Raw genomic sequence first — 57,188 nt, 5'->3', positions numbered from 1 at the left:
ATTGACTTCGCCGTGCAGGAAACTCCAGCCGCGCTGCAAATGACGCAGGAGGCTGTGCGACTTGTACTGGGTCACCACACCGACGCGTCGCAGCTGCGAGTTGACACAGTTCGACAGAGCGAAGTCGATAATCCGGAACTTGCCACCAAAATGGACCGCCGGTTTGGCGCGCCGGTCCGTCAGTTCGTGTAGCCTGCTGCCGCGCCCGCCAGCAAGCACCAAGGCGATCGCCTTGCGTGACAATTGGAATGTCTTCCGATCAACCATTCTCTTATCCCCTTTTTCTCGCTTGATTCATGGCACCTGGCAGCGCCATCAGGTGGCGCCAGGTGTCCCGACTTCCTAGCTGATCACATCCGGCTTTTTCCGCCCGGTAATCCCGGCAATCTGCGCCACCGTCTCGGCGAGTTGCACCAGCGGTGCAAGCGCCTCCTGCGTCGGCACCTCGTGGCGGCTGGGATCGGCCACGAACCGCTCGAGATAAACGCGCAGCGTCGCCCCTTCCGTGCCCGTGCCGGACAGCCTGAAAACCACCCGCGAACCATCGTCGAGCATAATGCGGATGCCCTGACGTTCGGAGCGCGAGCCATCCACCGGGTCGATATAGGCAAAATCATCGGCAGCCTCGATGCGCAGCCCATTGCACAGCGAGCCTGCCAGCTGCGGTAGCCGCGCGCGCAAGCCGTCCATCAGGCGATCGGCCGCGGCGGTCTCGATGCCTTCATAATCGTGGCGCGAGTACACGTTGCGGCCAAAACGCTGCCAGTGCTCGCGCACGATGACGTCGGCGGGCGTATCGCGCACGGCCAGAATGTTGAGCCAGTAGAGGACCGCCCACAGACCATCCTTCTCGCGCACGTGGCTCGAGCCGGTGCCCGCGCTTTCTTCACCGCAGATGGTGGCTTTGCCAGCATCGAGCAGCGAACCGAAGTATTTCCAGCCGGTCGGCGTCTCGTAGCAGGGAATACCCAGCGCCTGGGCGACGCGGTCTACCGCGCAGCTGGTCGGCATCGAGCGCGCGACGCCGGCCAGGCCGGCCGCGTAACCAGGGACCAGCGCATGGTTCGCGGCGATGACGGCCAGGCTGTCACTCGGACTGACGACAAAACCGCGACCGACGACCATGTTGCGGTCACCGTCACCGTCGGAGGCCGCTCCGAACGACAGACCCGAGCGGCTGTCGGCCAGAGCAGCGACCAGTTCGGCGGCATAGACGGGGTTCGGATCGGGGTGCCCGCCGCCAAAATCCGGCAGCGGCGTGCCGTTCACCACGGTGCCCGCTGGCGCCCCGAGGCGGCTTTCCAGAATGGCCTTCGCGTAGGGACCGGTGACCGCGTGCATGGCGTCGAAACGCATGCGAAAGTCCGCACGTGCGAGGAGAGCGGCGATACGTTCGAAGTCAAACAGGGACTCCAGCAGTTCGGCATAATCGGCGACCGGATCGATGATGCTGACGGCCATGTCGCCCACCTGGAACTCACCCAACCGCCCGAGGTCGATATCGGCCGCCTCGATAGTGCGATAGGCACTGATCTCCTGCGTGCGCTGATAAACCGCGTCGGTAAAGGCTTCGTTCGCCGGTCCGCCATTGCCGAGGTTGTACTTGATGCCGAAGTCGCCATCGGGACCACCCGGATTGTGGCTGGCGGACAGGATAAGGCCACCAAAGGCCTGCCATTTGCGGATCACCGCGCTGGCGGCCGGCGTCGACAGAATGCCGTCACAACCGACCAGAGCACGGCCAAAGCCGGCCGCCGCCGCCATGCGCAGAATGGTTTGAATGGCAACATCGTTGTAATAGCGGCCGTCACCGCCGACGACCAGCGTTTTTCCTTGCTGGCCGCTCAGCGTGTCGAAAATGGCCTGCACGAAGTTCTCGAGATACCGCTCCTGCTGAAATACCGTCACCTTCTTCCGCAGCCCGGACGTTCCCGGTTTCTGGCCGGAGAACGGCGCACTGGAAACACTGATCACCTTCGTAGTCATGTCATGCCTCATGGCAAATTGAGCGCCCCGGCCGGATACCGGAGCAAAATCGGTTCAGGCAATATGCTGCCGGGTGAAGGCCAGCAGCCCTTGCGTTGATGCGTCGAGTTTTTTCGCCAGCTGCGCGTCGCTCACTGCAGGCAGAATGCTGTTGGCCACCGCCTTGCCAAGCTCGACGCCCCACTGATCGAAGGAATTGAGCCCCCAGATGGCGCCCTGCACGAAAACCTTGTGTTCGTAAAGTGCAACCAGGGCACCGAGCGTTTGCGGGTCAAGCCGCGACAGCAGCAGCGTGGACGACGGCTGATTGCCGGCAAAGACCTTGTGCGGCAGGAGTTCCGCAAGCTTCGCGGCCGACATGCTGCCGCTCAGCTCGCTGCGTGCCTCATCCTCGGTCTTGCCGAATGCCAGCGCCGCGCTCTGTGCGAAGCAGTTGGCGAGCAGCGCCTCCTGATGCCCGGGCAAGGGGTAATCCGAACGTACGGCGGCGATGAAATCGCAGGGCACCAATCGCCCACCCTGATGGAGAAGCTGGAAAAACGCGTGCTGGCCGTTGTTGCCGAGTTCACCCCAGACGATGGGATTCGAGGCATGGGCGAGCGGCTGGCCATCAATCCCGACGGACTTGCCGTTGCTTTCCATCTCGAGTTGCTGCAGGAAAGAGGGGAAGTAGCGCAGGGACTCGTTGTAGGGCAATACGGCGTTGGTGGTCGCCCCCAGGAAGTTGGTGTTCCAGATCCCGATCAGGGCCATCACCACGGGCAGGTTGCGTTCGCAGGGCGTGCTGCGGAAATGCTCGTCCATGCGCTCGGCGCCGGCCAGCAGTTCGGCATAGGCCTGCGGCCCGATGGCGATCATCAACGCCAGGCCAACCGCCGACCACAGCGAAAAACGACCACCGACCCAGTCCCAGAGAGGAAAGACCGAGCCTTCGTCAATCCCGAAGTCGACCGCACGCTCGGGCTTGGCCGTCAGGGCGGCAAAATGGCGGGCAACGGCGGCAGCGTCGCCAAGGTTGGCCACCAGCCAGTTGCGCGCGGTTTGCGCGTTGAGCATCGTTTCCTGCGTGGTGAAGGTCTTGCTAGCCACCAGGAAAAGCGTCGTGCGCGGATCAAGGGTTTGCAGGAGCGGCGCCAGCTGGGCGCTATCGAGGTTGGAGACATAATGCACGGCAAGCGCCGGATGCGAAATCGAACGCAGCGCGTAAGCGAGCATTTTCGGCCCGAGGTCCGAGCCGCCGATGCCGATATTGACGACCGTGCGAATCGGCATGCCGGTAAAACCAAGCGCCTCGCCAGCGCGAACACGATCGGCGAAGGCGGCCATGCGCTGGCGCGTTGGCAAGACCTCGGCCATGACGTCGAAGTCGGCACTGGGAAACGGTGCGCCGGATCGCCGCAAGGCGACGTGCAGCACCGAGCGATCTTCACTGACATTGATCTTCTCGCCGCCGAACATTCTAGCCGTCGATTCGGCAAGGCCGACTTCTTTGGTCAGCTCAACCAGTAGAGCCAGCGTCGTCGAATCCAGGCGCTGCTTCGAGAAATCGAAAAGGATCCCATCGAAGCTCAGCGAGAGGGTAGCGACGCGATCCGGATCACTGGCAAAGAGTTGTCTGAGATGCACTGGAGAGAACGATTTCCGGTGCGCTTCAATGGCCTTCCAGGCGGCTGAGGAGGTAATGTTCATGGTCGGTACGAGCTCATCAATGAGTGATCAGGTTAGCTACAAATGGCCGATTAAAGGGGCTTGCGATGAAATATGACAACATATGCTGTTCCGCTTATCAGCTTGCCAGAATGCTCGAAAGAACGCAAAAAAGAATCCGCGCCGAGCGCCTGTAAGAAGGCTTTCAAGACCATGCACAGGGCCATTTCCGGGCAATGTCGCAAGCCCCCTTGCGGTCGCCGCCGAGCGGCCGCAAATCACTCTTTCCAGGCGCTTGTCGATGCGCTGGTCGGGCAAGCGCTGCGCGCAGAAAAAAGGCGCCACAACGGCGAGCGGGAGAGGAAGCGGAAGGCTGGCAACGACGAGCTGCAAGCAGTGGAAGACGTCAGGTGGCGCACTCCCGTAGCCGAGCAGCGAAGGGCTTGTCTTCGTCGATGATATGACGCTCGAACCAGTATTCGGTATAGCGCAGGAAGGAATGAACATCGCGCGAACCGTCATGCACGGCGGCGAGCGCCTTGCGCAGCGTGCGCAGATTGTCATCGTGGACTCTGGCATGATCGGCGAAGTCGATGCCGAGCTGGCGCGCGACACGCTCTTCGCTGGCGAAATGCCACTCCAGATAGTCGAGCAGGCTGTGAAACTCGTCGAGTGATGCGGGTCCGTTGCCAAACGATGAGGTCTTGAGCATCTCGATACGGCGAAAAATCTCTTCGTGCTGAACATCGATTTCGGGCAGATCGATCAGAAGTGCCGTCGGCAACAAGCCAGTGAGGGTGTACTCCATGATCGGGCTCCGCAGTGAAACGGTCGATTGCGACAATAGTCACAGTATAAAAAGGGGGATCGAAAAGCACCAGTTAAATCGGACGCCGTCAGGCAAACACACCATGCAGAAACCACCCTGCCCGGCAACGAAAGATCCATAACCATTCCTGACGTATTGAAATGGCGACGAAGTAGTCGCGACGCACATCACCAAGCGCATCGGGCTCGGCAGCATCCCACCAGCCACTTTCGATGCGCTCTGGCCCGGCAAGCAGACGCAAGGAGCCTCCACACTGTGGCCGACCGACCTTTTCGCGCAAGGCCTGCGGTCTGGCCAGAAGCCATAGAGGACGTGGAGCAGGCTCGTCCAGCAACACCCTCGAGTCAGCAAACAACTTCGTCGCTATTTTCTCTCCGGCCAGCAGGGCGGGGGCGACTCGTCGCGAGGCGTTCTCCGGGCGGTGCTCGGCCACAACCGCAAGCACATGCACGCTCCCGCTGCCAAGACGCGCCTGCAGGCGCTCGACCAGCGCTGCCACCGAATCACCACCAGCGCCTTCACCATGCTCACCGAACAAGCTGCTCGTACGTCCTGGCAGCGCCTCCGGCGCCTCGGCTCGCAAGCGGATCGCGTCGACAGCGGCGGGCAGTTCGAGCCGCTGCAGGCGCTCGATAAGCACCCGGGAGATCCGTTCGGGATCGCGCGTGGCAGTGCTGAAAGCGAGGGCCAGAACAGTGGCCGATCGCTGCTTCGTGGAACGTTCGTGCACAAACTCGAAGCGGCATTCACTGACTCCCTCAGCGCGGGCAGCAAGCCAGCCACACAAGCTGGCGACCAGGCGGCGCCCGGCAAAACCGAGAGCGATCGCATTATCAGTCCGCATCGGCAGCTCCAGCCGCTCGACAAAGCGCTCCGGAAAAACAAAGCGCGCCCGCGGGTCAGGGAAATCGCCGAGCGCACGCGCCAGATCAGCGACAAAAGCGGGGCCGAGTCGACGTGCCAGGCCTGCGCGGGGCAGACAAAGCACGTCAGCAAGCAGGCGCGCGCCAAAACTGCCGAGGCGAGCCTGCTTCTGCGGCGAGAAGTCGAGAGCCGCCAGCGGCAGTCTGCCGAGGCGCAGCGGCAGTTCAGCGCTGTCGAGACAGGGCTCATTGTCGCCGGCAAGCGCCAGCCACTGCGCAGCGCGCGGCGTGGGGGCCAGCGCCGCCTGCGGAGCAAAGCCCTGCTCGGCGCAGCCGCTTACAATGCGTTCGAAGAGCGCCGTGACGCCGCCGAAAAGACGCAGGGAAGCGGCCACTTCGAGCAACAGCGTCTGGGGTGGCAGGCAGCAGATTTCCGAAGTGAAGCCGCCTGCCCAGTAGGCGAGCCGGGTCAAGGCTAGCTGCTCACGCTCGCAATCACGCTGCTGCACGGCCAGAGTGGGCAAGAAAGCCCACGCCTCGGCCAGACGCAATCCAGGCATCACGCCAGCCGAACTCGCCGCCCGGTCGGCGACGACGACACGTTCACGGCTGACGATGGCTTTAGGCGATGGCAGGCTGGGAAAGACTTCGAGCGGCAGGCGTGGCAGGTACAGGGCAAGCCAGAGCATGATTCCGAGGCAGTGGACGTTGAATGGCAATGGGCAATGATGCTGACTGCGTGCCGCCACGGCGCTTGAGAAGACGAACGATCAGTTGCTCACCCGCAGCTTCGAGCGCCAGGCGCAGCGGCGCCGGCGAGGATTGACTGGCACAGGCTGCCGGACGAAAAACGAACAGCAGCGTGCGACTGCTCTCGGCAGCAAGCTGCAGCCGACGCAACGTGCTCGTCTGTGCATCAGGCAGCCAGGTAACAACGGCGCCAACGCCATCGGCAGCGAGTGAGCGCTCGCAGACCCAGGCAGCATCGCGGCCGGAAGCGCTGGCGACCAGCAGGCGCGACAGGTCAAGACCGGATTCCCGCAACGCTGGTGCATGCAGCGGATGCGGCGAGGCAACACAAACGAGCCAGGCAAGCTCGTCGCTCGATAGGCGCGCCAGCGCTGGCAGTAGCAGACTCAGTTCACCAATCCCTCGATGCGCCGGCAAGATTTCGGTCAAGCCGCCGCGCGGCCAGCCACCGCCAGGCAACTCGCGGTCAAGTTCGGTGAAACCCGTCGACACGCCGGCTAATGGCGTTCTGGCCAGCGTATCACCACGCCAGATATCAGGGCGATCAAGAACTTGCGCAAGTGTCAGAGATGAAGGCATGGAAGGCTGGGCAAGGCCAACTCGCACTCACATCGTCTCACTGCCGCGGATCACCCCGACAGCAATGCCTTCGATAGCCAATGTTTGCGCTTCCGAATCGACGATGATCGGTTCGAAATCGGGGTTTTCGGCGATCAGTTCGACCGCCCCTCCCCGCTGGCGAAAACGCTTGACTGTCACCTCATCGTCAAGCCGCGCAACGACGATCTGGCCGTTGCGTGCTTCGCTGCTGCGGTGTACGGCGAGCAGGTCACCATCCAGAATGCCGGCGTTGATCATCGACAGGCCACGCACACGCAGCAGGAAGTCGGCACGTGGACGAAACAGGCTGGCATCGACCGTATAGCGGCGCTGCACATTTTCCACCGCCAGAATCGGGCTGCCGGCGGCAACACTACCGATCAGCGGCAAACCGAGTTGTTCGACCAGACGGATGCCGCGCGCCGAACCGGGTTCGAGAACGATGATGCCCTTCTTGGCGAGCGCCTTGAGGTGTTCCTCGGCGGCATTGTGCGAGGCAAATCCGAAAGCACTGGCGATTTCGGCCCGGGTCGGTGGTGCGCCAAGGATTTCCAGCGTGTTACGGATGAAGTCAAGGATTTCCTGTTGTCGCGAGGTAAGCGAGGCAACTCTGGTCATGGTCGTAGGCTCCTGTTGTCAGGACTGTATTTTTATACAGTTTTTAGCAAAGAAGCAAGCAGTACGAACACTATTGCGGCACCAACCGGCTTGACCGACGCGCCGCTTTCTTACAACAATCCAGTCCCCATTCCCCGAACCATTGCTCCTGAAGGAAAGCCATGCTCGACCAGACCGTCGCCGACTTCAGCCTGCCGGCCACAGGCGACCAGACCTTCACGCTGTCAGCCTGCCGGGGCAGCACAGTCGTACTTTATTTCTACCCCAAAGACAGCACGCCGGGATGCACCACCGAGGCACAGCAGTTCCGCGATCTCCACCCGCAGTTCGTCGAAGCCGGCGCCATCGTGGTCGGTGTCTCACGTGACAGCATCCGCTCGCACGAGAACTTCAAGGCCAAGCAGGAACTGCCCTTCGCCCTGCTCTCCGATGCCGACGAATCACTGTGCGCTCGTTTCTCGGTGATCAAGATGAAATCGATGTACGGAAAACAGGTCCGCGGGATCGAGCGCAGTACCTTTGTCATCGATGGCCAGGGGGTGTTGCGGCGCGAATGGCGCGCTCTGAAAGTACCCGGTCATGCTCAACAGGTGCTGGATTTCGTCGTTCAGCTCTGATCACCAACCCTGACCGACAATCCTTCATCCGGAAAATATGCGCATGAGCCGCCAAGCTGCCGTCAGCACCACCAGCGACGTTGCTGCCAAACCAAGCAAACTCTTCGTCCTCGACACCAACGTCCTGATGCACGATCCGACCAGCGTCTACCGTTTCGAAGAGCATGATGTCTTCCTGCCGATCATGACCCTGGAAGAACTGGACAACCACAAAAAGGGAATGTCGGAAATCGCCCGCAATGCTCGCCAGGTGACACGAACGCTCGATGAAATCGTCAGTAGCATGGACGATGCCATCGAGCAGGGCATCAAGCTCCACGAAGCTTCTCGCCGACTGGCCAGCGGCAGACTCTTTCTGCAGACCGAGGCTATCGCCAGCGAACTCCCGGCAGGACTCCCGACGGCCAAGGCCGACAATCAGATACTGGCGGTCGTCATCCACCTGCAACGCCAGCATCCGGAACGTTCGGTGATCCTGGTCTCCAAAGACATCAACATGCGCATCAAGGCCCGCACGCTCGGGCTGCAGGCGCAGGACTATTTCAACGACAAGGTTCTGGAAGACACCGACATCCTGTACACCGGGATGCGCGAACTGAGCGCGGAGTTCTGGGACGAGCACGGTCAGGGGATGGAGTCCTGGCAGCAGGACGGTCATACGCTATACCGCTTCAAGGGCCCGCTGTGCACGCAATTCCTGGCGAACCAGTTCCTCATCCAGGAGGGAGAGAGCCCGCTGCATGCGATCGTCCGCAACGCCTCGGGAACGAGCGCCGAAATTCAGACCCTGACCGACTATACGCACGCCAGGAACAGCGTCTGGGGGATTACCGCGCGCAACCGCGAGCAAAACTTTGCACTCAATCTGCTGATGAATCCGGAAATCGATTTTGTCACCCTGCTCGGCCAGGCAGGTACCGGCAAGACACTGCTCACCCTGGCCGCGGGACTCACCCAGGTACTCGAAACGAGGCGCTACAAGGAAATCATCATGACCCGAGTCACCGTGCCGGTCGGCGAGGACATCGGCTTTTTGCCAGGCACCGAAGAAGAAAAGATGGGACCGTGGATGGGCGCCCTCGAAGACAACCTCGAGGTCCTCAACAAGAGCGATGAGGAAACCGGCGATTGGGGGAGAGCGGCCACCCACGACCTGATTCGCAACCGGATCAAGATCAAGTCACTCAATTTCATGCGCGGCCGGACCTTCCTCAACAAGTTCCTGATCATTGATGAAGCGCAGAACCTGACTCCGAAGCAGATGAAGACGCTGATTACCCGCGCCGGACCAGCGACGAAGGTGGTCTGCCTCGGCAACATCGCCCAGATCGATACGCCGTATCTTACCGAAGGCAGTTCCGGTCTCGCCTATGTCGTCGACCGCTTCAAGGGATGGGCGCATGCCGGTCATATCACCCTGCAACGCGGCGAACGCTCTCGCCTCGCGGACTACGCTGCCGAAGTGCTATAATTCTCCCCATTGCTGGGCCGTGTCTAAGACACGGCCCAGTCGTTTGCAGCCACCGATCCGTGCCAACTGCTCCGTGCGACCAGGATCCAGTGCTCACCGGAGAGTCGATTGAAACGACGCAATTTCCTTGCTGCTTCGGCACTTCTTTCCTTACTGGCACCTTCGTCGGTGTTGGCGGCCAACAAGAAGAAAACAGCCGCCAAACCCACGCGCAGCAGCACCACGAAGAAGAGCAACAGGCACGGCGCAAAACCCGCCGTCCAGCATTCGGAAACACCCGCCGCGACCAGTCCCCCGCAGGCGGAAGCCGAGCAACGCGACGCAACCAGTCTGCCCGATGAGCCGACAACCCCGTGGCGAACCTACGACATCACTTCGACCATCGCGCTCAGCAACGCCAGCGGCAAGCTGCGCATGTGGCTACCGCTGGCGCTGTACAAGGACACGCCCTGGCAACGTTCGCTGGGCCACAGCTGGCAAGGAAATTTCACCAATGCCGGCATCTACCGCGACCCGGCGGAAACGATGGTGGTGTTCTACGCCGACTGGAACGAGGGTGTCGCTGCGCCGCAGTTGCAGATCACCAGCCAGGTCACCAAACGGGACCGTCATTTCGACATTACCCGACGCGGCAACGCCGCCGAGCGCAGCGAAGTGCTGCGCCAGAACCTGCATTCCAGCAATCTGCTCCCGACCGATGGACTCGTCCGCCGTACCGCCGAACGTGCAGTCGGTCGAATCAAGGATCCGGTCGCACGAGGCAAGGCGATTTACGACTGGGTGCTGGAAAACACCTCCTACGATCCCTCGCTGCCCGGTATCGGCAGGGGCGATATCGAGGCCATGCTCGACAGCGGCCAGTTGAGCGGGAAAAGTGCCGATATCGCGCTGCTGTTCGTCGCCCTGTGTCGATCGATCGGCATTCCGGCGCGGCCGATTTTCGGGCAGCGCATCGACAGCTCGCGCTTGTTCGCCGGTCTCGGCGCCACTGGCAACCTGAGCACGGAACAGCAATGCCGTGCCGAGTTCTATACGCCAGGGTACGGCTGGATTCCGGTCAATCCGGCCGACGTACGCAAGGCAATCTACGACGAGCACCTGAGCAGCAGCGATCCTAAACTGGTCGTCCTGAGCAAGCTGCTGTTCGGTTTCTGGGAGATGAACTGGGTCGCTTTCAACAGCGCTCAGGATGTCAAGCTGCGCGGCGACACCGGCAAGGCGCTGCCTTTTCTCGTCTTCCCGGAGGCGGAAATGGCTGCCGAACGCTTCAACAGCCTGGATACCAAACGCTTCAGCTACACCGTCCACGCCAGCCGCGTCGATGGCTGAAAAAGCAGGCCGATAGGACTGCGGTCAATACGAACCCGGTGTGGCGAAATTCTCGAAGCGCGTGTATTCGCCCAGAAATGTGAGGCGCACGGTACCGATTGGACCATTACGCTGCTTGCCGATGATGATCTCGGCAACCCCCTTCTCGGCCGTATCCTGGTTATAGACCTCGTCGCGATAGATGAACATGATCACGTCTGCGTCCTGTTCGATGGCGCCTGATTCACGCAGGTCGGACATCACCGGGCGCTTGTTCGGGCGTTGCTCGAGCGAGCGGTTGAGCTGCGAGAGGGCCATCAAGGGAACGTTCAGCTCCTTTGCCAGGCTTTTCAGAGAGCGGGAAATCTCGGAGATTTCGGTCGCCCGGTTCTCGCCGTGGCCGGTCGCCGACATCAGCTGCAGATAGTCGATGACGATCAACCCAAGCGGACCGCACTGGCGGCGAAGACGGCGTGCGCGTGCGCGCAGGTCAATCGGGTTCAGCGCTGGCGTCTCGTCGATATAGATCGGCGCTTCGTGCATCTTGCCCAGGGCAAACGACAGGCGTGACCACTCGTCGTCGTTAAGACGACCGGTGCGCACACGATGCGCGTCCAGCCTACCGACTGAAGAGAGCATGCGCATGGCGAGTTGAGTACCGCCCATCTCCATCGAGAAAATGGCCACCGGCAGACCGACTTCGATCGCCACATGTTCGGCAATGTTGAGCGCAAACGAAGTCTTGCCCATCGACGGCCGCCCGGCGACGATCAGCAAATCACCGCCCTGCAGGCCCGAGGTCTTGCTGTCGAGATCATGATAGCCGGAGGGAACACCAGTGATGTCCGACGGGTTGTCGCGGTCGTGCAGTTCCTGGATGCGCTCGACCACCTGCGTCAGCAGCGGATTGATGTGCTGGAAACCACTCTGGTGGCGAAAGCCGCCTTCGGCGATGGCGAAGACCTTCATCTCGGCCTCGTCGAGCAAGGTCTTCGGATCGCGACCGAGCGGGTTGAGCGCGCTGCCGGCGATCTCGTCACCAGCCGTGACCAGTTGCCGCAGAATCGCCCGCTCGCGAACGATTTCCGCATAACGCCGGATATTCGCTGCCGACGGCGTATTGGCGGCGAGTTCGCCAAGGTAGGCCAAGCCTCCGGTATCGTTACCCTCGCCCGCCAGGTCAAGGCTTTCGGCCACCGTAACCGCATCAGCCGGCTTGCCACGCTCCAGCAGCTTGCTAATCTGGCGGTAGATGCGCCTGTGCTCGTCGCGATAAAAGTCGCCTTCGCTCATCAGATCGGCGATCTTGTCGAAGGCGGCGTTGTCGAGCAACAGGCCACCAAGAACCGATTGCTCGGCCTCTATCGAGTGCGGTGGCACGCGCAGCGCCGATAGTGCAGGATCAATCTGCGGGCTACGCGGGCCGCTGTCTCGCCGCACACCGCGACTGCTCGAGCGTTCGACGCCTGCCGAGGGAGATGAATCTGCGGTGAAGGACTTGGCCATGAGCGATCAATGAGAAAACGGGACGAGCAAGGCAGCGAGTTTACCTCGCTGATGAGTGTTTCCCGATGCCAGAACGCAAAAAAGCCTTGCCCCGGGGCAAGGCTTCTTCCCTGGCGCCAACCGACGGCGCCGGATCAGAGCTAGATCTTGAACTGCTCGGCGACGACGGAAACCGTGATCTTTGCCAGAACGTCGCTATGCAGTGAAACCTCCAGCTCGGTCTCGCCGATCATCTTCAGCGGGCCGGCGGTCATGCGCACGTCGGACTTTTCGACCTCGAAACCGAGCGCACGCAGACCATCGGCAACATCGAAGTTGCTTACCGAGCCGAACAGTCGGCCGTCGACACCGGCCTTGCGCTCGATGCGCACGACCACACCCTCGAACTTCTCGGCATACGCCTGTGCAGCTGCCAGTTTCTCGGCTGCGGCGAGCTCGAGCTCGGCGCGCCTGGTTTCGAACTCCTTCAGCGCCATCGGCGTCGCACGCTTCGCTTTACCATTTGGAATCAGAAAGTTGCGCGCATAGCCGTCCTTGACTTTGACGAGATCACCGAGGCCACCAAGGTTGCCAACCTTTTCCATCAGAATTACTTGCATTTCCTTGTCCTCGCTTACTGGTGATTGTCGGTGTACGGCAGCAGGGCCAGGAAGCGGGCACGCTTGATGGCCACCGACAGCATCCGCTGGTAACCGGCCTTGGTACCGGTCAGACGCGCCGGCATGATCTTGCCGTTCTCGGCGATGTACTCCTTGAACAGATCAACGTCCTTGTAATCGATCTCTTCCATCTTCTCAGCGGTAAAGCGGCAGAACTTGCGCCGCTTGAACAGGCCACCACCGCGCTTCTTGACATTCTTGTCATCCTTCTTCTTGAAGAATCTTCCCATTTTGCTTTCCTTCGACAAATTCGATCATAGTTACATGCAGTCTCGGCTGCTTGCTGTTGCGGCTCCTGGCGGCAAGAAAGCCCGTCAGATGGAGGGCTGCGCCAGGTGTTGCCGCTTGCAGCCACTGTGCCGTCGCACCCACGGCAATTGCCGCGATCTCGCATTCGACACGCCGCGGGCTACCCGCTTCGACCTGTTCTGATTGATGCCCGATCAGACATTCAACGACCGGCACACCGGCCGGCGTAAAACGTAGCGCCTTGCGCTCGATCAGGACTCCAGCAAGCTCGACGCGGTTCAGCAGAGCCTCGACAATCAGGCGTCCGGCTCGGCGGCAGCTTCAAGCGGTGCTGGTTCACGGACTTCCAGCAGCGACTTGGATTTCTCGTCCTTCATCATCGGCGACGGCGCGCTGACCGCACTCTTGGTCTTGATCGTCAGATGACGAAGAACGGCGTCGGTGAACTTGAAACCGTGCTCTAGCTCGGTCAGCGTGGCGTCATCGCACTCGATGTTCAGCAGCAGATAGTGTGCCTTGTGCAGCTTCTGGATCGGGTAGGCGAGCTGGCGGCGTCCCCAGTCTTCGAGACGGTGAATCTGCCCGGAACGCGCTGCGATCACAGCCTTGTAGCGCTCGATCATCGCCGGCACCTGTTCACTCTGATCCGGATGGATGATCAGGACGATTTCGTAATGACGCATGAACACTCCTTGTGGTTGTAGCCCCCCGCCATGCAAGCGGTGGAGCAAGGTGGAAAACCGAGCATTGTAACGGCTTGACGGCGTTCTCGGCAAACTGGTTTCGCTGTGCGCTCGCTACGGGCCGCGGCCGAAAGGATATTCGTCTGACTTAACGCAAGTTTCCCTGGAATTCTGCACGACCAGTTCCTATACTCGCAAGATAACTAAAAGCCTTTGAACGTTACCAGAGGAGACATGTAATGGAGATTGCCCTTTCCCCGTTCCTGCCCGAAGCTCTGTTGGTCGGTTTCCCAGAGATCGACGCCCAGCACGAAGAGGTGTTTACCCGTATCGAGTCGCTCAAGGCGGGCTGTTTTGGCAACACTTACGTAGATATCGCCGAGTTCCAGGCCTTACTCGACTCCTTCACCTTGCATTTCGCCACCGAAGAGCGGATTGCTGAAGACGCCGGAATCGATTTCACTGCCCATGCCAAGATCCACCGCGACACTCTTGATCTGCTACGCAAGGCACTGGGCGATGTCATCAAGGGCGAACGTGACGCTCATGCCTTTCTGCGCTATGCCGAATACTGGTTTGAACGTCATATCAGGGAAGACGACAAGCGCTTCGTCGCCACGCTGCAGGAATCCCGCCACTTCAGGCTTCCGCGCAGCCGGCGGCCGGTCAGCAATCGCCTTTTCTCCGCCCGGGCCTGACAGCGTTGCTCATCTGCTGCCGCTCGGCGGCGGCTCCCCTGAATCGCCATCAAGCGCCATCACGTCGCGCCGATGGCGGCTGGTCGAGAGTCTTGATGACGGCCACCCTACACGGCAAGGACGCCCCCACCACGCCCGCGCTAGACATTCGCGCACCACTGGCGGGCAACACTTGCCGAGTGTGGAAAAGGGATCCGCTCCATCAGATAACAAAGGCAGTCCTGCCGCACCACACGGGCGTCGAGCGTCAGCATGGCCGGTGTCGATGTTCGCCGCAGGCTGATTGTGCCGTCGCTGCAGGTAAAATATTCCTCGCTCACGTCACGCCGTCCCTCGTCGCGAACGTCGAGGGGAAAAGCCACGCGTGTGCGCCCGAAGGCTGTACCAGGTTCAAGTTGCCGGAAGTTCATGTGATCGAGCCGCGGATCGAAATCGACATCGGCCAGCGCATCGCCAAAACCGAAGGAAACTGCTGAAGGCACCCTCACCGTCGCTACCGTGTGGTAAAGATCGATGTCGTGCTCGTGCACGTCGTGCGACGGAAACTGCGCCAGATGCAGGCAGCCATCGATGAAGCTCGCAGCGTGCGCCTCGTTCGCCGCTTTGCCGGGCTTGCCGCATTCCAGCGTCAGTGACGGACAAAGCGGCGAGAACGCCGTCGTCTGCGAACCGGCCAGGCCACGGAACCAGACCACCGTACGTGAAAACAGCAAGGCCAGATGCAGAACCGCCTGATCGAGGCTATTCACCACGCAGTAGAGCGGATTGAGACCGGTGTTGTTGTGAATATCGACGCTGGCGAAGACGCCGCGCTCGCGCATGATGCGATGCACCTCGCTCATCGCCGCGTGCTCCGGGGCGGCGGCGTGCAGCTCCGTGCCAGGCCAGACACGGTTGTAATCCGGTTGATGATCGAGCCGACGCAGGCCTTCTCGCGCCGCGGCAACGTTGCCGACGAGGATCGACAGCGCGCGTGGCAGGAGCCGGCCAGAGTGGGCACGCAAGACGCTCTGCAGCGCGACGACACCGCTGTCCTCGTTTCCGTGCAGCAGCACGGAAACGAGCAGCGGCGCCTCACGTCGTCCGGGAAGATGTATCAACGTCGGACCGCCGAGCAGACGATGCAGTTCACGGGCAGGTGTATGAAGAAAGCCTTCGGGCAAGGATTCAAGTACGGTCAGCATGAAGTGGGACTCATATCGGCCACTCGTGCACCGGCACGAGACGGCGTTGATGCTCAAGATAATCGGCGGTAAGCCGGAAGAAATCCTGGTACTTCGCGTAGTGGGCCAGTTGCCAGGCGGCGCCGTTCTGGCGACTACGCAGGCGGGCACCGATCACGTCCAGGTAGCGAGTGATGTCGGCGGCGGCGAGGTCGAGCTCGGCCAGTCCCTCACGAGCCAGCGGAAGCAGCTCGCGCAAGAGAAGTTCGGCAACATTTTCGCGGCGGCCGTCGAGCCAGATCACCTGCGCTTCGAGACCGTAACGCGCGGCGCGGTAGAAATTGTCGCGCGCGACGGCGAACGGCAACTGTGTTTCAGGAGCCTCTGTCCGCCTGGCCAGGCAGCGTACCGCACCATAGTACAAGGCAGCGTTGGCGATCATGTCGATCACGCTTGGCCCGGCAGGCATGACGCGTTGCTCGACCCGCAAGTGCGGCGCGGCGTCTTTCTCGAAGCCGATCAACAGCCGATTCCAGCGCCAGATGGTCCCGTTGTGCAGGCGCAAATGCGCATACGAATTCACGGGTCCGGTTTCTTCATACGGCAAAAGTACCGGATACGATGACAGATTCTCGGCAAAGCACGCCGTTGGGTCGTCGCCGAGATAACCCGAACCGAAAGTCACCCGCCTATGCTCGGGATGGCCAGGCTGGCAGCAATCGACAGCCTGCTCGAACAGGGGTATTCGCGTCTCGTGCCAGAGAGCACGCCCGAACAGAAATGGCGAATTGGCGGCCAGCGCAACCAGCGGTGCGGCGAGAACCTGCGACGCGTTGTAGGTACGCGCCGCCTCGCTGACCGGCGTCTGCAGGTGCACCTGAAAGGATGTCGTCGCCGCTTCAAGCATCACGTCGGCGTGGGTCGCGGTGAGCGTGTCGATACCGGCGATATCGAGCGTCAGCGGCCGTCCACCGCGCAGCCGCAGGACCTGCTCGTTGAGCGCCGCATAACGCTTCGAAGGTGACATGCTGGTCAGCGACAGGTCGCGCTCGCGCAGTGTCGGCAAGGTACCGATGGCAATCAGTGCCATGCCTTCGTCAGCGGCCACGCGTTGGCATTGCTGCCAGGTCGCCGTCAGTTCCCTTTCCAGCTGTGACAGCGCCGTCGCCCGCAGTGCCTGCGGCGTTCCGTTGATCTCGACGTTGAACAGGGAAAGCTCGGGCACCACCAGCGGGTTGGCCATGCGCTGCAGAAAGGAGACGTTGCGCGGCACCGGAAAGAAATGGTCATCGATCAGCCAGGCCTCGAGTTCGAAACCGGCGACCAGGCCCGCGTTGGCAAAGCCGCCGCTTAGGTAGGCGTCGTGGGCATGCGCCGTCTCCTGCTCAAGGCGCTGACCGAAGCGCACAAAGTCGTCGTCCGTGAAGCCGTCGCTGCCAATTTCCTTGCCCATCGACTCCCCTTCACTGTGTGCTACGCAAGCCTCCAATCGACAGCGGAGTTTATGCGCCGGCCCTTATGATTGCTTGCGGTAGATCAAGTTCTGGTCACAGCGCCAGACGGCAGCGATGCTCTCGGACCATCCGCAGCCCATGCCACCGACGACCCCGGCGATTGCATCGGCTCGGCAGCCAGGCCGCCCATTATGGTGTCGCCACCCGCATTTTGCGACCGACGGCCACCGTCAGACAGACCAACACGGCAATCACCAGCGCCAGCGCATCCACCGACTCACTCAGGAAGAGCGCCGCCGCGGCGAGCGTGAAGAAAGGTTGCAGGAGTTGCGTCTGACCCACTCGCGCAATGCCGCCCAGAGCGAGGCCTCGATACCAGGGAATGAAACCGAGAAACTGGCTGACCAGGCTGACGTAGAGGAAAGCCAGCCACGCTTCCAGCGGCACGGCAACGCTTACGGGCGCGAACACGCCCGCCGGAATCAGCAACACCGGCGCGGCTATGACCACCGCCCACGAGATGACCTGCACACCGCCCAGAGATCGGGTCAGCCGCGTGCCTTCGGCGTAACCGATGGCGGCGCTGGCGACTGCCGCGAGCAAGGCCATGTCCGCCCAATTGACGCTCCCGCCACCTTCTTTCAACGAGAAGGCGACAACCAGCAGACTGCCAAGCAGCGCCATCGCCCAGAAACCCGCCGATGGACGCTCACCGGAGAAGGCCGCCCCCGCGGCGGCGGTCGCCAGTGGCAGCACCCCGAGCATGATTCCCGCATGTGAAGCATCGACCTCGCGCATCGCCAAAGCGCTGAGCACAGGGAAACCGAAAGCGACGCCCAGGGCGACCACGACAAGCGACTTGAACTGCTTACGGCTGGGCCAGCCGCGGCGGTTGAGCAAGAGGTAAATCGCCGCCGGCAGCGCGGCAACAACGACCCTTCCCATGCCGACGAAAAGGGGGCTGAGCGAAGCGACCGCGACGCGTGTGGCCGGCAATGTCAGGCTGAACGCAGCGACTCCCAGCAGGCCCAACCACATTCCTTTCGCTTCGCCGGTCATTGATCAAGAAGGATCGACAAAGCGCTCGCAACCAAGAGCAGACCCGCCAGGGGGACAAGCGGCTGGCCACCGGGACGGCCGTTGGAAAGCGAAATGATTCTCATGGCCGCAGCTTAACAAAGCGCCGACGCCACAGGCAAGGAAGAAACTCCGCAAGTGGTTGGCAAAGCGTGCCCCCGAGTCGGTTCGAGACCCCATCGCGACACCCGCGGCTCCCCCGCAGCAGCCGGACGACCGCAATCCTCTGTTGGTGAGCGCCGCCCTACGATCAATCGCCGGACCCCGGCACTTCGCCTCCGGGCAGGCTGACCCAGAAGCGGATCCTGCCGGCCGCGCAGTCGACTCCGGCGGCTCCGCCATGCCGTTCGGCGACCGTGCGCACGAAATAGAGCCCCAGGCCGCTACCCGACGCACTCGCTGCCTCCTGCCCGCCACGGCTGAAGCGTTGGAACAGTTTGTCCTTTTCGTCGGCCAGCAAGGGCGGGCCGTCGTTCTCGACCCAGAATCTGACTTCATCGTCGCGCGGCCGATCGAGCCCGATGCTGATGACCGTCGACGCCGGCGCATGGCGTAGCGCATTGTCCAACAAATTGATTGCACAGCGTTCGAGCAACTCGAAGTCGCCCTTGATCCACAACGGCTGCTCCGGCAGTTGGCGAACGATTCGCCGCTTCCCCTGCCTGGCCAGTGCGAATATCTCATCGGCCGCCTGCTGGAGCAGCGCACAGAGATCGAGCTCTTTCAGCCGATCGGGATCGAGCGCCTCCGCACGTGCCAACGACAGAAAAGCCTGCGCCATACCCAGCGCTCGCCTGAGCGGCGGCAGCAGGTGTTGCGGATCGCCCGGCGCCTCACTTTCAAGCCGAGCGACCGCACCGGCCAAGGGTGCGCGCAGGTCGTGTGAAATGAATCCCAGGGCCTCCTTGCGCCCGGCTTCCAGTGCGGCCATCCTCCGCTGCGCGGCCTGCACCCAGGCGATACGCTGCTCGAAGCCAAGGCGCCGGATCTCGCCCGGCAAGGCGGCCGTCGTCGGGCTCTCCGGCAGAAGGGCCCGCAGCTGGCGGAGTTCCTGGTCGAGGTGGGCGCGTGCCGCCTCGAGCCGCCGCCAACTCCACAGAGGAAAGGCGAACAGGCCAGCGAACAACGCACCTGCGGGCGCAAACCACACTTGCCAGAGCACCGGCAGCAGGGCACAGGCAGCACCCAGAGCGAGCACCCACAAGCTGCTGACCAGCAAGCCCGACAGCGCCATCAGACGCGGCAACCAGAGCAGCGGAATGCAGGCCAGCAGCGCCGCCAAGAGTAGCGTCGGCAGCGTCGCCAACTCACTGATCAGACGTCCATCGCGCAGCGAGAGCAGCACGTTCGCCTGCACCTCGACCCCGGGCATGGGTTCACCTAGCGCCGAAACCGGCGTCGGCAGAAAGTCGCCCAGACCCACGGCCGTGGCGCCGATCAGAACGATCTTGCCGGCAAAGACCTGCGGCGCGATCAGTCCGTCCAGAACGCGGGCGTACGACAGGCGTTGCACGCTGCCCGGCGGGCCGACGAATTCGAAGCGACGCGCGTTCTCGCGGAGCAACTGATAGCGCTCGTCCGGGTGGCCCACGCTACCCGTTGCGTCAGCGAGCACAGCAGGCGGCAGCTGCTCGCTGACGCGCAGCACTTCCTCCGCCCACAGCGGCCATACAGCGGCGCCAAGTCCTTCGCGCAAATACACCGAACGTCCGATTCCATCCTCGTCGAGGTGTACACCGATGCGCCCAATCCCGGCGACCGCCGCAAGCAGCGGGGCGATCGGCGGCGACTCGAGCAACTGTCCGCCGCTACGCGTCGATTCGATGACCAGCGGCAGCACTACCTTGCCGCACCGCGCAACGGCGTCGGCGAGCAAGGCGTCAGCCGACGGATCGCCGCTGTGCTCGCTGAACGCGATATCGACGCCGACAGCCGCCGGCCTGCCGGCGCAGACGATATCCAACAGGCGAGCGTGCCGCTCGCGCGGCCACGGCCAGCGGCCAAGCCGATCGAGGCTGTCCTGATCGACGGCGATGATCAGCACGTCGGCCGCTGCCTGGCGCCAATTGATCCGCTGGCCAATGTCGAAAAGCAGATGATCGACCCTGACCAGAAGGCCGCTAGCGGTAATGGCCAGCGAGATCGCTGCCAGCAGCAGCGCGACGCGCAGCGCCTCTCTACCGGGCCAGCCGGGAAAGCGGGCCTGGGCGGACATCGGAACGGTGATTGCCGACTGAGGAATCCACAAATATCAAAGGGCAGCCAGCGGCAACAGCAACAGCAGCAGCCACAAGCGGCTGTACGGGACGTCCAGTTCCTGCACGTTGGCCGGACCCGGCGTGTTGTCGCTGCGATCCACCAGGCGAACACCGAGGTAATAGGAACCGCCGTCGGGGCGCGGCAGGCTCAAGGAGCCATCACTGGCTTGCGCCTGGGCGAGCACCGGAAGCAGGTCGGGAGCTGCCGAGAGGATCGCCTCGTAGTACAGCCCGTCAGGCGCTTGCGGGAGATTGAGGTCGATCGTATCGGCGGCAATCTCGATCGATGAGCGGCCGAGATCGACCTCGCCCGGAGCCGGCTTGTAGGTGAAGCCGGCAGCGGGACGCCATGGCCCCTGCTGATCCGAGGCATTGATACTGGCGGCGCGCCAGTAGAGTCGCCCGGCGGGCAGATCCTCGGGCACCTGCCAGGAGTTCTGTTCGCTGCTCGCATCGTGCAGCGGCTCTGCAAAACTCGGTTCGCTGGCGACCTGGAGGCGATAGCGGGCGACGTCAACAACCCTGCTCCATGCGAACTTCGGTCGTGCCGCGCGTATCGTGGCCGCCTCTCCCGGGCTGTTCAACCCCGGCGAGAACGGCCGCGCGAAGACCACGAAGCGATGCACGGCATCGAAGCCCTGCAAGCCGTTGCTGTCGGCAGCGCGCAAGCGCAGTACATAATCACCGTTGGGCAGATCGGCAAAGGTCAGCGCCGCGCCAGCCGCCGTCTTGCTGAGCAGCAGGCGATCGAATGACAGGTCAGGCGCGATCTCACCATGCCATGCGGCCGCACCCGACAGTGGCGGGACGGGAAAGCGCAGCGGCAACTGCTCGAAACGCGCCGGCAAGCCGGCGACATCTGGCGCTGCCAGCAACGGTACCGGCGTGCTGGGTGGCTCACCGACGCGGGCGATCGTCCCCAGACCGCGGCGCACGCTGACGCTCGCCCCGGCAGCGCTGACACCCACCCGCCCGCGCAGGGTTTCCTCGCGCGTCACCTCGCTGTCGACGCCAACGCGAAAGTGGGTGCCACGGACCACCGCCTGCGCCGACGGGGTCTTGATCTGCAGGTGCCGATTGGCACGCTCCTCGGGGTTGGCCGTAACCTCGGTCTGCCCACGCTGCAAACGCAGGCGTGAATCGACCATCAGACCGCCGGCAAACACACTCAGCGAGTCGAGCACGATCTGCGAATTCGGCGCCAGCAGCAGCGTGCTGCCATCGGCCAGGCGGAGCAGCACGCTAGCCTCGTCAAGGGTTTCCAGCGTACTGCCCGATGCCAGCCGCTGGCCGCCGACGGCGCGCTGCCATTCGCCACTGGCCGCACGCCAACGCGCGTCGCCGCTGGCAGTGGCAATCATCACCTCGGCAGGAGCCCGGCGCAACATCGCCGCCGGAATACGTAACACCGTCCCCGGCAGCATTCGGTACGGGTCATCGACCTTGTTGGCCGCCTGTATCCGTGCCCACTGCCAGGGCTTGACCAGGTAGCGCTCGGCAATGCCGATCAGGGTGTCACCCGGCCTCACCGTATAACGCCAGACCGCCATCTCCTCGCCTGGATCGACTGCCATGGCGCCACCCGCGAACGCGACGGCAAACAATACGATCAGCAACAGCTTCCGCCACAGCGCTGACTTCACGAGGAATTCCTTTCTCTCTCCAGACGGTAACCATGGCCGTAGATGGACACCAGCCGCCAACCCGATTCGGGCGTGAGTTTCAGTTTCCGACGCAGATTGCTGATGTGAACATCGACCGTTCGCGTGTCGACGTCCGACGTCAGCGACCAGACCACCTGAATCAGGCGCTCGCGGCTCAGGGCACGACCAACATTCTGGAACAGATACAGGGCAAGATCGGTTTCACGCTCGGTGAGCGCGATCAAGCGACCGTCAAGGGCCAGCTGTCGCCTGCCATGATCGACCGTCAGGCGGCCGAAGTCCTGTTGCAGCGATGCTCCGGCAACACCTTGCTGGCGCCGCGTCACGGCCTGCAGGCGAGCGAGCAGCAGGGGCCGCGAAAGCGGCTTGACGATATAGTCGTCCGCGCCCGCGGTGAGCACGCCGACCACGTCCTCTTCGCTGTCACGGCCGGTGCTGAAGACCACCGGCGGCGTCGCATGACGTAGCTTGATCTGCAGCCGAGCAAGCACTTCCAGCCCGGACAGGTCGGGTACCATCCAGTCCAGCAAGCAGACATCGAAGCGACTACTCTCGACTGCTCGCGCGCATGCCACACCGCTGCTGAAGCACTCGACTTCGTGGCCGGCCTCGCGCAGCCACGTGCTGACGGTAGCCGCCACGTCTGGCTCGTCTTCGAGGTAAGCTATTCTCATGACAGGAAGTCAGGCCAGGGCCCGACGAACCGCGTCACGGTCATACCATCTACCGGCAAAAATCATCCGCCAACACGCAAGCGCCGACACTCGCAAGTCGCTGACCGCCTTCTTGCCCTTGCGAATCGGATTCTGCATGCCAGCCTCCCCTCCTTTCCGAGCGATCTTACCTTGCGCATCAGCCATGTGCAATTTCCGCTCGCTCGGTCGCGGCGCCGAACCTCCCGTGCGCTGCATCAGCGGCACCCTTGCTCAGCGATCAAGGCCAAACGCCCGGAAGGAGCAGAGCCGTTCACTACCGCCTGCCCATCAGGCAGCACAAGTGGGCACCCCCTGAGCAAGGGCCCAGCATGACGAAAATGACACCTGAACCGGCATTCTTCGCGGTATATTGGCCCCCTCCGACCAAGCACCCTGACCGCGCAGCTGCACGCGCCTGCAGCCCGCTCCCGCAGTCACCCCCTGTGAAAGTGTCTGATGTCCGCTGCCCGCCCCGAAAACGCCGAAATCCTGCTCGCCGACCCGCGCCCGGCCTGTTTAACGACCAACTTTGACGAAGACCAGTTCGGACGCTCGCTGGTCTTGAGCGTCGGCCAGGCGCGGCAGGTTTTTCGCTGGATCGAAGCAGGACGGTTCCTGATGGGTTCACCGCCCGACGAGCCCGAGCGTGGGCACTCCGAAACGCTTCATGAAGTTGGCCTGAGCCGCGGCTTCTGGCTCGCCGACACCGCCTGCACGCAAGCCTTCTGGCTGGCGGTGTGGCCGGTCAACCCGAGCCACTTTCAGGAGCACGCCGATAATCCGGTCGAGAACATCAGCTGGCACGACGCGCAAGGTTTCATCGCCGAGCTGAACCGGAGATTACCAGGGTTGCACGCCCGCCTGCCAACCGAGGCCGAATGGGAATACGCCTGCCGTGCCGGCACGGCGACGCCATTCGCCTGCGGAGAGCAAATCACACCTGCGCAGGCCAACTACCACGGCGGCTATCCATACGCTGGCGGCCAGCAGGGGCCCTATCGGGAAAAAACGGTTCCCGCCGCGTCTCTGCCGGCAAATCCCTGGGGCCTGTTCGAGATGCACGGCAACGTCTGGGAGTGGTGTGCCGACTGGTACGCCGAATACCCCAGCGAGCGCCAGGCGGACCCGGTCGGGCCGCCGTACGGCAAGCAGCGGGTCTTGCGTGGAGGCACCTGGAGCGACCCCGGCCGCTATGCGCGCTCGGCCAATCGTAGCCGCATCGAACCCGCCTACCGACCGCGCAGCAGCGGTTTCCGGATCGCTCTATCGCAGCCGTAAAAAAAGGAGGACAGCGCCGTGATCCCACACGCCCCATCGGCGCGCCGAACACGACCGCTTAGCTGGTACTGTCGTGGTGGTTCCGCCTGGGGTGTTCGCTGCTCGCGCTGACCTCGTCAAGCAAACGCTGCTCGATGCTCTCGATCAGCCCATCGGCAGCATCTTCGACCATGTCGAGAACCAGATCGAAGCCGTGCCCCAGGCCGTAGTAGGGATCTGGCACTTCGTCGTCGTCGAAGTTCTTGGAATAACTCATGAACAGCCCGAGGCGATCGTGCTTTTCGGGCGGGCAGATGCGTTGCAGAACGGAGAGGTTGTTGTGGTCCATCGCCAGAATCAGATCAAAGTAGTCGAGATCCTGGGCCGCCACCTTGCGCGCCCGCATGTCGGAAAGGTCATAGTTGCGACTCGCAGCGGCACGTTGTGTGCGCTGATCCGGCGCCTCACCAACGTGATAGCCGTGCGTTCCGGCCGAATCCACCTCGACCCGGCCGTCCAGTTCCTTGCGGCGCAGCAGCTGGCGAACAACGCCCTCGGCCGTTGGCGAACGGCAGATATTCCCCATGCAAACAAATAGAACCTTGATCACCTTGCATCTTCCAGATACGTTCGTTTCACGGCCAAGTTCGAGCCCCGAGCGGGCGCCGAAAAGGCGTGTCAAACCGATTCTCCCCGCCTCGCCACAGCAACGGAGTGCCAAGAGTCTTTTTTTTTGATTCGCCTGCGGCCCGCTTTCACGCGAGACGCGCCCGGCCTTCATCATCGGTCGAAAAGGCGGCCAGTGCAACCAGACTGCAGCGATTGTACGGGTTCAGCGAGAAAAAGTCGCCAAGGTGCGGCTGCGGGCAGACGTCACTTCGCCGACGGCCATCGGCTTTCCCGCGGCGCGCGGCGCGCGGCACTCAGCGCCCCACGGGTCGCCTCTTCGGCTTCGCAGCGACGCCCGCCTTGAGTGTTGTCCCGGGTCGCGCCGAATTTCTCGCGGCAACTCTTGGCTTGGCAAGCAGCTTGGCCTTGAGGTGCCTACGGCCCTCGTCAGCCCCCTTCTTCTCGGCAAAGGGATTGCTGGAAACATTGAACTGGATGCGCAACGGCGTCCCCTGCAACTTGAAGACCTCGCGAAAGAGGTGTTCGAGATAGCGACGATACGATTCCGGAAGCTTGTCCAGGGCATTGCCATGGATAACGATCAGCGGCGGATTGCGGCCACCCTGATGCGCGTAGCGAAGCTTCGGCCGGAACAGCCCGTTGCGTGGCGGCGCCTGCCTGGCCACCGCGTCGATCAGTGCACGGGTCAGTTGCGGCGTCGGCAGGTCTGCCATGGCCGCCTTGTAGGCCGCATCGACCGAGCGGAAAAGGGGTTCCAGACCTTGCCCTTGCAGTGCGGAAACGTAGTGGAAGCGAGCGAAGTCAATGAACGCCAGCTGGCTTTCCAGAGCCCCCTTGATCTGTTCGCGAACGTAGGAGTCCAAGCCATCCCATTTGTTCACGGCAACGACCAGCGCGCGACCCGCTTCGCGGATGAAACCGGCAATGTGGGCATCCTGGTCACCAATCTCCTGGCGTGCGTCGACAACCAGAATGACGACCTGTGCGTCTTCAATGGCCTGCAGCGTCTTGATCACCGAGAATTTCTCGATGGTCTCGAAAACATTGCCGCGCCGCCGCAGCCCGGCCGTGTCGATCAGCGTGTACTTTCGGCCGGCACGCTCGAAATCGACGTGAATGGCATCGCGCGTGGTACCCGGCTGGTCGAAAGCAATGACCCGGTCTTCGCCGAGCAAGGCGTTGATCATCGTGCTCTTGCCAACGTTGGGCCGGCCAACGATGGCCACCCGCACCGTATCACTATCGGGCACGTCGTCCGCTGGCTCGGGGAAAGGTAGCAGCGCCAGGTCAAGCAGCGCCCGTACACCTTCGCCATGCGTCGCCGAGATGGCAACCGGCTCGCCAAGGCCCAGTTCATGGAAGTCGGCGATCACCAGGCCGTGCTGCATTCCTTCGGACTTATTGACCGCCACGAAAACAGGACGCCCGGACTGGCGCAGCCGCCTGGAGATTTCCTTGTCCAGAGGCGTGATGCCGATGCGACCGTCGACGACCAGTATCACCACATCGGCCTCGTCAATCGCCTGCTCGGTCTGGCGCGCCATCTGCAGCATGATGCCGTCCTTGGCGAGCGGTTCGAAGCCGCCGGTATCGATTACCAGATAGGGTTTGCTACCCAGTCTTCCGTGACCGTAGTGGCGATCCCTGGTCAAACCCGGAATGTCGGCAACCAGCGCGTCACGCGTTCTGGTCAGCCGGTTGAAGAGTGTGGACTTACCGACATTCGGACGCCCGACGAGAACGATGCTCGGCTTCATTGACGTCGGCACTGGTCGTCAAGCGGTGCAACACGGGGCAGGATGCACTGTGCTGGCAGTTTCTCGATCACTGGGCGTCAATCGCGTAGACGCCGCCAGCGCGGGTCTGCAAGAGCAGCTCGTTACCGAGTTTTTGCAGGGGTGCCCGTACCGGGCTGCCGTCGGTGTTCAGACGTGCAGCGAAAGAACCATCGTCACGACTCAGCAGGTGTACCACTCCCTGCACGTCAGCCACGGCGACCAGAGCGCCAATGGCCAGCGGCGCCGTCAACTGGCGCAGGAAGAGCTGATCCTGCTTCCAGATGCTCGACCCGGTTGCCTTATCGAGAGCGTGCACGGCGCCTTGGTCATCGGCAACGTAAACGTAGCGGCTATCGATCGACAAACCCGCCGAGCTCGAAATATCGCGCGCCCAGACCAGATTCCCGGAACCGAGGTCGAAACACGAGATGCGGCCCTGGAAAGCGACCGCGCAGATCATTCTTCCATCGATGACCGGCAGGCTGCTGACATCGGCAATGCGGTCAAGCTCGGTAGCACCCTTCGGCAAGGCTACCGTCCCCTCCCACAAGGGTGCGCCGTTGTCGGCATTGACGGCAATGAGTTTGCCGCCGGGGAAACCAACGAAGACATATTTGTCGACCACCACCGGGCTGGCCATCACGCGCACGGCAAGCGGTGGTGTCGGGCGCTGGTAGATCCACTTGCGGCTGCCATCGGCCGCCGCGTAGGCAGCCAGGCGATGATCGCCACTGCGCACGATCACCAGCCCGCCGGCAACCGCCGGCGGCGCCAACACCTCGCTGCTCGCCTTGGCCTCCCATAGCAGCTTGCCGTCGGTGGTGTCAAAGGCCAGAACCTCCCCCTTGGCAGTGCCCACCGCAAGCAGACGCTGATCCGCGCCCACGCCCCCCGCAAGCTGTTTCTCGGCCTTGATCCGCCACACTGGCCGGCCATCGTCGAAGCGAACGACCGTGCCGTCACGCGCTGCAGCGTATACGGTGGAACCGACGACCGCGGGAGAGAAGGTATAGGGATCGCCCTTGCCGACTCCGTCCTGCCAGACCACGCGCGCCCGAGCTGTCGCCTGTATCGGCTGCAACTCGGCCATTTTTGGTCCGCTGCTGGCAAACGGATTCAGCGCGTCGAACGTCGAGCAGCCCGCCAGCAATACGGGCAACAAGGCCGCGAACAGAACGCGCGTCATCAGCTGCCCTCCCCGAGTGTATCGAGCTTCAGCTGCAGCACTTCGCGGTAGGCGGCGTTGGCCTGCGACGCCTGCAGGGTATTTTTCCCCTTGCCGCCAGCGTCACCCTGATCGAGTCTGGCCAGGGCGCCCTGATAGGCTTCACGGGCCTCGCTTTTCTTGCCCTGAGCGCTGAACAGGTCACCCCGCATGTTCAGGTACAGGGTCGAGAAGCCGGCGCCGGCCCCCCCTTCGAGTTGGCGCAGCGCTTCATCGTAGGCCTTTTCATCAAGGAGCACCGCCGCCACCCGCAAACGTGCCAGATCGCGCAGCTCATGCTCGCCGTGGTCGACCACCCACAGTAACTGCAACTTGGCAGTTTTCGCATCCCCCGCGTCGAACATCACCTTCGCCGCTGACAGTGCAGCCAACGGCGCGTAAGCCGTGCCTCCGAACTTCTCGAGCAGTTCACCGCTCGCCGCCTTGACCCGCTGTAGGTCCTGATCAGCGACCGCCTTCTGCAGGACTCCGTAGACCATCGACGCCTTGGCCGCCTGACCGCGTTGATACCAGTTCCAGCCTTGCCAGGCGATAACCCCGATCGAAGCTGCGGTGACGATGGCCACCACCAGATTGCCATACTGTTTCCACCAGGCCTTGATCTCGGCGATCTGTTCCTGTTCTTCGAGGTCATAGGTAGCCATTACGTTTCGTCCCAATCCAAAATAGAACTCATGATTTCGTCGGCGACAGCATCGACGCTGACCCGCTTTTGTGGGTTCGGCTGTTCGCCGGTCGCACGCAGTGGCTTGAGCGTCACCGCGCCGGCCGCGGCCTCGTCGTCGCCGACAATCACTGCAAAGCCGGCACCCGATGCATCGGCCTTCTTCATCTGCGACTTGAAACTGCCGCCACCGCAGTGAAAAAGCACATCGATACCGCGGTCACGCAAACCCTCGGCAACCCGAGCCGCCAGACGCGACGCCGCAATACCCTGGTGCACGAGGTACACATCGACTGCCGCCGCCCTGACCTCGCCCCCGGCGTCGCGAATCAGCGAAATCAAGCGCTCGACTCCCATCGCGAAACCGCAGGCCGGCGCCGGCTTGCCACCCAACTGCTGCACCAGACCATCGTAGCGACCACCGGCGCAGACCGTCCCCTGCGCCCCCAGGCGATCGGTCACCCACTCGAAAACCGTCAGATTATAGTAGTCGAGTCCGCGCACCAGGCGCGGGTTGATCTCGAACGGCAGCCCGGCATCGCGCAGGACCCTCTGCACGCCTTCAAAGTGAGCCATCGACTCGGCACCCAGGTAATCGATCAGCTTCGGCGCACCATGAATCAGTTCCTCCAGCGCGGGGTTCTTGCTGTCGAGGATGCGCAAGGGGTTGCTGTGCAGGCGCCTCGTGGCGTCGGCGTCGAGTGACTCGCTGTGCCGCTCGAAATAGGTGATCAGTTCGGCACGATGGCTGGCCCGCTCGGCGGACTGTCCCAGGGTGTTGAGTTGCAGGCTGATGCCGTCAAGCCCAAGATCATCCCACAGGCGAGCGCCCATCAGGATCTGCTCGGCGTCGATGTCCGGTCCGGGAAACCCCAGTGCTTCGACGCCGACCTGGTGAAACTGGCGATAGCGGCCTTTCTGTGGCCTTTCGTGACGAAACATCTGACCCATGTAGTACAGGCGCTGTGGCTGCTGGGCAATCAGATTGTGCTCAATGACAGCACGCACGCAGCCCGCTGTTCCCTCCGGACGCAGCGTCAGCGGCTCGCCATTGAGACTGTCAACAAACGAATACATCTCCTTCTCGACGATGTCGGTGACTTCGCCGATGGCGCGCTTGAAGAGTGGCGTCGGCTCGACGATCGGCAGGCGCAACGGACGATAGCCGTAGCTCTTCAGCCACGAGCGAATGGTCTCGTCGAACAGGTCCCAGAATTCGGCCTCGTCCGGAAGGATGTCGTTCATGCCGCGAACGGACTGAATCTTCTGACTGATCATTTGGCGACACACTTCCTCTGGTAGCTGCGTGCCACGTAGGCATCGACAATGGCGGTGAACTCCGCGGCAATATGCTCGCCGCGCAAGGTAACCGTCTTGGCCCCGTCCTCGAATACCTGGCGCTGCCGGCGTTTCTCCGGTGCCGGGAAGGCTGATGCCGATGTTGGCATGCTTGCTCTCGCCCGGCCCGTTGACCACGCAGCCCATCACCGCCAGGGTCATGTTTTCGACGCCGTCATACTCGCCGCGCCAGTGCGGCATGCGTTCGCGGACGTGCTCCTGGATCGACTGCGCCAACTCCTGAAAAAAGCTGCTGGTCGTACGGCCGCAACCAGGACAGGCGACGACCATCGGGCTGAAAGCCCGCAGACCCATGGTCTGCAGCATTTCCTGGGCGACGATCACCTCCTGCGTGCGCTTGCCGCCAGGCTCCGGGGTCAAGGAAACGCGGATGGTATCGCCGATGCCCTCCTGGAGCAGAACCGCCATCGCCGCGGTAGACGCGACGATGCCTTTGGAACCCATACCGGCCTCGGTCAAGCCGAGATGCAAGGGATAATCGCAACGCTGCGACAGCGCGCGATAGATGGCGACCAGGTCCTGGACGCCGGACACCTTGCACGAGAGGATGATCCGGTCACCCGGCAGACCGATGGCTTCGGCGCGCGCGGCCGACTCCAGCGCCGAGGCCACCATTGCCTCGCGCATCACCTCGATGGCATCACGCGGCTCGGCACGGCGAGCATTCTGGTCCATGATCCGCGCCAGCAGATCCTGATCGAGACTGCCCCAGTTCACACCGATGCGCACCGGCTTGTCGTAGCGACAGGCGGTCTCGATCATCTGCGCGAACTGCTCGTCACGCTTCCGGCCATGACCGACATTGCCCGGATTGATCCGATATTTGGCCAGGAGGCGGGCGCAGTCGGGCTGCTCCGCAAGCAGGCGGTGACCGTTATAGTGAAAGTCGCCGATCAGCGGCACAGCGACACCCATCCGCTCGAGCTGCGCGCAAATCGCCGGCACCGCGGCGGCAGCCTCGGGTGTATTGACCGTAATCCGCACCAGTTCCGACCCGGCGCCCGCCAGTTCGGCACACTGGATCGCCGTGCGCACGACGTCTACGGTATCGGTATTGGTCATCGACTGGACGACCACCGGCGAGTCACCGCCGACGGTAACCGGGCCAACGCGGACGGCGCGCGTCCGTCGCCGCGCCAGCGCGGACAGCGAATTGCTCACAGCGGGACCACCGCTTGCCAGATCGTCATTTGACCGAGAGCCGCGCCACGCCCTTGGTGGTGTGCGGTTCGAGATCGACAGGCTTGCCTTTGTACTCCACCGTCACGTACCTGGCGTTGCCGAGGACCAGCGAAAACGGCGGCTGCCCCTTGATTTCCTGCTGACTGTTCGCCGGCTTGACGCCGAAAGCGACGACCTCGCCCGCCGCGTCACGCACCTCTACCCACGCTGCCTGGGTGAAACTGAGCTTGAGGACGTCCGCCGCCTTGGCTTCCTTCTTGGCTTCCGCTGTCGTCTCCAGCGTGGCCGCTGACGTGCCCTCCTGCTTGCCGTCGGGCTTCGCGGCAGCGGGCGCCACAACAACGGGTGCCGGCCCAGCAGGTGCCGTCGCGCTCGGCACGAGGGGAGCTGTCAGCTTCGCCGCAGCACTCCCTTCGGTCGGGGCAACTGTGCCAACCACCGTCACCGGTGCAGCGGGCGTCGCGGCAGGCTCGCTCACAACTGTCCTGCCCCTCGGCAGCGGTTTGCGAGGACTCGCTACCCGTGAGCGCCGCCAACTGCTCTTGCCAGAAGTTCTGCGGAACATAGAAATACGCCAGCAGTGCCAGGACCAGCAGCACCAGCCCCCCGATGACCTGCCAGATAGTCACGTCTTTCAGCCTGGTTGCTGGCCTGCGGCAGGTGCGAACTGGTTCCCGCGGACGCCTCCAGTTGCAGGGTCCGCTGCATGCGTGTCGCATCGAGCGCGCGCATCAGCGCATCTGCGTCCAGATTGAGCACTCGCGCGTAATTGCGGACGAAACCGCGAATCATCGTGTTGCCGGGCAACGATGCCCAGTCCTCGCTCTCGATCGCCGCCACCTGCCTGGGCGCCAGTTTCAGGGACTGGGCCGCCTCGGCCAGGGTAATATTTCTGGCTTCGCGCGCAGAACGCAGTTGTTGACCGACGCCACCGGCGTCAGCCAACAACTCCCGGGAGGAATTCACTGCCGGCAAACTCGGCCTCGCTACTATTGGAAAACACAGATTGTTCACTCATTCGAAGTTGCCTTTCAGCAGTTCCTGAGCCTCGGGTGAAAGCGGGAATTTTCGCTTCAACTGGGCGCTATAGCGGGCTTCAGCCAGGCGATCGCCCCGCTTCCGCTCCACCCGCACGACCAACCAGAGCGCCTCGGCATTTGGCTCCGCCTTGCGCAGCAGATCCGAAAGCTGCTGACTGGCAAGCTCCAGCTGACCGCGGCGGTAATTGATTTCTGCGAGCTGCAGCAACGCCTGCGCATTGTTCGGCCGGATCAGCAGGCTGTGCTGCACGAAACCCTCGGCGGCATCCAGATCGCCGAGCTTCACCTGACAGGCGCCCGCATTCAGATAGGCCCGATCCGGCGTCTCGTACAAGGCGTTCTTCATCGCTCGTTGCAGGTACGGCATCGCTTCCCTCTCCCTGCCAACCTGACAGAGAAACCAGCCATAGTTATTGTTCAGCTCGGGATCGTTCGGGTCAAGATTCAGGGCCTGTTGAAAGTCCCGGTCGGCAAGCGCCATCTCGCGGATATTGTAGAGCACCAGTCCGCGCGCACCATGGGCCGGCGCGTAGTCCGGATCGACGACGATAGCCATGGTCAGCTCTTCGAGTGCCACCGAATAGTTCTGCTTCTGCAGATAGAGCGAGCCCAACTCGGTATGCAGTTTGGCACGCGTGCGCTTGTCGCGCGGCGGCGTCGGACGTCGCGAGTCCGGCTCCTCCTCAGCCGCCTTCTGCGTCGTCGTGGCTGGCGAAGACGAGAAGAGTCCCGACGAACAGGCACTCACACTCAACAAGGCGATGAGCCCGAGGACGGCTCGCCTCATCCACAAGCCTCCTGACGCTGTTGGTGGACAACGAAGCTGCGCCGTGCCGTGCGCTGCGTGCGGTCGAGAACCTGTCCGGCGAGCTGACCGCAGGCGGCATCGATGTCGTCACCGCGCGTTTTGCGCGTCGTGGTCACCACGCCCGAGGCCATCAGAAGCTCGGCGAAACGGCGTATCCGCGGCGCTGGCGAGCGGCGATAGGACGTACCCGGAAACGGGTTGAAGGGGATCAGGTTGAACTTGCAGGAGACGTCCCGGGTCAGCGCCAGCACCTCGCGGGCGTGCGCTTCGGAGTCGTTGATGCCGTCCAGCATCACATACTCGAAGGTGACGAAATCACGCGGCGCCTTTTCCAGGTAACGTCGGCATGCCGCCATCAGTTCTTGCAAGGGGTATTTCCGGTTGATCGGCACCAACTCATCGCGCAAGCGGTCATTCGGCGCATGCAGGGACACCGCCAGGGCCACTGGACACTCGTCGCGCAAACGGTCCATCGCCGGTACCAGGCCCGAGGTGGAAACCGTGACCCGGCGGCGCGACAGGCCATAGGCATTATCGTCGAGGAGCAGACGCAAGGCCATGACGGTATTGTCGAGGTTGGCCAGCGGCTCACCCATGCCCATCAGCACAACGTTGCTGACCACCCGCTCGACACCTGCTGCTGCCGGCTGGTAAGCGCCAAGCGCATGGCGCACCTGCCACAGCTGACCGACGATCTCCGCCACCGTCAGGTTGCGGTTGAAACCCTGCTTGCCGGTAGAACAGAACGAACAATCGAGCGCACAGCCGGCCTGCGTCGAGACACACAGCGTGCCGCGGTCGTCCTCGGGAATGAACACCGCCTCGACGGCGTTACCGCCGCCCACGTCGAAGAGAAACTTGCGCGTACCGTCTTCGGCGAGGCGGTCGGCAACCACCGTCGGAGGTGCCACCAAGGCCAGCGTCTTGAGCTTCTCGCGCAGGCTTCGGGCGATGTCGCTCATGGCGTCAAAATCAGCCTGCCCGAAACGATGCATCCAGCGCAGCACCTGCCGGGCACGAAAAGGCTTTTCGCCGTGCCCGGAGAAGAAGGCCGTCAGGCCAGCGGCATCAAGATCGAGCAGATTGATCATCTTGCCAGCAGCGGAGCGCGACCTAGCGGCCCGAATAGACGGACATCGCCGGGAAGAAGAAGGCGATTTCGTTCTTCGCCGTCTCTTCGCCATCGGAACCATGCACGGCGTTGGCGTCGATGGATTCGGCGAAATCGGCACGAATCGTTCCTGCCTCGGCCTTCTTCGGGTCGGTTGCGCCCATCAGCTCGCGATTCTTGGCAATCGCGCTCTCGCCTTCGAGCACTTGCACCATCACCGGTCCGGAGATCATGAACGCGACCAGATCCTTGAAGAACGGACGCTCCTTATGGACCGCGTAGAAGGCGCCCGCCTCCTGGGGTGACAGCCAGGCCATCTTGGCGGCAATTACCGTCAAGCCATTGGTTTCAAAGCGGGAGTAGATCTTGCCGATCACGTTCTTGGCGACGGCGTCTGGCTTGATGATGGAAAGAGTACGTTCGATGCCCATGAATGATTCTCCAAACGGAAATAGGTCAATAAAAACAACAGCAAATCATATCGCTAGAAACACAACCTCGCATTATACCAACACCCGGGTCCAAATCCGAACTGGCGGGAAACGAAAAGCCGGGCACGGGCACCCCTTTACCGCCCGCTCCCGCCCGCGCAGCGAGGCGATGTGCGCGACGTTCGTGCAGCGTCTTCCGCAGGCGGAGAATGATGGCAGCCTTCGCGCCAGGGTGACCATGAAAGGGGAAGCAAGACGAGGCACGGCCGACCACCGCGCTCAGCGCGGTGACGCCCGGCCGGGCGGGGAATACCGACGAGCCAGGTTCCGACCTCCTCCGACGCTTGCTCTAGAGCTTCGCCGGATCGAAACCGGTCTCCCGGTAAACCGACCGCAGAAGGTCGTCGCCGATACGCGACGCCATCTCCTTGTGCACTGGAACGAGAACCTTCTTGAACGCACGGCGCTGCTCCGGCGTGGGCACGTGGATCTCGATCTTGCCGCTCCTGCGCAGCGCTTCGAGATCGCTGTCGTTCTTTTCCTTGGCGATCCTGTTGGTGTAGTCGGTAGCCTCCTTCATCGCCATTTCGAGCTGGCCTCGAATGTCCGTCGGTAAGGCCTCCCAGAATTTCTTGTCAACGATCACCGCGTAACCCAGGTAACCGTGCTCGGTCAGCGTCAGGTGCGACTGGACCTCGAACATCTTCTGCGTGTAAAGGTTGGAAATCGGGTTTTCCGTGCCATCGACAATGCCCATCTTCAAGGCTTGGTAGACTTCCGAAAACGCCATCACGCGCGGGATAGCATTAAGCGCCAGCATTTGCGCTTCGAGCACTTTGGACGGCTGAATGCGCATCTTCTTGCCCTTCAGCTCATCGGGCATGTGGATCGGCGTGTTTGCTGAAAAGGACTTGAAGCCGTTATCCCAGTAGGCCAGCCCCCTTATCCCCTTCGGCTCCAGCCTCCGGAAGAGACTCTTGCCGATCGGCCCCAATGTTACCTTATGCAACTCTTCATAGCTGTCGAAGATGTACGGCAGGTCGTAGATCTCGAACTCCCTGACCCCCAGCAGGCCAAACTTGGCCAGCGACGGCGCCACCACCTGAACGGCACCGAGTTGCAGCGCTTCGAGTTCCTCCTTGTCCTTGTACAGCGTCGAGTTGGGGTAGACCTCGACCTTGACTTGGCCTTTGGTCAGCTCTGCGGCCCGCTTGGCAAAGAACGCCGCGCCCAGGCCCTTCGGCGTATCCTCAGCCACGACGTGGCTGAACTTGATAACGATCGGGCTTTCCGCCTGCGCCGGAAAGGGCGCCGCCGAGAGCAAGCAAGCGAGCAACCGAAACAGCAGATCGCGAAATGTCATGTCGTCCCTCCGTTCCAGAAGCGGTCCCGCAATCGGGCTATTACCTTGCTGGCGACGTCAACATGACAAAAAGCAGGGGCGCTGAGTATTGTGGAAATCCGCCATCCGCCTTGGCCACGCGTGCCCACGATTTGCGCAGCGCGACGACCATCGCCGACCAGCGATCCACACCCCTTGCGAGCGCCAGCAACCACCGCGAGGTCGATGACAAGGAGCACCATCAAGAAAATGGCGCGCGTACAGATTGCCTGTACGCGCGCCCGCACCCGACGTCGAGTGCCGTTGCCTCACTTACATCATGCCCAGCCTCGTCGGCAACCAGGTCGAGATGATCGGCACATAGGTGATCAGCACAAGGAAAGCCAGCATCGACAACAGCCATGGCCAGACCGCGATGGTCAGCTCGGTAATGCCCATCTTGGTGATCCCCGAAGCAACGTAGAGGTTGAGGCCGACCGGCGGATGACACATGCCCACTTCCATGTTGACCACCATCAAAATCCCGAAGTGCACCGGATCAATTCCCAGCTTCATCGCGACCGGGAAAAGGATCGGCGCAAAGATCAGCACGATCGACGACGGCTCCATGAAGTTGCCCGCCAGCAACAGGATCACGTTGACCGCCAGAAGGAAGGCGATCACGCCCAGACCGTGACCCAACATCCAGTCAGCGAGGGTTTGCGGGATGTTCTCGTTGGTCATGATGAACGAGAAGAGCACGGCGTTGGTGATAATGTAGAGCAGCATCGCCGACATATTGGCCGAGTTGAGCAAGACCCGCGGCACGTCACTCAGCGAAAGATCCTTGTAGACAAAGACGGCGACTATGAAGGCATAAACCGCGCTCATCGCCGCCGCCTCGGTCGGCGTGAACATGCCGCTGTAGATACCGCCCATGACGATGACGATCAACAGCAGACCCCAGGCTGACTCGCGGAACGCCTTCAGGCGCTCGGCGAAAGATGCCCTGGCCATGCGCGGGTAGTTGTTGCTCCTCGCCCGATACCAGGTCACGCCACCGAGGACCATGGCCAGAGCGATACCCGGAATCACGCCGGCCATGAACAGAGCGCCAACCGAGGTGTTGGTGGCGACCGAATACATGACCATGACGATCGACGGGGGAATCAGAATGCCCAATGCCCCGGACGTGGTGATGACGCCGGCACCGAATCTCTTCGGGAAACCAGCCTTGACCATGGCTGGCATCAGAATCGAGCCGATGGCCACGACGGTCGCCGGCGACGAGCCAGAGACAGCCGCGAACAGCGCGCAGGCGAGAACGCCGGCCAGACCGAGACCGCCGAACCAATGTCCGACCATGCTCGTCGCGAAACGGATCATTCGTCGCGCCACCCCGCCATGGGTCAAGAAGTTACCGGCCAGGATAAAGAACGGAATGGCCATGATCTCGAACTTTTCGATCCCGGTGAACAGCTTGAGAGCGACGGCTTCCAAGGGCACTTGCGTAAATAGGAACAGGAAGCTGAGCACCGTCAGGCCGAGCGAAATCGAGATCGGCATGCCGGTCAGCATCAGGCACAGGAGAATCGTGAAAATGATGATGGCGTTCATGGTTTCTGGTCTCCGTTGCCCGAGCGATCGTCCGAATGCCGCTTCTCGTGAGTCCGCTCATGGGGATGCAGCTTGCCTTCCACGGCAAGGGTCTGCACCTCCTCCGGAATCTCTTCTTCTTCGAGGCCGTCAACATGGCCGTGGTCGTGGTGTGGCAGCTCGCCGGTCTTGAGGAAACTCACTGCGACCTGCAGAAAGCGGAAACACATCAGCGACGAACCCAGAGGAATGGCACTGTATACAACCCAGGTGGGCCACTCGAGATCGGGCGTCGTCGGCCCCGAGAACATGTCCGCGGTGTCCATGCCGAGAAACTGAAAAATCGCGTAGTGGGCACCGTTGTCCCACACGAACGCCGCCCCGAGGGAGCCGACCACGCCGGTAAACAGCGCGCCGGACAACATCCCGAAGACAATGAACTTGCTGCGGCTTCCTTCGCTCAAGCTGTTGATCAGCACATCCACACCCACGTGGATACCGGTGCGTACACCGTAGGCCGCGCCGAACTTGGCCATCCACACGAACATGATGATGCACAGTTCCTGGGCCCAGCCGAAGTTCAGCGAGAGCAGCCAGTCCTGCACGATCGGAATCTGGTAACCAGCCGCGTAGCGATGCGCGACCGAAAGAAAGATGATCGTCGTTGCCGCCCCCATGAGAAAGGTGATCAGCCATTCCTCCAGGTGATCAAGTATTTTCACTCGCAAGTCCCCCGACTGCCTGAAAAAAACCCGCTGGACCAGGCGTCCCAACGGGCTATCCCTCCAGTATCCGCGTCGCCTAGAGCTTGCTAGGATCGAAGCCTGTTTCCTTGTAGACCGACTGCAGAAGGTCCTTTCCAATGCGTGAGGCCATCTCTTCGTGCACCGGCAGAAGCGCCTTCTTGAAGGCTTTGCGCTGTTCGGGTGTCGGTACGTGCACCGCCGTCTTGCCGCTCTTTTTGACCGCCTCCAGATCCTTGTCGTTCTGCTCCTTGGCGACCTTGTTGGCGTACTCGGTTGCATCCTTCATGGCTGTTTCGAGCTGCGCGCGAACATCCGCCGGCAGGCCATCCCAGAACTTCTTGTTGACGATCACGGCGTAACCCAGGTAACCGTGATCGGTAATCGCCAAATGCTTCTGAACTTCAAAGAACTTCTGCGTAAAGAGGTTCGACATCGGGTTCTCGGTCCCATCGACAACGCCGGTCTGCAGCGCCTGATAGACTTCGGAGAAGGCCATCACCTGAGGAATCGCCTTCAGTGCACGCATCTGCGCTTCGAGCACCTTGGACGACTGAATACGCATCTTCTTGCCCTTCAGGTCCTCCGGCATCAGGATTGGCGTGTTCGCCGAAAACGACTTGAAGCCGTTGTCCCAGAACGCCAGGCCGGTCACACCCTTTGGCTCCAGCTTGGCGAGCAGACCCTTCCCGATCGCACCCTGCGTCACCTTATGCAGATCGGCGTAGTTGTCGAAGATGTACGGCAAGTCGAAGACTTCGAATTCCTTGACGCCAAGCGGCCCGAACTTGGCAAGTGACGGCGCAAGCATCTGCACGGCGCCAAGTTGCAGCGCTTCAAGTTCCTCCTTGTCCTTGTACAAGGTCGAGTTGCCATACACCTCGACCTTGACCTTGCCCTTGGTCAGTTCGCTGGCGCGCTTGGCGAAGAATTCTGCGCTCAACCCCTTGGGCGTATCGTTGGCCACGACGTGGCTGAATTTGATAACGATCGGTCCTTCGGCCAAGGCCGCCAGCGGCATCGCCGAGAGGGCGCAAGCGAGCATTCCGAACAGCAAATTTGAAACTTTCATGGTCTCTCCTTCATGTGCAAAACGTTTCGTTAACAAAATTATTAGCCGGTTGCGAGGGCGCATATTACAGAGACTGCTGGCGGCGAACATTGTGGAAATCCACAGCGCGCGGCAGCGAGGAAGGACGGCGCTTGCGAGCCGCCATTCAGGGTATGGCCATACCCTTCGGGAAGCTGCGATCGACACCGCGACAAGCGGGATCTCGGTCGCCAACGCAGCCCCTGCGGGGCGTACGGTCTGCCCCGGATGCCGGGATTTATGCACACCCCGCGGGCGATAACTTGCGTAAGATGAAGCGCCATGAAAGACGCCCCCCTCCTGCACCAGAATGCGCTGCCCCGGCCGGCGTCGCTGAACTGGTCGCAGTGGTATCTCTCGATTCTGAAAGGGGCGGTGGGTCTGCTTCTCATCCTGCTCATCGCCCTGCTCTGGCTGCTACGCCAGAACGACATCGACGAGCAGCGCTCGACCCTTATCGCCGACGTCCTCTGGCTCGAGCAAAGCGTCCGTTTTCACCTTGAGGGGAATTCCGAACAGCTACGGCAACTGGCCCTCGATCTGACCCGGACAACCGATCCAGACGCGCTCTTCATTCTGCGTGCACGACACATCCTCAAGAACAACTCTGAACTCCTGCAACTGCTCTGGCTTGATGCCGCTGCCAAAGCCGTGCACGGCATGCCAACGCGAAGCCTGCCACGACACGGCAAGGACGCTTCGGGCCAGGACCCGGTCAATCGCTCGATCGAACTCGCCCAGCTTGGCAAGCCAACCTACAGCGATGCCTACTGGGTCGACGACGTCGCGCAGTTCGAAGTCTACGTACCCATCTTCGACGAAGGCGAGCATCGCGGCACACTACTCGCCGTCTACTCGCTGCCTCGCCTGCTCAAGCAGCAGGTTCCCTGGTGGTTCGCTGCAAAGTATCAAGTACGCGTTCTCGACGCCAACGGCAATCTCCTGGCCAGCAAGTCGAAGATCGATGCCGCCTCGACAACGCTCAGCTACCCGGTGATTTTCGACCCTCCGGGTTTCGGCATGGTGCTGCAGGTGACCGCTTATCGTGCTGCCGGCAATCTTGCGCAAACGCTGATCGCCGCGCTGATCGTAGTTCTTGCAGCAGCCGTTTTCTGGAGTTTGTGGGCTGTACGCGGTTTGATCCAGAGGCGGATCGACGCCGAACAGGCGCTGCGCTCGGAGTACGCCTTCCGCAAGGCGATGGAAGACTCGTTGATGGTTGGCATGCGCGCGCGCGACATGGAAGGCCGGGTAAGTTACGTCAACCCGGCTTTCCTGCAGATGGTCGGCTTCAGTGCCGACGAGCTAATCGGCCTGGCGCCACCAATGCCCTACTGGGCACCAGAAGAAATGGAAAGAACGCTGCAACTGCATAACGACGTTCGCGAAGGCAAGGCCCCGCACGAGGGGTTCGAAATCCGCTTGATGCACAAGAATGGCAGCCGCTTCGACGCCCTCGTCTACGAAGCGCCTCTGATTGACGCGGACGGCGAGCAAACGGGCTGGATGGCGTCGATCATCGACGTCACCGCCCGCAAACACGCCGAGGAACTCGCCCAGCAACAGCAGGAGAAACTGCAGGTCACGGCACGGCTGGTGACCATGGGCGAAATGGCTTCGACCCTGGCGCACGAACTCAATCAGCCGCTGGCAGCGATCACCAGCTACAACACTGGCTGCCTGAACAAGCTGGAGTCAGGCAACTTCAGCGCTGAACAGCTCAAGGAAGCACTCGAAAAGCTCGCCGTCCAGGCGCAACGTGCCGGCCACATCATCCGGCGGGTACACGACTTCGTGCGCAAGAGTGAACCCAAGCGAGTGCCCTGCGACCTCGCCGAAGTGATCGATGACAGCATCGGCTTCATCGAAGGAGCAGCCAAGGCACGCGGCGTGCGTATCGTCCGCGAGATTCAGGGCATGCGCCCCGAACTCCTGGCCGACCCCGTGATGCTCGAACAGGTGCTGCTCAATTTGATGCGCAACGGCATCGAAGCGATGCGCCACACGCCATCCGAGCAGCGCCGGCTGACCGTCAAGCTCAGCCAGCTCGACAGACAGCAAATGGAGATCCGGGTCGTCGATCGCGGTCCCGGCATTCCACCCGAGGTCGAAGAAAAGCTATTCACCCCCCTTTTCTCGACCAAGGCCGAGGGCATGGGCATGGGCCTGAACATCTGCCGCTCGATCATCGAGGTCCACCACGGCCGCCTGTGGGTTGAAGCCAACCCGGATGGCGGCTCGATTTTCATCATCACCCTTCCGATTGTCCAGCAATGACCCCACATGCCTACCTCGTCGACGACGACGACGCCATCCGTGACTCACTCGGCTGGCTGCTCGAGTCACGCGGTGTTCCCTGCCGGAGCTACCCCTCGGCTGAAGACTTCCTGGCCGCGTGGGAACCCACGCTTGCTGGCTGCATTCTCCTCGACATCCGCATGGACGGGATGAGTGGCCCCGAGCTTTTTGACGTCTTGTGCGAGCGTGGCAGCACGCTGCCGGTGATCTTTCTGACCGGCCACGGCGACGTGCCAATGGCCGTCTCTGCCCTCAAGCAAGGCGCTTTCGACTTCGTCGAAAAGCCCTGCAACGACAACGAGCTGGTCAATCGCGTCATTGAGGCCCTGCAGCTCGATGAACACCAGCGCCTCGCCGCCTCCGATGCCGTTTCGGTCAGCAGCTTGACGAGCCGACTCACGACGCGCGAAAAGCAGGTCATGGAACTGGTTCTCGCCGGCACCCTCAACAAGGTGATCGCCGACGAACTGCAGATCAGCATGCGCACGGTCGAAGTACATCGCGCCAATCTGTTCGAGAAAATGGGGGTGCGGACGGCCGTCGAGCTCGCGCAGCTGCTGGCCGGCAAGCGCTGAGCAGAACAACGATCATGGCGTGGTAGTGCCGGCAGCCTGCTTCCCCAACCGGGCGTAGCCAGCAAGCGGACGACCGTCACCTGTCTCCCACAGCAGCTCGACACCCTGCTCACCTGGGGCGCAGGCGAAGGCGGCATCAACGCCAAGCCCGCCAACCCACGCCAGTCGCTCGCCACACCACAGCAGTGGCAAGCGAGCCCGCTCCCAGGGGGGTACGGCAGCTTCCTGCAAGAGGTTGCGCAAGGTCCTTGCCGGCCGCCGTGCGTCAGGCCGCAAGCGCTCACCGCCTTGCCTGACCCGGAGAAAAACCCGAGCACCGGCAAGCATGCGGCGAGTGATGCCTTTTCCCGTGCGCTCAACAAAGCGCACCCGGCCCTCGCCCCACGGCAACGCCGACTCGCCATTCCAGCTCAGCGCAAGACTTGCAGCGGCCGGGCGCTGAGCCAAGGCGTACAACTCGCCGCGATAGACATGCACCTCGCCGTCCGCGGTCGCGATACAGGTCTGCGCGGCGGCCCCTGCCGTCTTCAACTGCCGTAGCGCCTCATCAAGCCAGCGTGCGTCGGGGGCACGAAAACCATTCGCCCGCAACTCCGAGCGCAACAGGTTACGCGCCCGCGCCGGGGACAGTGCGTTGAAACGCGCCACATCGATGCGCCCGCCATCACCCGCCATAGTCGCCCGATCGGCCTTCGCCAACTCCTCGACAAGCTCTGCCGCCTCGGCGAAATGGCGCGCGGCACGCGCAAGCGCCCGAACCGCGCCGGGAAAATGCCCCTCAAGGCGCGGCATGACTTCGCGCCGCAGGTGGTTGCGGCGATAGTGAGAATCGGCGTTGCTCTCGTCCTCGACCCAGGCCAGAGAATGCGTCTCCGCATAGCGCATGATCTGCGACCGCGACACGTCGAGCAGCGGGCGAATCAGACGTGGCCCGCCGGGCTGAGGCCGCTCGGCGGGCATGCCGGCAGCACCGGCAACGCCCGCCCCACGCAGCAACCGGAAGAGAACCGTCTCGGCCTGGTCGTCACGATGATGCGCCAGCGCCAACCAGTCGGCAGGAGACGCAGAAAACGCCGCATGACGCAGGCGCCGTGCCGCCGCCTCCAGTCCCTCGGCGCTGGTACGCGGCACTTCGACGCGCGTAATTTCGAGCGGTACGGCGTGGTCGCGACAGAAGTCGCGACAGAAGCCAGACCAGGCATCGGCGTTGCTGCTCAGACCGTGATGAACGTGGGTCGCCGAGAGATCGATCGACAATCCGGAGCGACGCAGGCAGTCGAGCGCGTGCAGCAGGACAACCGAGTCGACTCCACCGGAAAACCCGACGCACAGGCGGGCCCCAGGCAGCAGTCGCGCCTCCAGAAACGCCGAAAGCGTGTGCAGAATCGGCGCTGCAGCTTCCTCCTGGCTTGCCTCAGCGGCGTGTCGGTTCTTTGACCCGGCCATAGGCCATCAAGCGCTCAAGGCGCGTCTTGAGCAAATCGCGTGTAGGCACCGACGCCAGTTTGTGCAAGGCATCCTGCAAGGCCTCCTTGAGGCTTCTCCCCATCGCCTGATGAGCGCGATGCGCACCACCGGTCGGTTCTTCGACGATGCTGTCGATCAAACCCAGCGCCTGCAGGCGGGGAGCAGTGATGCCCATGATTTCTGCCGCCGTGCTTGCCTTTTCGGCGCTCTTCCAGAGAATCGTCGCGCACCCCTCGGGAGAAATCACCGAGTAGGTCGAGTACTGCAGCATCTGCACGACGTCGCCGACCCCGATGGCCAGCGCACCGCCCGAGCCACCTTCCCCAATGACTGTGACGATGATCGGCACTTTCAGCTCGGCCATCACGTAGAGATTGCGGCCGATCGCCTCGGACTGTCCGCGCTCTTCAGCGTCGATACCCGGGTAGGCGCCAGGCGTATCGATGAAGGTCAATACCGGGATACGAAACTTCTCGGCCAGTCGCATCAGGCGCAATGCCTTGCGATAACCTTCCGGACGCGGCATGCCGAAGTTGCGGAAGATCTTCTCCTTGGTGTCACGCCCCTTCTGGTGACCAATCACCATCACCGGCTCACCGTTGAAGCGGGCCAACCCGCCGACGATCGCATGGTCGTCAGCAAAGGCGCGATCGCCGTGCAGTTCCTCGAAGTCGGTGAAGATCAGCGAAAGATAATCCAGCGTGTAAGGGCGTTGCGGGTGGCGTGCCACCTGCGACACCTGCCAGGCCGATAGTTTGGCGTAGGTATCCTTGGTCAGGGCCTGGCTCTTCTTCTCCAGGCGGCCGATTTCGTCCGAGATATCGACCGCCGAATCGTCCTGCGCAAAGCGCAGGGCTTCAATCTTGCCTTCGAGATCGGCGATCGGTTGTTCGAAGTCGAGGAAACTGGTTTTCATCAGGCCCAACCGTATCTGTAAGCATGCTGGTTTTCAATAACCCGTTATTCTACCGGAAACACCGTGCCGGGCTTTGCTCCAAACAAGGAACTCGGCAAACTCAGTACTCGACGGGCAACGGGTCGAGGCTGCGCCAAAGGTACCAGGTCGCCACCGAACGCCAGGGACGCCAGCGTTCACCTTGCTCCAACAGGAAACGACGCCCGGGGCGCTCGCCATGGCAGTAGTGCAGGGCCACCGCCTTCTGCAGGCCAATGTCGTCGAGCGGGAAGATATCGGGACGCAGCTGATTGAAGATCAGGAACATTTCCGCCGTCCACACGCCGACGCCGCGCACCGCGGTCAACTCGCCAATGATCTCGGCATCACTCAGCGACGACCAGTGCTGCACCTGAATCTGGCCATCGTCGAAATGGCGCGCGAGGTCAAGCACGTATTCGACCTTGCGTGCCGACAGACCGCAAGCACGCAGGGTTTCAGGTCCGCTCTCCAGAACGCCGGCAGGCGTGACCTCGGGCACAGCCGCCAAGCAGCGCGCCCAGACGCTGTCGGCTGCTTTCACGGAGATCTGCTGGCCGACGATCGAACGGACGAGCGTCGCGAAGGGGTCCCCGCGTGACGCCAGCGCGGTCCCCGAAAAACGCTCGACAAGGGTGGCCAGGACGGGATCGCAGAGCGCCAGGGCGGCCGACGCTTGCTGCCAATAGGGGGGAGTCATGCGCAGATTGTACCCATGGCGGCCACCAGAGCGGAGCCGCACGAGCGAGCCACTGTACGGCTGGCCCACTGCCGCCACGCAAACCGAGGGCGGCCACCAGCGACAAGTCTCGTGGCAAGCCGCCGCAAAAAGGATACCGCCGCTGACCTCCCGGGAGATCAGCGGCGGACGGATGCTGCATTTGGACGCTGCGAGCTTTTGCCTGCGCCCCGATGCTACTTTGCTGACTTGCCTACTTGATGACCAGTTCCGGTCCCATCAGGGCGTAAGGCAACGCCGTCGACAGCCACGGCACATAGGTCACGATGATCAAGAAGATCATCAGGACGCCGACAAAGGGCATCGCCGCCTTCACCACGGTCGCCAGGCTCATGTTGGTAATACCGGAGGTGACGAAGAGGTTCAGCCCGATCGGCGGCGTAATCATGCCGATCTCCATGTTGACGACCATGATGATGCCCAGGTGGATCGGATCAACTCCCAGTTCCATGGCAATCGGAAAGACCACCGGCGCGACGATCACCAGCAGACCCGAGGGCTCCATGAACTGACCCCCGATGAGCAACAGAATGTTGACCGCGATGAGGAAGGTGAACCACGTGAAACCCGCCTGCAGCATCCATTCGGTGATGTCCTGCGGAATGCGTTCCGCCGACAGTGTATGCGCAAACAACATGGCGTTGGCGATGATGAACATCAACATCACCGTGGTCCGCGTCGCGTGCAGGATCGTCGCCCGCGACTCGGTGCCAAACAGCGCCGGGAAAAAGTTCTTGGCCAGCACGACCAGGTTCCGACGCCAGATCCCGAGGCCACCCACGAAGCACTGCTGGACGGATCCATGCTCACGTCCAGCCTTGAACAGGTAGCCCACGAAAATGGCGAGCGACATTCCCAGCCCCCAGTACGCGCGGATCTTTCCGGTGGCTTCCATTCCGTCGGTGGCAAAGAAAGACAGGATCATCCAGACCATGAAGAATGACACGGCGTAGACACCGGCGTTGAAACCGATGCGCGCGGCATGGCTGTCCGTGGACGCAACCCAGGGCGTTTCCTTCAGAGGCCCCATGTCACGGTAGACAAACAACGCGACGAGGATCGAGTATACAGCGGCGACGACAGCGGCTTCGGTCGGCGTAAACACACCGCCATAGATGCCGCCCATGATGATCACCACCAGAAAAAGGCCCCAGCCCGCTTCCTTCGCACCCTCCAGGATCGCGCCGAAACCACGCCATTCCTCGCTTGGCAAACCCTTGATCCGGGCGACAACGTAGATCGCCAACATCAGCATCAGACCCGCCAACAATCCGGGAATGACGCCAGCCAGGAACATCCGTCCGACAGAAACGTCTGTGGCAGCCGCGTAGACCACCATCACGATCGACGGCGGAATCAGAATACCCAGCGTACCGGCGTTGCAGATGATGCCCGCCGCGAACTCCTTCGAATAGCCCACCTGACGCATGCCGGCGATGGCGATCGTACCGATCGCCACCACGGTTGCAGGAGATGACCCCGACAGCGCCGCAAACATCATGCAGGCCAGGACCGATGCCATGGCCAGGCCACCCTGGAAATGGCCGACGCTGGCGATGGCGAAGTTGATCAGTCGCTTCGCCACCCCCCCTGTGGACATGAACGCCGAGGCCAGGATGAAGAAGGGAATCGCCAGCAGCGTGTAGTTCTGCCCGGCGCCAAAAAGCTGAATGGCCACCGACGACAGCGAGTCATGCGAAAAGAAAGCAACGAAAAGAATCGACGACAGTCCCAGGGCAACGCCCACCGGGACGCCGATAAAGAGCAGCGCAAGCACCATCGCAAAAAGAAAGAGAGAGTTCATCCTAGGATCCTTAGTCGTTTAGTCTTTCAAGATGTGCTTGTTCTCTTCGACCATGTCTTCTGCTTCATGGCCGCTGATGAGAAGTTTACGGCGACCGGTTGCGATATCGACAAAAGCCTGAAAGGACCGGAAGGCCATCAGCGCCAGGCCCAGCGGCAGAATCAGCAACAGCAGCCAGCGATGGATCCGCGACTGGATACCAAAGGCGTCCTGTATGAATCCCGGATAATGAAGCTCTTCCGAGCCAATGCCAATCTTGTACATTTTCAGCCAGTAGTCGATGGCGCCGCCCTTGGTATCGACGCCGAGCAATGCAACCCAGGACGAATCGAGCAATACCAGGCCATAAAGCATGCAACACGCTGCGCCGAACAATGACAGTGCTTTGGTCATCGGTGCGGGCACGGCCTTGATGATGATGTCGACTCCCAGGTGCAGGCTGGTTCTCAGGCCATAACCCATACCCAGAAGGATCAGCCAGGAAAACATTGTCGTATTGAATTCCAGCGCCGCGGACCAGCCGGTATTGAATCCGTAGCGGGCAATCACCTGGAAGAAAGAGACCGCCATAATCGAGGTGATCACCAAAACAAGAAGTGACTCCTCTGCGCTGGCCATCGCTTTCGGAAACTTTTTTTCGAGCGCCCAGAGGATCACCAAGAAAATAACTAAGATACCGTGGAACCAGTAAGCTCCCATGGCAAACACCCCCACTCATGTTCCAAGAAAATAACCATCAGTCGAAACGATTCGAGCCTGCTCGACACTGCCGCGCCGAGCGAATAACCCGGTGAAACCAGCGCTGCGATTGACGACGATTGTTATCGCGGGCTCAACGAAAAGGGCCAGATTGAGACTGGCCCTTTTCGATCTGGCGAGTTATGAGCCGGCCGCAGCCTTGATTGTGTCTGCACCAATCTCTTTCTCGAACTTCTTCCACACCGGCGTCATAGCCTCCACCCACTTCTTGCGTTGCTCGGGAGTCAGCTTGTTGACCTTTCCGCCGGCCTTGATGATGTTCTCGCGGTTGGCCGCTTCGTCCGCCTTGACTTGCTGGTTGGTTTCGTTGGAGACCTCGTCGACGATCTTCAGGAACTGGTCGCGAACAGCCGGTTTCAGGCTGTTGAGCCATTCCGCGGAAGTCATCAACATATAAGCCAGCAGCTGATGGTTGGTTTCCGTCGTGCTGTTCTGAACCTCGAAGAACTTCTGCGTATAGATGTTCGACCAAGTGTTTTCCTGACCGTCGACAACACCGGTCTGCAGCGCGCCATAGACTTCGGCGAAGGCCATTGGCTGTGGCGAGGCACCCATCGCTTCGATCATCGCCTTGGCCACGTCAGAGGTCTGCACGCGGAACTTCATGCCTTTGGCATCGGTGGGCGCGATCAGCGGCTTGTTCGCCGAGAAATACTTCATTCCCGACATCCAGTAACCGAGACCGACGAAGCCGACACCTTCCATCGACTTGAGAAGCTTCTTGCCCTCGGGCGAGTTGGTGAAGCGGATCGCCTGGTCAATATCAACAAAGATGAAGGGCAGATCGAAGACGCCAAGTTTCGGGGTGTAGGACCCGAACTTCGACAGCGAAGGGGCCAGCAACTGCACGTCGCCGACCAGCAGCGCCTCCAGCTCCTTGCTGTCGCCGAACAAGGTGCTGTTGGGATATACCTCGATGCACAGCTTGCCCTTCATTTCCTTGTTGACACGTTCTGCCAGGCGGTTGGACGCGACCACCTTGGGATGCGTCGATCCACCCGTCACGTGGCTGAGTTTGGCAACAACTTCACCCTTTTCACATTTCGCCAATGCCGACGTGGCGGCAAAAGCCATGGCAAGGGCTGTCAGGGCGACGCTGATCTTCTTCATATGCTTCATGCGATCTCCTCCTAAGGAAACGCTGATTTAATCGCCGTATATACCTATGGTATAATTAGCCGATCAATCCTGCGCGAGCCACCCCGATGAAGCAGATCAGTTTTTCCCAGGCCGAGTTTCAACGTAAGAAGCGACGGACGCGACGCGAGGTGTTTCTTGACGAGATGGAACGGGTCATGCCGTGGGCAGAAGTGTTCGCGGTGGTCGAACCGCATTACCCGAAGGGCGAGCGAGGCCGACCGCCGGTCGGGCTGGAGCGGATGCTGCGAATGTACTTCGTACAGCAGTGGAACGGTTTCTCGGACGAAGGCGTTGAAGACGCCATCACCGACAGTCAGGCGCTACAGAAATTCGTCGGAATCGACCTCTCCAGAGAGGCTGCTCCGGATTCGACCACCGTGCTGCAGTTCCGGCACCTGCTGGAGCAGCATGGTCTGACGAAGAAGCTGTTCGACGTGGTCAACGGGACGCTGGGCGCTGCGGGCCTGATGATGCGCGAAGGCACCATCGTCGACGCCACGATCATCGCCGCCCCGCCATCGGTCAAGAACAAAGCGAATGCCCGTGATCCCGACATGCACCAGACCAAGAAAGGCAACCAGTGGTACTTCGGCATGAAGGCCCATATTGGCGTCGATGCCGAGAGCGGGCTGGTGCACACCGTCGTCGGCACCGCGGCAAACGAGGCGGACGTGACGCAGACCAAGCATTTGCTGCACGGCGAAGAGAAGGACGTCTTCCTGGATGCGGGCTATATCGGCGCCGACAAACGAGAAGAACTGAAGGACCGGGACGTCAACTGGCAGATCGCCATGAAACGCGGCAAGCTCAAAGCCGTCTCGGAAGAGAGCGGGTTTGGTCAGCTACTGCGCAAACTGGAATCGCTGAAAGCCAGCATCCGGTCCAAGGTCGAGCATCCTTTCCATATCGTGAAGAACCTCTTCCACTACAAGAAAGTGCGCTACAAGGGGCTGGAAAAGAACACCGCACAACTGCACACGCTGTTCGCTTTGGCCAATCTGATGATTGCGAAGCGAAAGCTATTGGCGCTTAGCAGCCAAGTTGCGTCTTGAATCGGACGAAAGGCCCGGGAGTGGGCCGAAAAGGGTAGAAAACCGCGGAATTTCGGGCTGTTTGACAAAAATCGCGGCGGGATGCAAAAAAAAAAACCGCTGCCGCGCGGCTAGGTAACGCATCGGCAGCTAATTGATCAGCGCTTCCCTAAGGAAAGTTACTGCGTGTGAATGTCTCGTTCTTCACTACCACAAGCGCTGGTGCCTGCGGCGCAAAGGATAATCAGTTCGCTGGCGCGAAGGCAAGCACCGGCGGCCTGCAAATCCTCACTCGACGCCGGCTGTGGCGCTCAGCCCGCCGGCAAGCAGCTTTTACACCGCTCTCGAAAGCGTCGCCGCATGCCCTTGCCGGCGGCTGCCCGCAAGGGAAGGAAGAGCTTCCTCGACAAGGCAGATGTGCTTGGCCCCCTGTGTTTCCTTGAAGATTCTGACCGAACAGCGTGGCCACAGCCATTGTGGATTTCCGCAGGACAGGCGCGTTGCCGGACGCGGCTGCAAGCATGCGTTTTGCTTAAGCTCGTTCCGCCATCCCCGGCGTGCCCGCCGCCCCGCCGCCCCGCCGGCGACTGGCTGGCGCCCCTGCGCCCGCGCGGTGGAGGACAATTAAGGATGCGCCCCGGCACACAGCGACGCAGCACCTGCGGCAGGTGAACTCTCTACTGCTCACCCGACGGCAGCTAGTCCTGCATGGCCATCGGTTCCTTGTCGGAATAGCGCAGCCGTAACGCCAGCGCCTTGGCAAGCGCTTAGCTTCCGTCACCAGCAGGGCGTGGTCGACCGTTTAGGCGATCGCAAAATAGGTCATCACCCGGCCAGCAAACCGAGGATGGTCGCAAGACAAGTCCGTGTCCTTAGCAAGCGACGATCGATCGCCAGCAGGCACTACGGCAACGCCGAAGAACGCTCCCCGGGAAACGCAAAAAACATGCTCTTGGTGATCACCACAGCCAGTTGACACGTGCTCTTGACCCGGTCGCGACAGCGTTCGGCGAAATCGCCTGCGCCCGCATTTCTGCCAGATCACGCAAGGAGGCGTCAGGCCTGGCATTGGACAAGCAGAACCTGAGCGTCTCGCCATCCATCTCCCTGCACACGAGGAGGTGCCAGCAGCAAGCTGAAGGCGATTTTCCGTCCCAGACCCAGACTCGCCCGGTCAGATAATCGGCCCGCAGCTTGCACCTGCCCTCCCCTGCATCCGCGATCAACAGCCGGCGCCATTGCGCCGCCGGTTGAACGGACGTCCAGGCGATCAGCGACGTGGGTGCTGCGCTGGTGCGCAAGCGCAGCGACGCGCGCACCATCGGCAAGCGGGCAGCCGCAACGGCCAGCGTCGGATCGTCGAGATAGACGGCGTGATCCGGATGCCGCTCGAGCAGAAAGGTTTCGCCTTCGCTAGCCAACGCATGCGGAAGCCACGGCAGGTGGCCGTAACCGCCAGCGACAGAAACGAAAGAGAAGGGCAAACCGTTCTGCCGCGAGCGCCGCACCAGCTGCCGGGCGGTTTCACGTTGGCGCCTGCGCTCCGGCGACTCGTCCGGCGCTTCAGGCACGTCGTAGCGGTACCCTTCGTGACTCCAGGCGACCGGCGCGCACCACTCCGGGGACAGCAGCGAGGTCACGCCGTCGCGCGCAAGCACGGCAAGCCCCGCCAGTGCTGGCTTATTCCCGACCGCCGTCTGCCGATTGACTGGCGTGACGGCAGGCACCACGGCAAGACCGCTCATTTTCTCTTGTCCGCCAACGCCATCTACTTCATTTTGGCAACGTAGGCATCCATCACCAGGTCGAGGTCCTTCTGGATTTCCTTGTTGTACGGCTTGTTGAGGACGGTTTTTTCCTTGAGCTTCCACTCCGGCGTCTGGTTGGCAAGGGCCTCGATCAGTTGCCAGCGGTAGGTGAAGGTCTTGCCGCTCAGCGTGCGCAAGGCGTCCAGGCGCTCCGCTTCAATCACGTTCAGTTTTTCCAGGACCTTGAATTTGGCCGGATCGACGGTGATTTCTTCGACCAGCGAGTCGTCGACAAGCTGCAGCACGGTCTTCGCGTCGAGATCTGGCAACGCCTTGTCGATGGCGCTCTTCAGCTGGCCCGAGGTCGGGAAGCTCTTGCCAATCACGTCGGCAAGCGCCTTGGCGTCCTCGGCATCGCCGCGATGGACGAGTACGTCTTTGGCCAGACGATACTGCGAAGGGTTGTAGACCGTCTGCCCGAAAACGTTCTGCAGAAAGAAGAGGAAAACGTAGCAAACCAGCGCCGCCACGAGCGGCGTCTGAACCCAGGCCACGACGATACGCCCGACGACGCTCCACTTGATGTTGCGAGCGTTCTTGATCAGCCCGATGCCGATGACGCCACCGACGACCGCCTGCGAACTCGATACCGGCACCAGAGGAATCGTCGGCAAACCTATCGACGCCAAGGCATATTCCAGGCCTTCCGACGCGAAGAGGAAGAGCACCAGGGAGGTGGCGATGATCACCACAAAGGCGCCGACCGGCGTCAGCGGGGCAATTGACGTTCCCACGGTTAACATCACCCTCTTGGCATAGCTGAAGACGCCCACCGAAATTGCCAGGCCACCGAGCAGAAACAACTGCTGCAGGCCGGAGAACTCGAACACGCCGGCGTGGAAATCCTGGAACGGATTGGCGCCAATGAAGACGCCCATCACGTTGGCGATGTTGTTGGCGCCCAGCGAGTAGGAGCCCAGCGCGCCGGCGATGACCAGGCCGATGCGGGTCAAGGCATCGAGACGGATGATGTGAATGCGCGATTTCTCGAGCAGCTTCATCACCCCTTTGTAAATGAAGTAGCTGAAGAAGCCGGTGAGCACCGGGCTGGCAATCCAGGTGGCGCAAATGGTCTTGAAGACGCTGTAGTCGGTGACCGAACCGGTGAACAGGTTCCAGCCGATGATCGCTCCGACGACCGCCTGGGTCGTCGACACCGGCAGACCGACGATGGTCATCCAGGCGACGACCGCGGCAGCGGAAAAGGCGACCATGAAGGCGCCACCCAACGCGTTGATCGACCCGAGTTTCGACAAGGTGTGCGCCGCACCCGCGCCACTGACGATTGCACCGAGAATCACGCCAATCGTCAGGATGATCGCCGCGGTGGTGAACTTGACCATTCGCGAAGCGACCGCTGTGCCGAAGACGTTGGCAGCATCGTTCGCTCCCAGCGACCAGCCCAGGAACAAGCCGCTGGACAGATAGAGGAATATCGTAGGATCCATAGTCTGGGTGTCTCCCTGGTCTTAGTCCAAACGCTTGATGGTGTAGATCGCCAGCCAGTCGGCGACGTCCTCGGCTTCGTCTGCAATATGGTCGATTTGGTCAACAAAGCGGCGCAGGTGCAACTTTTCGGCCAGTGGCAGGGAAGAAGCGAAGATGGCGCGCTTCAGCTTGTCCGATTGGCCGTCCGCTTCTTTTTCGTAGAACATCACCTTGTGCAGGTGGTCGCGAACCGACTGGATGTCCCGCAGGAAAGCCCGGGACGCCATCACCGCAGTCTCGACGGCCATGCCGACGCTTTCGGCCAGTTTCCGGAGGTCAGCATGCAGCTCCTGCGGAAAAGCGGGCCTTTCGATGTCGAGCGAGCCCATCGTGTCTTCCATGACATTGAGTAGGCCGTCCAGGTCCTCCAGCAGACTCAACACGTCGCCGCGAAAGTCGGGGATCAACGCCAGGGTATAGAGTTCATGCTCGACCTGCCGCCGCAACTCGTCGCCTTTATGCTCCAGGTCGTTGATTTGCTTGAGCTTGGCGGCCATGTCGCCATTCCCTGCCGACTCCAGGTACGCGTTCAGACCGGAGCGGAACGAGATGCCGCCTTGGGAAACGGTATCCAGAAATGAGTCGAAGTGCGTTTCCACTTCTTTGGTGGTGTGAAAAAGACGCAGCTTGCTCTTGTCCATTACTTTCTCCTTTGGCGAGAGGGGAAATGCTCGCGTTAAAAATTAGGCCGCCAGGCGGCTTCGTTGCCTGATGCTCCAGGTCATCTTTCCGATCAACGCCGAGCGCGAAAAGCGAAGGGCGAATGGTTCGCCGCCCGACCACTGCGTTACCGCAGTTCCCGAGAGTGCTGTTCAATGGCCAGCGAACCGGCTGCCTTGATTCTTTCCCTGGCGGATCGCCCGCTCGCGCCTTTATCGGCAGACTCCCGGGCCGGGCGCGAACAAACGCGGCAGAGCGTTTCTCGCAGAGCCTTAACGCACATATCGTGCCAGGCACCAACGTTCTCTCGGTTTTCGAACCCAATCAGACACCTGGCGGCCGACGACCGCGCCAGGAAAAGCGCATTCCGGGGTGTAACAAAAAAGCAGGCGCATCGCCGGGGAAGGCTAATAAGAATGGCGATTAGTCAATCAATTCCGTCCGCTTCAGGGTTCTCGCGCGCTTTGCCCAAAGTGGCAAAGTGTTACACCCTGGCGCCCGGGCGCGGCAGCACCCCCTGGTCATCGACCGCATCGCGACGGCACGAGCGAACGGCAGAAATCACGCCGAAGGCCCGGCGCGAAGCTCTGCCAACAGCGCTTTCCTGCGCCGTTCAAGGCCGTCCCGGATGGCTTCGCCTGGCTCGCCGGGAAGCGCCTCCTCGGTCAGGTGAACGGCACGGGCCAGTTCGTTCAGTCGCGCGAGCAGTTCCGGCAGGCCATTGGCCGCGACCCGACCGTCCCGTCGAGATTGATCGGCAAACATTGGTGCGAAGAATTCCAGGGCGTAACGCAGTCGTTTGTACGCAGCTCGCAGACGATCAGCGGCAGAGTCATCGCCGGCAAGAAGCTGCGCCGCCAGCCGGCCCGATTCGGCGGCGCTGGTGTCGAGCAATGCCCGCGCACGAGCTTCCAGGCAGGCCGCGTCGCGTTCGGGAAGCGCCAGCACGGCAGCGGTGAATCCGAGCAGCAAGCGCGAGTAGTCGTCGGACTGGAGCGTGCTGCGCACGGCCTCGCGGTTGATCACCGATCGCCGTTGAGCGTAGTTCGCCAGGCGAGCGCTGGCCACGCCCTCCGGTAAATCCGCAGCGATCGTCGGCAGGGTCGCGGTCAGAAAAACCTCCCAGTGACGCGCCTCGGCGAGTTGTTCGAGCGAGCGTCCGCCAGCGTGGATCGAAACGGCTCACGAAATCCTTCGGAAGCAGTGGCCGCCAGATTCGAATCGCCGAACGCAGACGACGAATCGCCGCGCGCGCCTGATGCACGAACTCCGGCATCGTCGCCTTGGCGCAGGCCCTGCTCATTGCTCTGCAGATGCCTCAGGCAGGCCAGCGCGATGCGCCGAAAGTAGACCGTGGCGGACGTACCGGCGTCGATCCGGACTGGAGACGACTTGACCGCCGGCAGCGACTCGTCGGCGAGAACGCGGTAGCTCCGCTCGACTCCTGGCGATCGCTTCCGGGTGCAGCGAGAAGTCCGTCTGCAACTCGCTGGCAAGAGAAAACAGGTCTTTCGGCGATCCCGAAACGAGCTTGAGTCCAATCTCGCATAACGCCTGTCGTCGCCCGAGACAGATTATCCAGCCACGGTCGAGCATCAGCTCGATGCGCACGCCTTCGTGCGGTCGAAGCAGCCAGGCGTTGCGGGTAAAGCTGGTCGTGAAGGTCACCTGCAAGTCGGCGTGCAGCGACTGCAGCCACTGGCGCAAGCGCCTTTCCGTCACCGGCGAGAAGTCGAATCTGGCGGGCTCGTCAGCCTCTCTGGCGATCTCCCAGTGCGCAGGGCAGGCGCATTTCGGAGCAGCGAAATCCGTCAGTACAGCCCTGCTCACCGAGGCCAGGCAACGGGCCCCAATCTTGCGACATAGGACAAGGACCTGCTCGCGCCGCAAGCGAAGGTCCGGCGTGTCGTAACAGAGGTCGACAATGCGTTCGCGGACAGCGGTCGCGTCGCTGAGCAGGGGATGCCTGGCCAGTCGATTGGCGACCCCAGGCGTCAGGGAAAGACAGAGTTCAGTCTGGATGACCATCTGACAGGCTCCCGAGAATGGCCCATGCCACCAGGTGCCGCTGCAACTCGGCGACTCGCCTGGTCAACCGCAACGCCGGGCTGCGCAGAGGAGTGAGCCATCAACGTCGTCTGAAGCGATACGGCAAGGGCACATCGGCTACCAACCGCGGGGACAGCCATTCCACGCCGACGGCAAGAGGAACGCGACCAGCTGCCGAGCCAGCACCCGCAGGTCAGATACGCCCGTCCGCTGAAGCCCTTTCCGCCAGCGCGCTCCTGCCGACCGCCTTGCTTCAGCAGAGCTTGACGACGATATCCAGCAAGGTGCTGTTGCAGATGTTGAGGCGCTCCCCGGCCCGGTTCAACTGCGTGTAGATTTCCTTGCGCCTGAAGATGTTGTGAAAATCGTTGTCCTGGAACAACTCGGACAAGGCCCGGCGAAGCGTTCGCGTCAGGCTCTTCAGGGCAACGTCGGCTTTTTCGGCGTCGGCGCGGGCCGCTTGCGGATTGCTCCCCAGGCGGGCAAAGCCCGCCGCCACGGCTTCGACACCGGCCTTGAGGTACACGGCCATTTCCAGGCACGCCTTGTCCGGCTTCAAGGGTTGCACCTCGCCCTCCATGTCGACCATGATCGCGTGGCAGCTGTTGATGATCTCATCGAGATTGATGAACGCTCGGTGCAGGTCCTCACGGTCAATCGGCGTCGAAAAAGCTTCGTTCAGCAGCGTCAGGTTGCGAACCTTCTGCCGATCTCCCTCACCTTCCGCCTCGACGATTTTGCTTGTCGCCTGCGCACTGTCGCTGCCCATATACTCGACGAGCAGGCTGGCCGCCATATTCACGTGCGCACTTTGCTCGACGAGCAACGCAAAAAAATCGGGCACCTTCGGAAACACCCGGTGCAGGATACGGCGCGTGAACGAAGGTGCAGCCATTCTTGAGGGTGCCGCCATGCTTAAGTCCGACATGATTGAGCCTTTCCAATAGAGAGATTGACAAACGCGAATGTCTGAATCGCCACCAACGCCGGAACGGCAATGTTGATCGCATCGCGGCTAACAAGGCGCAGATCCTTCGTTCAGCGGACCAGCCGCAGGCCCTACAAAGCCCTGCCCGCACGACGGCTAAGCTGGCCCCGACCAGCACGACGAAAGCATTTTGCGTGCCAGAAATGTGTGCTGCCAAGGAAAGCCGGAAAGACCACGAATCAGGGCTTGAAAGCGACTCGTCTCACCCTCGATGAGGGGTGTAACAAGACGCACTGTCGGCCATGTCAAAGTCGTTGCAAATGACGGGAAAAGCTTATGAAAACGGAACCGCAGCCGCTCACCAGGCCCGCTTTGTAATGACGCAACGTTACACCGGCGGCAAACCTGCCAGCGGCCGTGGTCAACGACGCGCCGCGCCGATCGGCCATGGCAGGACGTCAGGCCGCGACAGAGCGGA

At 61.9% G+C, this 57,188-nt stretch carries 53 protein-coding genes and 2 pseudogenes (1 of these 55 only partly in view); 8 read left to right on the top strand and 47 right to left on the bottom strand.

Annotation, left to right across the window (positions count from 1 at the left end):
* The 7 genes from glgC to lexA form a co-directional block, all read right to left on the bottom strand.
* Positions 1-267 carry the 5' end (the start) of a glucose-1-phosphate adenylyltransferase gene (gene glgC, locus QZ613_RS05650; RefSeq protein ID WP_043568766.1) on the bottom strand. The gene continues 1,002 nt to the left of window position 1, outside the view, so only the first 267 of its 1,269 coding nucleotides appear in the window; its start codon is at positions 265-267; its stop codon lies off the left edge, out of view.
* Between the two features lie 75 nt (positions 268-342).
* Complete coding sequence (locus QZ613_RS05645; protein WP_043568765.1) at positions 343-1,986, bottom strand: alpha-D-glucose phosphate-specific phosphoglucomutase; 1,644 nt, start codon at positions 1,984-1,986, stop codon at positions 343-345.
* A 54-nt stretch (positions 1,987-2,040) separates the two neighbouring features.
* On the bottom strand, positions 2,041-3,675 hold the full coding sequence (gene pgi, locus QZ613_RS05640; RefSeq protein WP_291863924.1) for a glucose-6-phosphate isomerase: 1,635 nt from the start codon (positions 3,673-3,675) through the stop codon (positions 2,041-2,043).
* 364 nt (positions 3,676-4,039) lie between these two features.
* Positions 4,040-4,441: a hemerythrin family protein gene (locus tag QZ613_RS05635; protein WP_291863926.1), complete on the bottom strand. Its 402-nt coding sequence runs from the start codon at positions 4,439-4,441 to the stop codon at positions 4,040-4,042.
* 88 nt (positions 4,442-4,529) lie between these two features.
* The gene (locus tag QZ613_RS05630) at positions 4,530-6,014 is read right to left on the bottom strand and encodes a DNA polymerase Y family protein (RefSeq protein WP_291981754.1); all 1,485 of its coding nucleotides are present in this window, start codon (positions 6,012-6,014) and stop codon (positions 4,530-4,532) included.
* A complete protein-coding gene (gene imuA / locus QZ613_RS05625; protein WP_043568763.1) occupies positions 5,947-6,654 on the bottom strand; it encodes a translesion DNA synthesis-associated protein ImuA in 708 nt (235 codons plus the stop codon). Before imuA ends, QZ613_RS05630 begins: the two co-directional genes overlap by 68 nt.
* Before the next feature lie 27 nt (positions 6,655-6,681).
* Positions 6,682-7,293, bottom strand: a complete 612-nt coding sequence (lexA, locus tag QZ613_RS05620) for a transcriptional repressor LexA (protein WP_291981752.1) — start codon at positions 7,291-7,293, stop codon at positions 6,682-6,684.
* Between the two features lie 161 nt (positions 7,294-7,454).
* On the opposite strand from lexA, the gene QZ613_RS05615 reads away from it, so the two are divergent.
* The 3 genes from QZ613_RS05615 to QZ613_RS05605 all read left to right on the top strand — a co-directional run bounded on the left by QZ613_RS05615 (position 7,455) and on the right by QZ613_RS05605 (position 10,710).
* Positions 7,455-7,910, top strand: coding sequence for a peroxiredoxin (locus QZ613_RS05615; protein ID WP_043568760.1), 456 nt, complete (start codon positions 7,455-7,457; stop codon positions 7,908-7,910).
* 43 nt (positions 7,911-7,953) lie between these two features.
* Positions 7,954-9,381: a PhoH family protein gene (locus tag QZ613_RS05610; RefSeq protein WP_043568953.1), complete on the top strand. Its 1,428-nt coding sequence runs from the start codon at positions 7,954-7,956 to the stop codon at positions 9,379-9,381.
* Between the two features lie 108 nt (positions 9,382-9,489).
* Positions 9,490-10,710, top strand: coding sequence for a transglutaminase-like domain-containing protein (locus tag QZ613_RS05605; RefSeq protein ID WP_043568758.1), 1,221 nt, complete (start codon positions 9,490-9,492; stop codon positions 10,708-10,710).
* A gap of 24 nt (positions 10,711-10,734) precedes the next feature.
* Here QZ613_RS05605 and dnaB read toward each other — a convergent pair whose 3' ends face one another.
* From dnaB to rpsF, 5 genes are all read right to left on the bottom strand, one after another.
* The gene (dnaB, locus tag QZ613_RS05600; RefSeq protein WP_291863935.1) at positions 10,735-12,195 is read right to left on the bottom strand and encodes a replicative DNA helicase; all 1,461 of its coding nucleotides are present in this window, start codon (positions 12,193-12,195) and stop codon (positions 10,735-10,737) included.
* Positions 12,196-12,335: 140 nt separating this feature from the next.
* A complete protein-coding gene (rplI, locus tag QZ613_RS05595; protein ID WP_043568755.1) occupies positions 12,336-12,794 on the bottom strand; it encodes a 50S ribosomal protein L9 in 459 nt (152 codons plus the stop codon).
* Between the two features lie 14 nt (positions 12,795-12,808).
* A complete protein-coding gene (gene rpsR / locus QZ613_RS05590) occupies positions 12,809-13,084 on the bottom strand; it encodes a 30S ribosomal protein S18 (protein WP_043568754.1) in 276 nt (91 codons plus the stop codon).
* On the bottom strand, positions 13,056-13,385 hold the full coding sequence (gene priB, locus QZ613_RS05585; RefSeq protein ID WP_291863977.1) for a primosomal replication protein N: 330 nt from the start codon (positions 13,383-13,385) through the stop codon (positions 13,056-13,058). The genes rpsR and priB overlap by 29 nt, the downstream gene beginning before the upstream one ends.
* A gap of 14 nt (positions 13,386-13,399) precedes the next feature.
* Positions 13,400-13,786, bottom strand: coding sequence for a 30S ribosomal protein S6 (gene rpsF, locus QZ613_RS05580; protein WP_043568753.1), 387 nt, complete (start codon positions 13,784-13,786; stop codon positions 13,400-13,402).
* Between the two features lie 239 nt (positions 13,787-14,025).
* Between rpsF and QZ613_RS05575 the strand changes: the two genes are divergently transcribed.
* Complete coding sequence (locus QZ613_RS05575) at positions 14,026-14,484, top strand: hemerythrin domain-containing protein (RefSeq protein WP_291981750.1); 459 nt, start codon at positions 14,026-14,028, stop codon at positions 14,482-14,484.
* 140 nt (positions 14,485-14,624) lie between these two features.
* On the opposite strand, the gene QZ613_RS05570 is transcribed toward QZ613_RS05575, so the two are convergent.
* From QZ613_RS05570 to QZ613_RS05540, 7 genes are all read right to left on the bottom strand, one after another.
* Positions 14,625-15,668, bottom strand: coding sequence for a M14 family metallopeptidase (locus tag QZ613_RS05570; RefSeq protein WP_043568748.1), 1,044 nt, complete (start codon positions 15,666-15,668; stop codon positions 14,625-14,627).
* 10 nt (positions 15,669-15,678) lie between these two features.
* Positions 15,679-17,100, bottom strand: a complete 1,422-nt coding sequence (locus QZ613_RS05565) for a glutamate-cysteine ligase family protein (RefSeq protein WP_043568747.1) — start codon at positions 17,098-17,100, stop codon at positions 15,679-15,681.
* A 190-nt stretch (positions 17,101-17,290) separates the two neighbouring features.
* Positions 17,291-18,139, bottom strand: coding sequence for a DMT family transporter (locus QZ613_RS05560; protein ID WP_291863943.1), 849 nt, complete (start codon positions 18,137-18,139; stop codon positions 17,291-17,293).
* 289 nt (positions 18,140-18,428) lie between these two features.
* Positions 18,429-20,393 (bottom strand): CHASE2 and HATPase_c domain-containing protein, encoded by a 1,965-nt coding sequence (locus tag QZ613_RS05555; RefSeq protein WP_291863945.1) that lies wholly within the window; start codon positions 20,391-20,393, stop codon positions 18,429-18,431.
* Between the two features lie 36 nt (positions 20,394-20,429).
* Positions 20,430-22,079 (bottom strand): FecR domain-containing protein, encoded by a 1,650-nt coding sequence (locus QZ613_RS05550; protein WP_291981748.1) that lies wholly within the window; start codon positions 22,077-22,079, stop codon positions 20,430-20,432.
* Positions 22,076-22,774 carry a response regulator transcription factor gene (locus QZ613_RS05545; RefSeq protein ID WP_043568744.1) on the bottom strand — a complete coding sequence of 233 codons (699 nt, stop codon included), beginning with the start codon at positions 22,772-22,774 and terminating at the stop codon, positions 22,076-22,078. Before QZ613_RS05545 ends, QZ613_RS05550 begins: the two co-directional genes overlap by 4 nt.
* Before the next feature lie 9 nt (positions 22,775-22,783).
* Positions 22,784-22,960, bottom strand: a complete 177-nt coding sequence (locus QZ613_RS05540) for a hypothetical protein (protein ID WP_291981746.1) — start codon at positions 22,958-22,960, stop codon at positions 22,784-22,786.
* A 291-nt stretch (positions 22,961-23,251) separates the two neighbouring features.
* On the opposite strand from QZ613_RS05540, the gene QZ613_RS05535 reads away from it, so the two are divergent.
* Entirely contained in the window at positions 23,252-24,073 is an 822-nt protein-coding gene (locus tag QZ613_RS05535; RefSeq protein ID WP_291863950.1) for a formylglycine-generating enzyme family protein, read from the top strand.
* Positions 24,074-24,131: 58 nt separating this feature from the next.
* Here QZ613_RS05535 and QZ613_RS05530 read toward each other — a convergent pair whose 3' ends face one another.
* The 15 genes and pseudogenes from QZ613_RS05530 to QZ613_RS05460 form a co-directional block, all read right to left on the bottom strand.
* Positions 24,132-24,662, bottom strand: coding sequence for a low molecular weight protein-tyrosine-phosphatase (locus QZ613_RS05530; protein WP_291863952.1), 531 nt, complete (start codon positions 24,660-24,662; stop codon positions 24,132-24,134).
* Positions 24,663-24,975: 313 nt separating this feature from the next.
* Positions 24,976-26,439, bottom strand: coding sequence for a ribosome biogenesis GTPase Der (der, locus tag QZ613_RS05525; RefSeq protein WP_043568739.1), 1,464 nt, complete (start codon positions 26,437-26,439; stop codon positions 24,976-24,978).
* A 67-nt stretch (positions 26,440-26,506) separates the two neighbouring features.
* Positions 26,507-27,646, bottom strand: coding sequence for an outer membrane protein assembly factor BamB (bamB, locus tag QZ613_RS05520; RefSeq protein WP_043568736.1), 1,140 nt, complete (start codon positions 27,644-27,646; stop codon positions 26,507-26,509).
* The gene (locus QZ613_RS05515) at positions 27,646-28,329 is read right to left on the bottom strand and encodes a tetratricopeptide repeat protein (RefSeq protein ID WP_291863956.1); all 684 of its coding nucleotides are present in this window, start codon (positions 28,327-28,329) and stop codon (positions 27,646-27,648) included. The genes bamB and QZ613_RS05515 overlap by 1 nt, the downstream gene beginning before the upstream one ends.
* On the bottom strand, positions 28,329-29,624 hold the full coding sequence (hisS, locus tag QZ613_RS05510; RefSeq protein ID WP_291863979.1) for a histidine--tRNA ligase: 1,296 nt from the start codon (positions 29,622-29,624) through the stop codon (positions 28,329-28,331). The genes QZ613_RS05515 and hisS overlap by 1 nt, the downstream gene beginning before the upstream one ends.
* Positions 29,624-30,869 (bottom strand): annotated as a pseudogene (gene ispG / locus QZ613_RS05505) (flavodoxin-dependent (E)-4-hydroxy-3-methylbut-2-enyl-diphosphate synthase). Before ispG ends, hisS begins: the two are co-directional and overlap by 1 nt.
* Positions 30,870-30,894: 25 nt before the next feature.
* Positions 30,895-31,227 (bottom strand): DUF4115 domain-containing protein, encoded by a 333-nt coding sequence (locus tag QZ613_RS05500; RefSeq protein WP_291981744.1) that lies wholly within the window; start codon positions 31,225-31,227, stop codon positions 30,895-30,897.
* Positions 31,228-31,406: 179 nt separating this feature from the next.
* Positions 31,407-31,835 carry a helix-turn-helix transcriptional regulator gene (locus QZ613_RS05495; RefSeq protein WP_291981742.1) on the bottom strand — a complete coding sequence of 143 codons (429 nt, stop codon included), beginning with the start codon at positions 31,833-31,835 and terminating at the stop codon, positions 31,407-31,409.
* Positions 31,836-31,904: 69 nt separating this feature from the next.
* Positions 31,905-32,717 carry a type IV pilus biogenesis/stability protein PilW gene (pilW, locus tag QZ613_RS05490; protein ID WP_043568730.1) on the bottom strand — a complete coding sequence of 271 codons (813 nt, stop codon included), beginning with the start codon at positions 32,715-32,717 and terminating at the stop codon, positions 31,905-31,907.
* Positions 32,714-33,829 (bottom strand): 23S rRNA (adenine(2503)-C(2))-methyltransferase RlmN, encoded by a 1,116-nt coding sequence (gene rlmN / locus QZ613_RS05485; RefSeq protein WP_043568728.1) that lies wholly within the window; start codon positions 33,827-33,829, stop codon positions 32,714-32,716. Before rlmN ends, pilW begins: the two co-directional genes overlap by 4 nt.
* A gap of 22 nt (positions 33,830-33,851) precedes the next feature.
* On the bottom strand, positions 33,852-34,280 hold the full coding sequence (gene ndk / locus QZ613_RS05480) for a nucleoside-diphosphate kinase (RefSeq protein WP_043568726.1): 429 nt from the start codon (positions 34,278-34,280) through the stop codon (positions 33,852-33,854).
* Positions 34,281-34,629: 349 nt separating this feature from the next.
* Positions 34,630-35,643, bottom strand: coding sequence for a TRAP transporter substrate-binding protein (locus tag QZ613_RS05475; protein ID WP_291981740.1), 1,014 nt, complete (start codon positions 35,641-35,643; stop codon positions 34,630-34,632).
* Positions 35,644-35,934: 291 nt separating this feature from the next.
* Positions 35,935-37,218 (bottom strand): TRAP transporter large permease subunit, encoded by a 1,284-nt coding sequence (locus tag QZ613_RS05470; RefSeq protein WP_043568721.1) that lies wholly within the window; start codon positions 37,216-37,218, stop codon positions 35,935-35,937.
* Complete coding sequence (locus tag QZ613_RS05465; RefSeq protein ID WP_291863967.1) at positions 37,215-37,919, bottom strand: TRAP transporter small permease; 705 nt, start codon at positions 37,917-37,919, stop codon at positions 37,215-37,217. Before QZ613_RS05465 ends, QZ613_RS05470 begins: the two co-directional genes overlap by 4 nt.
* A gap of 79 nt (positions 37,920-37,998) precedes the next feature.
* Complete coding sequence (locus QZ613_RS05460; protein ID WP_043568719.1) at positions 37,999-39,012, bottom strand: TRAP transporter substrate-binding protein; 1,014 nt, start codon at positions 39,010-39,012, stop codon at positions 37,999-38,001.
* Positions 39,013-39,312: 300 nt separating this feature from the next.
* Between QZ613_RS05460 and QZ613_RS05455 the strand changes: the two genes are divergently transcribed.
* Both QZ613_RS05455 and QZ613_RS05450 read left to right on the top strand, forming a co-directional pair.
* Entirely contained in the window at positions 39,313-41,307 is a 1,995-nt protein-coding gene (locus QZ613_RS05455; RefSeq protein WP_291863970.1) for an ATP-binding protein, read from the top strand.
* Positions 41,304-41,903: a response regulator gene (locus QZ613_RS05450; RefSeq protein ID WP_043568717.1), complete on the top strand. Its 600-nt coding sequence runs from the start codon at positions 41,304-41,306 to the stop codon at positions 41,901-41,903. The genes QZ613_RS05455 and QZ613_RS05450 overlap by 4 nt, the downstream gene beginning before the upstream one ends.
* Positions 41,904-41,915: 12 nt before the next feature.
* On the opposite strand, the gene tilS is transcribed toward QZ613_RS05450, so the two are convergent.
* The 6 genes from tilS to QZ613_RS05420 form a co-directional block, all read right to left on the bottom strand.
* The gene (gene tilS / locus QZ613_RS05445) at positions 41,916-43,349 is read right to left on the bottom strand and encodes a tRNA lysidine(34) synthetase TilS (protein WP_291863972.1); all 1,434 of its coding nucleotides are present in this window, start codon (positions 43,347-43,349) and stop codon (positions 41,916-41,918) included.
* Complete coding sequence (locus QZ613_RS05440; protein WP_043568715.1) at positions 43,318-44,286, bottom strand: acetyl-CoA carboxylase carboxyltransferase subunit alpha; 969 nt, start codon at positions 44,284-44,286, stop codon at positions 43,318-43,320. Before QZ613_RS05440 ends, tilS begins: the two co-directional genes overlap by 32 nt.
* A gap of 100 nt (positions 44,287-44,386) precedes the next feature.
* A complete protein-coding gene (locus QZ613_RS05435; protein WP_043568937.1) occupies positions 44,387-45,004 on the bottom strand; it encodes a DNA-3-methyladenine glycosylase in 618 nt (205 codons plus the stop codon).
* A 232-nt stretch (positions 45,005-45,236) separates the two neighbouring features.
* Entirely contained in the window at positions 45,237-46,847 is a 1,611-nt protein-coding gene (locus QZ613_RS05430; RefSeq protein WP_043568712.1) for a TRAP transporter large permease subunit, read from the bottom strand.
* Between the two features lie 18 nt (positions 46,848-46,865).
* A complete protein-coding gene (locus QZ613_RS05425) occupies positions 46,866-47,561 on the bottom strand; it encodes a TRAP transporter small permease subunit (protein ID WP_324593294.1) in 696 nt (231 codons plus the stop codon).
* A gap of 165 nt (positions 47,562-47,726) precedes the next feature.
* The gene (locus QZ613_RS05420; RefSeq protein ID WP_291863981.1) at positions 47,727-48,716 is read right to left on the bottom strand and encodes a TRAP transporter substrate-binding protein; all 990 of its coding nucleotides are present in this window, start codon (positions 48,714-48,716) and stop codon (positions 47,727-47,729) included.
* Between the two features lie 95 nt (positions 48,717-48,811).
* Here QZ613_RS05420 and QZ613_RS05415 point away from each other — a divergent pair, with 95 nt between their 5' ends.
* A complete protein-coding gene (locus QZ613_RS05415; RefSeq protein WP_291981738.1) occupies positions 48,812-49,798 on the top strand; it encodes an IS5 family transposase in 987 nt (328 codons plus the stop codon).
* A 938-nt stretch (positions 49,799-50,736) separates the two neighbouring features.
* Here the strand turns inward: QZ613_RS05415 and QZ613_RS05410 are convergent.
* The 7 genes and pseudogenes from QZ613_RS05410 to QZ613_RS05385 form a co-directional block, all read right to left on the bottom strand.
* Entirely contained in the window at positions 50,737-51,522 is a 786-nt protein-coding gene (locus QZ613_RS05410) for a transposase (RefSeq protein ID WP_043568694.1), read from the bottom strand.
* Positions 51,523-51,545: 23 nt separating this feature from the next.
* Positions 51,546-53,033: an inorganic phosphate transporter gene (locus QZ613_RS05405; RefSeq protein WP_043568693.1), complete on the bottom strand. Its 1,488-nt coding sequence runs from the start codon at positions 53,031-53,033 to the stop codon at positions 51,546-51,548.
* A gap of 21 nt (positions 53,034-53,054) precedes the next feature.
* Positions 53,055-53,714, bottom strand: a complete 660-nt coding sequence (locus tag QZ613_RS05400; RefSeq protein ID WP_043568692.1) for a DUF47 family protein — start codon at positions 53,712-53,714, stop codon at positions 53,055-53,057.
* Between the two features lie 580 nt (positions 53,715-54,294).
* Positions 54,295-54,906 carry a CHAD domain-containing protein gene (locus QZ613_RS05395; protein WP_291981878.1) on the bottom strand — a complete coding sequence of 204 codons (612 nt, stop codon included), beginning with the start codon at positions 54,904-54,906 and terminating at the stop codon, positions 54,295-54,297.
* Positions 54,896-55,009: pseudogene (locus QZ613_RS21085) on the bottom strand (CHAD domain-containing protein); the annotation flags it as partial. The gene QZ613_RS05395 and the pseudogene QZ613_RS21085, both read right to left, overlap by 11 nt.
* Positions 55,010-55,032: 23 nt before the next feature.
* Positions 55,033-55,761 carry a hypothetical protein gene (locus tag QZ613_RS05390; RefSeq protein ID WP_291981736.1) on the bottom strand — a complete coding sequence of 243 codons (729 nt, stop codon included), beginning with the start codon at positions 55,759-55,761 and terminating at the stop codon, positions 55,033-55,035.
* Between the two features lie 274 nt (positions 55,762-56,035).
* Positions 56,036-56,677 (bottom strand): DUF47 family protein, encoded by a 642-nt coding sequence (locus QZ613_RS05385; protein ID WP_291902558.1) that lies wholly within the window; start codon positions 56,675-56,677, stop codon positions 56,036-56,038.
* Positions 56,678-57,188 lie beyond the last annotated feature (511 nt).

The sequence above is a fragment of the Candidatus Accumulibacter sp. ACC005 genome (genome assembly GCF_907163215.1).
GTDB classification, from domain to species: Bacteria; Pseudomonadota; Gammaproteobacteria; order Burkholderiales; family Rhodocyclaceae; genus Accumulibacter; species Accumulibacter regalis.
Note: the sequence above shows the minus strand (reverse complement) of the source record. Positions and strands in the feature narration are given on the sequence as shown.

Coding starts and splice junctions, on each gene's coding strand:
- QZ613_RS05630 (WP_291981754.1), bottom strand. CDS start 6,014: ATGCTCTGGCTTGCCCTGTACCTGCCACGCCTGCCGCTCGAAGTCTTT.
- QZ613_RS05555 (WP_291863945.1), bottom strand. CDS start 20,393: ATGTCCGCCCAGGCCCGCTTTCCCGGCTGGCCCGGTAGAGAGGCGCTG.
- QZ613_RS05615 (WP_043568760.1), top strand. CDS start 7,455: ATGCTCGACCAGACCGTCGCCGACTTCAGCCTGCCGGCCACAGGCGAC.
- QZ613_RS05610 (WP_043568953.1), top strand. CDS start 7,954: ATGAGCCGCCAAGCTGCCGTCAGCACCACCAGCGACGTTGCTGCCAAA.
- QZ613_RS05385 (WP_291902558.1), bottom strand. CDS start 56,677: ATGGCTGCACCTTCGTTCACGCGCCGTATCCTGCACCGGGTGTTTCCG.
- QZ613_RS05570 (WP_043568748.1), bottom strand. CDS start 15,668: ATGCTGACCGTACTTGAATCCTTGCCCGAAGGCTTTCTTCATACACCT.
- rpsR (WP_043568754.1), bottom strand. CDS start 13,084: ATGGGAAGATTCTTCAAGAAGAAGGATGACAAGAATGTCAAGAAGCGC.
- pgi (WP_291863924.1), bottom strand. CDS start 3,675: ATGAACATTACCTCCTCAGCCGCCTGGAAGGCCATTGAAGCGCACCGG.
- imuA (WP_043568763.1), bottom strand. CDS start 6,654: ATGCCTTCATCTCTGACACTTGCGCAAGTTCTTGATCGCCCTGATATC.
- ndk (WP_043568726.1), bottom strand. CDS start 34,280: ATGGGCATCGAACGTACTCTTTCCATCATCAAGCCAGACGCCGTCGCC.
- QZ613_RS05545 (WP_043568744.1), bottom strand. CDS start 22,774: ATGAGAATAGCTTACCTCGAAGACGAGCCAGACGTGGCGGCTACCGTC.
- QZ613_RS05435 (WP_043568937.1), bottom strand. CDS start 45,004: ATGACTCCCCCCTATTGGCAGCAAGCGTCGGCCGCCCTGGCGCTCTGC.
- QZ613_RS05635 (WP_291863926.1), bottom strand. CDS start 4,441: ATGGAGTACACCCTCACTGGCTTGTTGCCGACGGCACTTCTGATCGAT.
- rplI (WP_043568755.1), bottom strand. CDS start 12,794: ATGCAAGTAATTCTGATGGAAAAGGTTGGCAACCTTGGTGGCCTCGGT.
- QZ613_RS05470 (WP_043568721.1), bottom strand. CDS start 37,218: ATGAACGCCATCATCATTTTCACGATTCTCCTGTGCCTGATGCTGACC.
- dnaB (WP_291863935.1), bottom strand. CDS start 12,195: ATGGCCAAGTCCTTCACCGCAGATTCATCTCCCTCGGCAGGCGTCGAA.
- QZ613_RS05475 (WP_291981740.1), bottom strand. CDS start 35,643: ATGACATTTCGCGATCTGCTGTTTCGGTTGCTCGCTTGCTTGCTCTCG.
- QZ613_RS05565 (WP_043568747.1), bottom strand. CDS start 17,100: ATGGGCAAGGAAATTGGCAGCGACGGCTTCACGGACGACGACTTTGTG.
- QZ613_RS05405 (WP_043568693.1), bottom strand. CDS start 53,033: ATGGATCCTACGATATTCCTCTATCTGTCCAGCGGCTTGTTCCTGGGC.
- pilW (WP_043568730.1), bottom strand. CDS start 32,717: ATGAGGCGAGCCGTCCTCGGGCTCATCGCCTTGTTGAGTGTGAGTGCC.
- QZ613_RS05450 (WP_043568717.1), top strand. CDS start 41,304: ATGACCCCACATGCCTACCTCGTCGACGACGACGACGCCATCCGTGAC.
- QZ613_RS05415 (WP_291981738.1), top strand. CDS start 48,812: ATGAAGCAGATCAGTTTTTCCCAGGCCGAGTTTCAACGTAAGAAGCGA.
- QZ613_RS05430 (WP_043568712.1), bottom strand. CDS start 46,847: ATGAACTCTCTCTTTCTTTTTGCGATGGTGCTTGCGCTGCTCTTTATC.
- bamB (WP_043568736.1), bottom strand. CDS start 27,646: ATGACGCGCGTTCTGTTCGCGGCCTTGTTGCCCGTATTGCTGGCGGGC.
- rpsF (WP_043568753.1), bottom strand. CDS start 13,786: ATGCGTCATTACGAAATCGTCCTGATCATCCATCCGGATCAGAGTGAA.
- QZ613_RS05575 (WP_291981750.1), top strand. CDS start 14,026: ATGGAGATTGCCCTTTCCCCGTTCCTGCCCGAAGCTCTGTTGGTCGGT.
- QZ613_RS05645 (WP_043568765.1), bottom strand. CDS start 1,986: ATGACTACGAAGGTGATCAGTGTTTCCAGTGCGCCGTTCTCCGGCCAG.
- QZ613_RS05400 (WP_043568692.1), bottom strand. CDS start 53,714: ATGGACAAGAGCAAGCTGCGTCTTTTTCACACCACCAAAGAAGTGGAA.
- QZ613_RS05455 (WP_291863970.1), top strand. CDS start 39,313: ATGAAAGACGCCCCCCTCCTGCACCAGAATGCGCTGCCCCGGCCGGCG.
- QZ613_RS05460 (WP_043568719.1), bottom strand. CDS start 39,012: ATGAAAGTTTCAAATTTGCTGTTCGGAATGCTCGCTTGCGCCCTCTCG.
- QZ613_RS05535 (WP_291863950.1), top strand. CDS start 23,252: ATGTCCGCTGCCCGCCCCGAAAACGCCGAAATCCTGCTCGCCGACCCG.
- lexA (WP_291981752.1), bottom strand. CDS start 7,293: ATGACCAGAGTTGCCTCGCTTACCTCGCGACAACAGGAAATCCTTGAC.
- QZ613_RS05440 (WP_043568715.1), bottom strand. CDS start 44,286: ATGAAAACCAGTTTCCTCGACTTCGAACAACCGATCGCCGATCTCGAA.
- rlmN (WP_043568728.1), bottom strand. CDS start 33,829: ATGATCAATCTGCTCGATCTTGATGCCGCTGGCCTGACGGCCTTCTTC.
- tilS (WP_291863972.1), bottom strand. CDS start 43,349: ATGGCCGGGTCAAAGAACCGACACGCCGCTGAGGCAAGCCAGGAGGAA.
- QZ613_RS05410 (WP_043568694.1), bottom strand. CDS start 51,522: ATGAGCGGTCTTGCCGTGGTGCCTGCCGTCACGCCAGTCAATCGGCAG.
- der (WP_043568739.1), bottom strand. CDS start 26,439: ATGAAGCCGAGCATCGTTCTCGTCGGGCGTCCGAATGTCGGTAAGTCC.
- QZ613_RS05420 (WP_291863981.1), bottom strand. CDS start 48,716: ATGAAGAAGATCAGCGTCGCCCTGACAGCCCTTGCCATGGCTTTTGCC.
- QZ613_RS05515 (WP_291863956.1), bottom strand. CDS start 28,329: ATGGCTACCTATGACCTCGAAGAACAGGAACAGATCGCCGAGATCAAG.
- QZ613_RS05560 (WP_291863943.1), bottom strand. CDS start 18,139: ATGTGGTTGGGCCTGCTGGGAGTCGCTGCGTTCAGCCTGACATTGCCG.
- QZ613_RS05540 (WP_291981746.1), bottom strand. CDS start 22,960: ATGGCTGATGCGCAAGGTAAGATCGCTCGGAAAGGAGGGGAGGCTGGC.
- QZ613_RS05390 (WP_291981736.1), bottom strand. CDS start 55,761: ATGGTCATCCAGACTGAACTCTGTCTTTCCCTGACGCCTGGGGTCGCC.